Origin of the sequence: Eubacterium sp. AF22-8LB, from assembly GCF_003458715.1 — a bacterium.
Taxonomy (GTDB): Bacteria; Bacillota_I; Bacilli_A; order Erysipelotrichales; family Erysipelotrichaceae; genus Holdemanella.
On sequence record NZ_QRVI01000013.1, the window covers coordinates 1,042 to 58,712 of the forward strand.

A 57,671-nucleotide genomic window follows, 5' to 3' on the forward strand; every position below is an offset into this window, starting at 1 on the left:
AGCACATCTTTTATTACTCTTTTTTATTGTTCGTGGCTGTTCTATTTTAAGTCCTTCTAAAAGCCATCTGAACTGCTGATCTGTTATTTTCATTACTTCATCTTTATTTCTTGGCCATACGAATTTTCCATTTTCAAGACGCTTATACAAAAGCACGAATCCGTCGCCTTCCCAGTACAAGACTTTCATTTTTGTACTGCTCCTTCCGCAAAAGAGAAACAATGAGTTCGAAAATGGGTCCAGTTTGAAATTCTGTTGTACAATAGCTGCAAGTCCATCAATTGATTTTCTCATATCTGTATATCCACAGGCAATATAGATATGTTCTGCTTTAGAAATATCACCTAACATATTTATTCAACAGCTCCCGGATCATCCATTCAGGACAATTAGAATTGATCTCTATTTTTGTGTTTCCTTGACAAATCGTCATTACTGAAGAAGATATGCATACAGGAGTAGATTGAGGAGCCTGTATTTCTACAATATCATTTGATTCAGGAACCAGAGGCAGTACATTATTTCTTTTTTTGTATGGAATCTGTTCAATCGCCATCTTTCTTAGTTTTGCCAGGTAATAGTAATAACTTTTAATACTAACGTTATTCTGTTCACACCATACTTCATTTGATAAATCACTATTTATACATTCACGAATGATTGCCAGCCACTTTTCCGCCTTCAGTCTCTGCTTGGGCGTTAAATCCTCTAATTTCATCTAATCATCTCCAATCATTTTATAGAGTTTTTAGACTGTACTCTAAAAACTCTAATTTTCTATATAATTGTCGATTTTTTTGAAATGATTTTCAATCCATCATATTACTTGGCGCTTACGGTCTATAGGCGAATGCTCTTATAGCATCAGTCCCCTAAATTGACCCCTAGATATTTCTTGGAAACCCCTAGATTATTTGGTTACCCGCGATACTTTAATGATTAGTCTTTAGTGATTTCTTTGTAGCTAGCTAGACCATAAGCGCTATCAGCTTGCGTACCCGCATTGACAATAGCCTGTTCCATAGCTTTGACGGCCATGATTCCAACTAGATCTTGTTCTGCAGGAACTTTATTGGATGTCATCGCAAAAATAGTATCTCCATCACTTGAAGTGTGAACAGGGCGAATACATCTTGCATATCCATTATGTGCCATACTTGCGATTTTATTCATTTGGGCTTTATTTAAATCCGCATTTGTGATGATACAACCAATTGTTGTATTCATCCCACAAGAATTGATCATCTTTTCAGCAGCTTTTAAGATCTCATCTTCGCTAAACAATCTTGTGTTTGTATTTCGATCATAAATACCTGCGATTGGCTTGTCTGAATTTGGATAGAAAATATCACCACAAGCATTTACGGCTACAATGGCTCCTACTTTTAACGGACCTATTTGTAGAGCGGAGAATCCTAAACCTGCCTTCATCGCATATTGAGGACCAAAGAATTTACCAACACTTGCCCCTGTTCCTGCACCGACGTTTCCTTGTTTTGGATCATTTTTTTCCGCTTCAATACAAGCCTCATAACCCATTTGTTTATTTGGATATGCTTTAGAATTACCCACACCACAATCAAATAGACAAGCTTCACATACGATTGGAATATAGATGTTTTTCATGTCAAAACCAATTTCGTGCTCACTCAAATACTGCATAACACCACTACTTGATTCTAGACCAAAAGCACTACCACCAGATAAAGTGACCGCATGAATTTTTTGAACCATGTTTTTAGGATTTAATAAATCCGTTTCACGAGTGGCTGGACCACCACCACGAACGTCTACACCAGCTGTTGCACCTTCTTTACATAAGATAACGGTACAGCCAGTCGCATTTTCTGTATCTTGTGCACTACCAATTTGAAATTCTTCGATTTCATTGATTTGAATTGTCTTCATTTTTGATCTCCTTTAATTCATATAAATCATTTCTACGTACCTTCCAATAAGGCATTCTTTTCCTTACTTTATCAATGTCGTTTAAATCAATGTCTACAACTTTGCATGCTTCTTCTTCACCCAACTCCACTACAATATTGCCAAAACCATCCACAAGAATAGAATGTCCACCAGCTGTATAGTTTTTATATGTATACTTAGCAGGTGCTACTCCACATAAAAAAATTTCATTTTCTAAAGCACGTGTTTGCGTAAATAGCTTCCAATGCTTTTTTGTAGCCTGCTCATTAAATGCGGCTGGACAAAATAAAATTTGTGCTCCATTTTGAGCTAGAATTCTAGATACTTCTGGAAAGCGAATGTCGTAACATAATAAAATGCCACATTTCCCCCATGGCGTATCAAAACATTGTAGGTGATTTCCTGGTACAAACACTTCATTTTCACAATACTCTTGTTTGTTGTGAAATTCAAAAAGATGTGTTTTATCATACGAACAAACAATGTCGCCATTACTATTTAATATGTAACAACGATTGTATTTATTCGCACAAATGGAACCAGCTACAATCCATATTTTATTTGTCCGAGCCGTTTCTTTTAATGCTTCTAAACTTTCATCATGACGCAAATAAGCTGATTTAAGTGCATCATTATGATAGGGACAGTTCCACATTTCGCAAAGAACTAAAATATCACAGTCTGGAATATGTTTTAGTTTCGCTATATTTTGTTGATTGTCTATCGAAACAGACATCTGGTACATACAGATCTTCATATAGTTTATGATAGGCGAAAAGTGATTTCTTTTCAAGATAATCAAAGACTAACATGTGTTTATTTACTACCTATTTGAAATCGTTTACAATGATTTTAGGAGGTTTTTATCATGTATAAAATAATAGAAGTGAAACAAAGTGTATTCGAAGATAATAATAAAGATGCGAACAAATTAAGAGAAGAATGTAAAGACAAGGGTGTGTTCTTATTAAATGTCATGTCAAGTCCAGGCGCTGGAAAGACAACAACTCTATCTAGAACGTTAGAAAAATTAAAAGATACATTGCATATTGGCATAATGGAAGCGGATATTGATAGTGATGTAGATGCCAAAACCATCAGTGAATATGGTGTGCGTACCATTCAACTGCATACAGGTGGTATGTGTCATTTAGATGCGGATATGACTCGTCAAGGACTACATGAAATGGGTATGGAAGACTTAGATTTGGCTGTGCTTGAAAATGTAGGAAATTTAGTTTGTCCAGCTGAATTTGATACGGGATCCACAAAAAACGTGGCCATTTTAAGTGTTCCAGAAGGAGATGACAAACCTTTAAAATATCCATTGATGTTTCAAGTATGTGATGTGGTTCTCATCAACAAAATCGATGTATTACAATACTTTGATTTTGATGTAGATAAGTGTAAAAAGAATATTCTGTACCGAAACCCGAATGCGAAGATTTTTGAAATTTGTGCTAAAACGGGTGAGGGAATCAATGATTGGTGTAAATGGCTTGAAAATGAAGTAAAGGCCTGGAAGGAATAATATGGCATATCGAGATAATATTGATAAACTGGCAAGGCGTATTACGGATCGTATTCCGGCAAAAGTAAAAAAATTATCGGAATCAGATCCTGAATATGAGTGCTTAAATGAAATATTAAATGATGAACAATGCGATTTGTGTTTGTGCTTTGAAGTGCGTAAACCACTTTCGTTTGAAGAAGTAGTGAAAAGAAGTGGATGGCCAGCTGGTAGAGTGAATCGTGTATTGAATGAAGTATGTGAAATTGGAATGATTGAATACAACTGGGAAAATGAGGATCATCATAAACAGTTTGTGCTTCCTCAATTTGTTCCTGGTGCTGCTGAATTTATGGTTATGAATAAAGATCTTGTCGAAGAACATCCAATTGTTGCGGATTTCTTTGAAAAGATGACACGTTTACCGCTTGAAAAAGTAACGCCAATGGTTCCTCCTGGAGGAGCGGGTATTGGTATGCATGTTATTCCTGTTGAAAAGGCGATTCATGCAAATCAGCAAGCAGTGAGTGTAGAAAAAATATCACATTGGCTTAATAAATATGATAAGTATGCTCTTTCTCCATGTTCATGTAGAAGACAACAACGTGTAAGAGGCGAAGGAACAGGGGATGTAGAAGCCGATGTTTGTATTGCCGTTGGTGATATGGCTGACTATGTTGTGCAGACTAATAAGGGTGGACACTATTGTACATATGAAGAGGTTATTGAAACTTTAGAGCGTTGTGAAAGAAAAGGCTATGTACATCAAATTACCAATATCGATGGAGAAGATAAGATTTTTGCGATTTGTAACTGCGCACACGGTGTATGTAACGCATTAAGAACAAGTCAATTATTTAATACGCCAAATATGTCGGCAAGTGCCTATAGAGCACATGTGGATAGTGAAAAGTGTGTTGCGTGTGGAAAGTGTGTGGAAATATGTCCAGTAGGTGCGGCTAAGCTAGGACAAAAATTATGTACAAAGAATGGTCCTGTATCGTATCCTAAACAAGAACTTCCAGATGATGTAAAGTGGGGTCCAGAAAAGTGGAACTGGAATTTTAGAGATACAGCTAAAGTAAATTGTTACGAAAGTGGAACATCGCCATGTAAGAGTGCATGTCCAGCACATCTACCTGTACAAGGCTATATTAAAATGGCTAAAGAAGGTCGTTATATGGATGCATTAAAGTTGATTAAAGATTTTAATCCATTTCCAGCCGTTTGCGGTGCTATCTGTAATAGAAGATGTGAACAACAATGTACGCGTGGCTTGATTGATGAGCCTTTGGCTATTGATGAAATCAAGAAGTTCATTGCGGAACAAGAACTTCATGAAGATAAGCGCTATATTCCATTATGTGAGAATGTAGAAGGAAAATTTTTCACAAATAAGATGGCCATTATTGGTGCGGGTCCTGCAGGGATGAGTGCTGCTTATTATTTAAGGACGATGGGATATCCAGTGACAATTTTTGAAAAAGAAGAAAAACCAGGAGGTATGTTGGTATATGGAATTCCAGCTTTTCGTTTAGAAAAGTCTGTGATTGAAGCTGAAATTGAAGTCTTAAAAGCTATGGGCATTGAATTTAAGTGTGGCATAGAAGTAGGCAAAGACATTACTTTGGACGATTTAAGAAAAGAAGGCTATGAAGCATTCTATGTTGCGATTGGTGCTCAGGGATCAAGAAAACTAAATATTCCAGGTGAAGATAATGAGATGGTTATATCAGGAATTGATTTCTTGCGTAAGGTGAATAAAACAGAAGATCCAAATCTAATTTCAGGTGATGTCGTTGTCGTTGGTGGTGGAAATGTGGCGATAGATGTGGCTCGTGCAGCTTTAAGAAGTGGAGCTGAAAATGTACATTTATATTCCTTAGAACAAGAGGATGAAATGCCAGCAAGTCCTGAAGAAGTATCAGAAGCAAGAGAAGAGGGTATTCTTCTTCATTGTGGATGGGGCCCAAAAGAAATTTTAGAAGATTCGATTGTGTTCAAGCGATGCCTTAGTGTAAAAGACGAAACGGGAAGATTTAATCCTAGCTATAATGAAAATGATGTTGAGACCATTTCGTGTAGTCATGTATTCCTTTCTATTGGACAAAGTATTATTCCAATTGAAGGATTAGATATAGATACAAATCCAAATGGAACAATTAAAGCGGATGGAACAACACTACAAACATCAATTGAAGATGTGTTTGCGGGTGGTGATGTGTACACGGGTCCAAAATTCGCGATTGATGCGATCAGTCATGGTAAAGAGGCGGCAGAATCGATGCACCGATTTGTACATAAGGGGCATTCTTTAACTATTGGAAGAGACTTACATTTATTCAATGAGTTTGATAAGAATAACGCATTGATTGATATTGATTTTGATCATGCAAAACGCCAAATTCCGGGCATAAAAAAAGGCTTGGGTGAAAAATCGTTTAGAGATTTGCGTTCTACTTTTACAGAAGAACAAGTCAAGATTGAAGCCAATAGATGTCTTGGATGTGGAGCAAGTATTGTCGATACGAATAAATGTATTGGTTGCGGTTTGTGTACGACAAAATGTGAATTTGATGCAATTCACTTAACACGTGATATCAAAGATGGTGCAAAAATGGTTAAGGCGGAAGATAAGATGAAGGCTATCTTGCCGTATGCGGCTAAACGCCAAATCAAAATCATCCGTAATAAGAAAAAATAGTATGCATGAATTAGGAATTGTTGTACATATTTCAAAAACGCTTCAAGAACTGGCACAAGAAAACCATATTACAGATATTCGTAGAGTGACTTTGCAGATTGGAAAAGTAAGTGGAATTGTTCCTGAATATTTAGTGGATTGTTGGAAATACTATAAGAAGAAGGTGCCTTTGATTGAAAATTCCACGCTCGAATATGAATGGATTGATGCCATTACAATTTGTAACGAATGTGAAAAGACGTATGATACGATTCAATATGGAAGGGAATGTCCATATTGTAAAAGTGAAAGTACAGTCTTACTTCAAGGTAATGAGTGTTTAATCAAAGAGATTGAAGCCGAATAAGCGTCGAAAGGCGCTTTTTTAATTTTTATTAGAAAAAGTGTCTTTTTTTACGTAGAAGAGTATGTAGGAAATACCTGCTAGAATCGAGGCGCTTATGAGAAGCGCTAATTTATTAAACGACTTTGCCTTTAAATATGTTTTTGGAGAAGATTGTAAAGAGGCCAATGATGCTCTAAAATCATTGCTTACTGTATTTTTAGAAAGAAAGGTAAATCATGTGGTTGTAAAAAATTCGGAAATGGTAAAGGATTTCAGTAAAATGAAAAATCCAAGATTGGATCTGTTGGTTGAATTTGATGATTGTACAACAGTGGATTTAGAGATGCAGCTAAGACAAACCAAAGATAATCTTCCAATTCGTTTTAGTTATTATTTGGCTAGGCTTCATGGTTCGCAACAATTAGAAGGAAAATATTATGGAGAATTAAAGGAAACAATTGTCTTGGTGTTCTTCAATGTGAATTTGATTGATAATGATAGAATGTGTAATACATTTACATTAAGGAATGACGAAGGTTTATCTTTTGTAGAAGAAAGTCAGGATCGTATGAAGTTACGTACGATTGAAATGGCAAAGTTGGATGTAGAGAAATCGCTTGAAGAAATGAATGAACAGGAAAAGATGATTTATTATTTTTTGAATTGTCACAAAGGAGTGGATGATAGTAAAATTAAGATGATGATAGAAAGTGATGGGGTGATTCAAATGATAGAAAAACGTGTCGAAACCATATCAGATGATGGTTGGAAGAAAATAATAGAAGATTTTAGAAAACTGCATGAAAATGAGGAACGAATGGAACGACAACTTGAACTTGAAGAGGCTCAAAAAAAAGTGAAAGAAGCTCAAAAGCAAGCGGAAGAAGCTCAAAATCGAGTTAATGAGGTAAATCAGCAGGTCAAACGAATGATTCATAAAATGTATGCAGATGGATTTAGTCTTGAACAAATATCAAGCTATTGCTCAATTAGTGTGGATGAAATTCAGACATTGATAAAATCATAAATTTTCTGTTGCATTTAAAAAAATGTTTGTTTATAATAGAGCCATCCTTTGTAGAGGCAATGAAAAGAAGAAGTAGTCGTGGATGCTGCTGATAGTGAGTTCCTGATGGTGGAAATGGAACAGCAAGCACAGGGTGAACGTGTCTTAGAGCTAAGCTTTCGAAGATTGAGGAAGCTTCGGATACTCCCGTTATGAGTTAAGGGCTTGTACATTTGTGCAGGAAATAAGGTGGTACCGCGATTTTATAGTCGTCCTTGTATATTCAAGGACGGCTTTTTTTATTAGAAAGGGAATGGTTGATATGAAAAAAGGATTTAAATTAGTTTCAGCGTTTTTATTAAGTTTTATGATGTTGATGTCGAACATTATGCCTGCTTTTGCAGAAGAAACAGATAATTCTACAACAACAGATTTGTTAGACAAAATTCAAGAAAGAGGAGAATTAATTGTAGGAACATCTCCTGACTTTCCACCAAATGAATTTATTGACTCAACTAAAACAGGACAAGCACAATATGTGGGTTCTGATATTGAATTGGCAAAATATATTGCGAAAAAGATGGGTGTTAAGTTAACTATCAAAGCATCCAGTTTTGATACGGTTTTGGCAAATCTTCAAACTGAAGAAATTGATTTAGCTATTACGGGTTTAGCTTATACTCCAGCTCGTGCTCAACAGATGGAAATGTCAATTGGATACAATCTTAATGAAGATACGGGTGGACAGGCTGTTATTATCGCAAAGAAAGATGCAGATAAATATAAAAAATTAACGGATTTAACAGGTTTAAAAGTAGCCGCACAACAAGGTTCTATCCAGCAACAATATACAGAAGATCAGATTCCGGACGCAAAACTTCAATCTATTTCAACAATTGATGATGGTGTTGCCTTATTAAAAAATGGAACTGTACAAGCCGTTGCTTGTTCTGAAGGTACGGCTGATGAATATATCGAGAAAAACTCTGAATTAGCTAAGTTAGATGAATTATTCAATATTGACCAAGATTATGCAGGTAACCGTGTAGGTGCTCCTTTAGGCGAAAAAAGATTGATGAAAGAAGTCAATAAAATCTTAAAGGAAGTCAACAAAAAAGGATTATATGAAGAATGGTATAAAACAGCAAAGAAACAAAGTAGTGAACAATTTACTTTAACTGCAACCGATTTCTTTGGAACTTGTGTTCAAATCGTTCAATATTGCTGGCCACAATTATTAAAAGGCTTAGGAGTTACTTTAGGACTTGCGGCTATTACCGTTATCTTTGGTACAATTATTGGTGGATTATTTGCCCTAATTAAATTATCAAAGAATAAGATCGTACAAGCCATTGCCGGTGTATATGTAGAATTGATTCGTGGAACACCATTGTTACTACAATTATGGTTGTTTATTAACATCTTCTCATATTTGACAAATGGTAACATGCCAATGATTGTTAGTGTGATTATTGCCCTTGTTATTAACTCAAGTGCATATGTTGCTGAAATTATTCGTTCAGGTATTCAGTCAGTGGATAAAGGACAAAGAGAAGCAGCTAAATCACTTGGTATGTCGAACGTACATATGATGACAAAAATTATTATTCCTCAAGCTATCAAGAATATCTTGCCTGCCTTAGGTAATGAATTCGTTATGATGATCAAGGAAACATCTTTGGCAAGTACATTCTATATTGGAGAATTAATGACTGTTAACAGTGTTATTAAATCGGCTACATATAAATCAATTGAACCATTAGTAATTGTTGGTTTAATCTATTTTATTGTTACATATTCATTATCTAAATTAATTAAATATATGGAAGGGAAGTTGAGTGTCAGTGACTAAGGAACTAATTGTCGTAAAAGACTTACATAAAAATTTCGGAGATTTAAAAGTATTAAAAGGAATCGACCAAACAATTCATCAAGGAGAAGTTGTTAGTATTATTGGACCGAGTGGTTCGGGAAAATCAACTTTCTTACGTTGCCTAAATTTATTAGAAAAACCATCTAGTGGTCAAATTATTTTTGAAGGTGTAGATATTGCTGCTGAAAACGTAGATATTGATACACACCGTAAAAAAATTGGAATGATCTTCCAGCACTTTAATGTGTTTCCACACTTAACTGTTTTAGAAAATATTACAATTACACCAATTCTAGAACTTAAAACACCAAAGGCTCAAGCGGAAAAAGAAGCGATTGAATTGCTTAAAAAAGTTGGCTTGGAAGATAAAAAGGATGAATATCCAAGAAAGTTGTCTGGTGGACAAAAACAACGTTTAGCTATTGTTCGTGCCCTAGCTATGCATCCAGATGTAATTCTATGTGATGAACCAACAAGTGCATTGGATCCAGAAATGGTAAAAGGTGTTTTAGAAGTCATCAAAGAATTGGCAGATCAAGGAATGACAATCGTTATTGTAACTCACGAAATGGGATTTGCCCGCGAAACAAGTGATCGCGTATTATTTATGGATGAAGGTATTATTCAGGAACAAGGTACACCAGAAGATATTTTTGAACACCCACAAAATCCTAGAACTATCAAATTTTTATCGCAGGTATTATAAAGCTTGGGCATTTGCTCAAGCTTTTCTTATGGTATAATCAAATTAATTGGAGGATATTTATTATGAATTCAGAATGGTCATTAGACGTATTGTACAAGGGATTTGACGATCCTAAATTTAGTGAAGATTTAATTTCTTTTGAGAAAAAGGCAATGGAGTTGAGCGAGTTATCAAAAAAATTAAGTCATGAAAATGAAAGGGAAGATCTTCTTCAAATTGTTAAATTATTAGAAGAATTTGAACTCTTAGAAAAACATTTAAGTTGCTTTGGATTTTTAAGCCAATCCACAAATACTGCAGATGCCAAAGCAGCAGCTGCTATTGATAAGGTTGCGACAATCGCAAGTACTGCAAGTAAGGCGATGGCTATTTTCTCTCGTTATATTGCAGATATTCAAGATTTAAATGTTTATTTAGATTGTCCAGAACTTTGTGAATACAAATATTTTTTAAATGATATTCATGAAAGTGGAAAATACTTGTTAAGTGAGGATGTAGAAGAAGCACTTGCAAAAATGAATATTTCGGGTGGTTCTGCTTGGGAGAAGCAACAAAGCTTATTAACAAGCTCACTTGAAGTAGAATATGATGGTAAAAAATTACCTTTAGCTTCTGTTCGTAATCTAGCTTATGATGCGAATAAAGAAGTGCGTAAAGCTGCATATGAAGCTGAAGTCAAAAGTTATGCACCTATTGCGGATGCTGTAAGTTTTTCATTAAATAACATTAAGCTACAGGTTATTACTGAAGCGAATATGCGTGGATATGAAAGTCCTATGGATATGACACTACACCAGTCCCATGTATCTCAAAAGACATTGGATGCCTTGCTTAGTGCTATGCAGAAATACTTGCCTGTATTCCATAAGTATTTAAAAAGAAAAGCCGAAATGCTTGGATATGAAAATGGACTTCCTTGGTATGAATTATTTGCACCAATTGGAAAGTCAGCTACGACAAGTTTTACACCAGAAACCGCAAAAACATATCTTGTTGATCATTTTAGACCATTTTCCGATGACTTAGCCGACATGATGGAAGAAGCTTTTGATAAGAGTTGGATTGATTTTTATCCACATAAAGGAAAAGTTGGTGGAGCTTTCTGCTGCAACATGCCTTTTGCAAAACAGTCACGCGTATTGACAAACTTTGACGGAGGCTTAGGAGATGTGGTTACCTTGGCACATGAGCTAGGACACGCTTATCATGGATTAAATATTGAAAGCCATAAACCATTGAATTGGGAGTATTCAATGCCAGTTGCAGAAACAGCAAGTACATTCAATGAGAATATCATTATGAATGCGGTTATTGATGAGACGGAGGATAAAGAAGTTAAACTAGGTTTGATTGAAAATCAGCTTCAGGATCTATGCCAGATTATCTGTGATATTTATTCTCGTTACTTATTTGAAAAAGCTGTGTTTGACAGAAGAAGTGATGAATTTATGTTTGCAGATCAATTAAATGAAATTATGTTAGACGCTCAAAAACAAGCTTATGGCGATGGATTAGATCCAAATTGTTTACATCCATATATGTGGGTATGTAAGTCACATTACTATTCTTCTGATTTAAGTTACTATAACTGGCCATATGCCTTTGGTGGATTGTTCGCACGTGGCTTAGTGGTGAAATATCAAGAGATGGGTAAGGAAAAGTTTGTTCCAAAATATAAAGAAATGTTACATACGACAACTGTGGCATCTGTAGAGGATACCGCAAAAGTATTGGATATTGATTTAACAGATGAGGCTTTCTGGATTTCTGCATTAGAAACCGCAAAATCAAGAATTGATGAATTCATTGAATTGTCAAAAGAAGTAAAATAAGAATATTTAGACTTACGCTTGTAAGTCTAATTTTTTTTGAAAAATAGCATCAAATGATGATATACTATATTGCGTTCTGATTTTTTTCAAGGAGAGATTTAAATGAGTACAGAAATGTTGATGAAAAATAGAGAACGTTTTATTAAAAACGTAAACAGTAATGAGAATGGTGCAGCCGCCCTTTCACTAAGATTATTTTGTTACGCTAGATTTATGGCAGTAAAAAATCCATATGCTGAAACGCATGACTGGGTTTATGAAAATGAATTAACGAATATGCAGGCTAACCAATATGTATTCCGTTTATTAGATGATAGTACAGAAAGACCTTCTATGGATTTGTTGATTCGTAAATTAAAGAGTGTTCGTTTGGTTCGTGATTCAGAAATGAATGGAAGAAAGATTTATGTCATTAAATTCACCGATGTAGAAATGGAAGAATTGATGAATAAAAGTATTATTGATAAGCCAAACGCAAAGATTTTACAGGTTAAAAAACCATCTGTAAAAAAAGAAGCAGTTGTGAATTCATCTTGGAAAGAAACTTTTCTACAAAACACCAAAGGTGAAAATATGCAGATGCTTCGTTTTTGGTTCTTTATGCAGTATTATGCAGAAAAAAACGGAAAAAAATATATTGCTAGAACACAAGCTTTAAGCGAATCAGCCATTGAATATGTGTATAAGGGAATTCCAAAAAAAATGGAAGTTTTATTGGAGCTATATGCACAAATGAAAAAGGTAAAACTAATTAAAGAAGATGTAGTTAAAAATGAAATTGTTGTGCGACCTGCAAAAATTGAAGGATTTGAAATTAAAGATTACATTAAAGATAGACCAGTAGATTTGACGAGTTTTAATTATACAAATGTCTAAAAAAGTGACGAGAAAATTAATTCTCGTCACTTTTATATATGTTGTAATTGTTTTTTCCACTACGCTTAATTTGGTATAATGCATGATCAGCATGGCGGTAAAGCTCCATAAAGGTTGTGCCTTGACTTGGCGCATAGGCCATTCCTACACTAATGGATAGTACAAAATCTTGAAGCTCGGGTATTTTAAGTTCATTGACCTTCTTTAACAAAGCTTGAATTCTAGATTCGGCAATATTTTCATCTTCAATCAGGATAATGAATTCATCTCCACCAATTCTTCCTACAATATCGGTTTGTCTGAAATGATTTTTAAAGAGTGTACCTAATTCAGTTAACACTTTATCGCCAACCGCATGTCCAAAATTATCATTAACTGATTTAAATGCGTCTACATCAAGAATTAAGAAGCAACAAGGCTCTTGAGTTTTTAATTTTTGATCAATTAAAACCTGTGTTGTCTCCTTGTTGTAGACAGAAGTCAATGGATCGACTTGGGAAAGATGAATTAAATATTTGTTTTCTTTAGAATTCGAAAGAGCCAAATATATAATTAGACTTAAGAAAATAAATCCTAAAAAGAATGCCAATAATGTTTCATAATGTGTAATAAAAGTATAAGATTCTTGCGCTGCATGAACAGGGACGACATAACCAACCATCCAGTCATTGATTTTTAATGGCGAATAGGCTAAATACAATGATTCATTATTTTTGGTTGTAATCAATATTAAATTTGATTTTTGGTCCTTAAAATCTCGTTTAACTTTCTTTTGTTTACAAACATCAAATAAATTATTTAATACTTTTATGTTGTGCTTCTTTGTATACTCCTTATCTCTTGTGATTAGATTGCCATCTTGATTGACAATAAAACTTTTACCTTGTCCATCAAATAAATCATCAAACAACATATTTCCTAGTTTTGTTACATTATAAGAACCACCTACAGCACCAATGACTTGATTGTTTCTATAGATAGGTACGCATAAGATAACACGAGTCTGTTGGTCTACGCTACTTTCTAAAGGATCTGAAAGAGATTGTTTTCCTTCCATCACTTCTTTAAAATAGCGGCGATGTGCCACATTTTTTACGACTTCATTATCATATAATACATCCCCATTTGTATTGATAATGGCCGTTCGATCCAAATCCATATTATTCATTAAGGATTTTATTAAATGTAAATTGTCTTTTGAAAATAAATCATCAGATTTTGTTAGATTTTCTGCAAGTGCATTTAAGTAAGAATAATTGAGCTCTAGAATTTTATTTAAATGCTCACTTTGCCTTGCGACATTTGTGATCAATGTTTCCTTAGAGTTCTTTTCAACGGCAATAGAAACACCATTAAAAAAGATCACAATTCCCATAATTAAAGTCAGAATAAAAATGGTGATAGCAACAATATAGTTTTTAATGAATTTTTTTCCTTGAAAATAGTTATCTTTCATATGGGACTCCTTTTCATAATTATATCAAGAAATGAAGGGATTGAATATAAAATTAATTCAAGCTAACTATTATTTGTGAAATCAATCACATTTTAGTGTATTATATAGAAGATGAAGAAAATTGCTCCCAACATTAAGAGAACTCTACGTGAAAGGTGCTTATAAGAAATTTGTAAGTAAATCGATAGCTATGCTCTTTTTGTATGGAGTGTAGCTTTTTTCTTTTAGAAGGAGATGAATATGGAAACACGTGTTGCCGTAATGGGGATTATTGTTGAAAATAAGGATGCAGTAAATTTATTGAATGAAATTCTTCATGAATATAGTGAATTTATAATTGGAAGAATGGGAATTCCTTATAAACAGAAACATATTAGTGTTATTTCAATAGCGTTAGATGCTCCACAAAATACGATTGCCGCTTTAGCAGGAAAACTAGGGAATATCAAGGGAATTAGTGTTAAAACTGCCTATTCGAATGTGATTAGCCATGATTGAGGCATATCGATTAGTGGATAAGCTTGAAAGGGAACATAGTTTAAGTTTATCAGAATATAAATTGTTGATTGAATCTGAAAATGAAGCTTTACGCACATATGTTTCAAATAAAGCTAAAACCGTGGCTACATCCATATATGCAAATTTTATTTATGTTCGTGGACTGATCGAAGTAGGAAACTATTGTCGAAATGATTGTTTATATTGTGGGATTCGAAAATCCAATACAAACTGCGATCGATATATATTAGATGAAGAAGATATCTTGAATTGTTGTAAAGAAGGATATGATTTAGGTTTTCGAACATTTGTTCTGCAAGGAGGAGAGGGCATCTATAAAAAAGATTTTGTCACATCCATTGTACAAAAGATACATGTCTTATATCCAGATTGTGCTATTACACTATCTTTAGGAGAAGAAGATAAGGAAACATATAAAGAATGGTTTGATGCAGGTGCAAATCGTTATTTATTACGTCATGAAACAGCAAGTAAAGGACATTATGAAAAGCTTCATCCTGAAAATATGTCTTTTGAGCATCGCATGCAGTGCTTGAGAGATTTAAAGAATATTGGCTATCAAGTTGGATGTGGCTTTATGGTAGGCTCTCCCTATCAAACAAGTGAAACACTTGCGATGGATTTGAAGTTTATTGAAACTTTTAAGCCCGATATGTGCGGAATTGGTCCTTTTATTTCCCAAAAGGATACGCCATTTAGAGATATGAAAAGTGGAACCTTGAATCAAACCTTATTTTTGTTGTCATTGATTCGGTTGATTCAACCAAATATTTTACTTCCAGCTACAACGGCGTTAGGAACAATTGATTCAAAAGGAAGAGAAAAAGGAATTCTTGCAGGAGCCAATGTTGTAATGCCTAACTTATCGCCTGTAAGCGTGAGAAAAAAATATGCGTTATATGACAACAAGATATGTACAGGTGAAGAAAGTGCAGAATGCAAGAATTGTTTATCAAATCGTATGCGTTCGATAGGTTATGAAATTGTAACTGATCGTGGAGATATAAAAAAATAGAAAGAGGAGACAAAATGAGTATTTACAATCCAAAATCATTAAAAGCAGAAGAATTTATTAATCATGAGGAGATTCTTGCCACAATTGAATATGCAGAAAAAAATAAACACAATGTGGAGTTGATTGATGCCATTTTAAATAAGGCGCGTCCACAAAAAACAGAGCATGGTGTTCATTGTGAAGGCTTATCACATCGTGAAGCAAGTGTATTATTAGCTTGTGATATTCCTGAAAAGGTAGAAGAAATGTATAAGCTTGCCAATGAAATTAAACAGGCATTCTATGGAAATCGTATTGTGATGTTTGCACCGCTTTACTTATCAGATTATTGTGTGAATGGATGTGTATATTGTCCATATCACTTAAAAAATAAACATATTAAGCGTATTAAATTAACACAAGATCAGATTCGTGATGAGGTAATCGCATTACAGGATATGGGACACAAACGTTTGGCGATTGAAGCAGGTGAAGACCCTGTTCATAATCCAATTGAATATATTTTGGAATCTATCAAAACAATCTATTCTATTCAGCATAAAAATGGAGCGATTCGTCGTGTAAATGTAAATATTGCGGCTACAACAGTTGAAAACTATCGTAAGCTAAAAGAAGCGGGTATTGGAACTTATATTTTATTCCAGGAAACATATAATAAGAAAAGTTATTTGGAATTACATCCAACAGGACCGAAACACGATTATGATTATCATACAGAAGCTATGGATAGAGCCATGGAAGGTGGAATTGACGATGTTGGTTTAGGGGTGTTGTTCGGTCTTGAAGGCTATCAATACGAATTTGCAGGCTTAATGATGCATGCTGAACACTTAGAAGCTGTTCATGGTGTGGGACCACATACAATTAGTGTACCACGTGTAAAGCGTGCTGATGATATTGATCCAGATGCTTTTGACAACAGCTTAGATGATGAAATTTTTGAAAAGATTGCGGCATGTATTCGTATTGCCGTTCCATATACAGGAATGATTATTTCAACTCGTGAATCTCAAGAAGTGCGTGAAAAAATGCTTCATTTAGGTGTTTCTCAAATTAGTGGAGCAAGCCGTACTTCAGTAGGTGGATATACAGAAGAAGAACGTCCTCATGATTCAGAACAATTCGATGTATCGGATCAAAGAACATTAGATGAAGTAGTGAACTGGTTGATGCAGTTAGGCTACATTCCTTCATTCTGTACAGCATGTTATAGAGAGGGAAGAACAGGTGATCGCTTCATGTCTTTATGTAAGACAGGACAAATTCAAAACTGTTGCCATCCAAACGCATTAATGACATTGTGTGAATATTTAGTAGACTACGCAAGCGAGGATACAAAGAAGATTGGCTTTGAGTTGATTGAAAAGGAATTGGATAAGATTCCGAATGCGAAGGCTCAACAAATTGCGAAAGATAATGTTGCTGCCATTAAATCTAGTAATCGTAGAGATTTTAGGTTCTAATTATGTCTGATTTAAATAGCACAGTAAGTGCAAATCGAACACATATTGGTTTTTTTGGCTTAAGAAATGCTGGAAAATCAAGTGTAGTAAACGCCATTACAAATCAGGATATGTCGTTGGTTTCGGATATAAAAGGAACTACGACAGATCCTGTAAAAAAATCAATGGAGATTTTACCCATTGGACCAGTTGTGATTGTGGATACACCAGGTATGGATGATGAAGGAACATTGGGTGAATTAAGAATCAAAAGAACATTAGAAGTTTTAAAGACAATCGATATGGCGGTATTGGTTGTGGATGCTTCAATAGGTCTACAAAAAGTAGATCAAGATTTGATCTTGATGTTTAAAGAAAACAAGCTTCCATATTTTATTGTTTACAATAAGTCGGATTTGATTAAAGAAAAGAAAGAATTATCTGTAAATGAAATTTATGTGAGTGCATTAAAAAAAGAAAATATCAAAGAATTAAAAGAATTGTTGGCAAGTGTTGCAAAGAAGCAGGAAGAAAAAACTATTATTGGAGATTTAATTGAACCTAATGATGTAGTGGTTCTAGTTATTCCTGTCGATCAATCGGCTCCAAAGGGAAGATTGATTTTGCCGCAGCAATTGGTTTTAAGAGATGTTTTAGATCATCATGCGATTGGTGTAACTTGTCAGGTAGAAGAATTGGATGAAACTTTAAAAAAAGTAAATCCTAAATTGGTGATTACGGATTCACAAGCTTTTAATAAAGTAAGTAAAATTGTAGATAAATCTATTCATTTAACTTCTTTCTCGATTCTTATGGCACGCTTAAAAGGCAGTTTATCTACAGTGCTTGAAGGAGCCAATCAATTGGATCATTTGCAAGATGGAGATTGTATATTGATTAGTGAAGGATGCACACACCATAGACAATGTGGCGATATTGGTACGGATAAACTTCCAAAATGGATTTTAGATTATACAAAAAAGAAGCTTTCTTTTGAGTTTACTTCTGGTCATGGATTTAAAGAGGATTTATCAAAGTATAGTGTTGTGATTCATTGTGGAGCTTGTATGTTGAATGAAAAAGAAGTGCAGTCTAGAGTTAAGGAATGCAAGAAACAACATGTTCCATTCACAAATTATGGAATTGCGATTGCGAAAATGAACGGCATATTAGATCGTTCTGTCGAGGTGTTTTAATATGAAAAAAGTGTATATTTCAGCCGATATTGAAGGTATTTGGGGAAATAGTAATCCGGCATATACGGCCAAAAATGGATATTTGTATCCTGAGTATTGTACAAACATGATGAATGAGGTCAATCTAGTGATTGATTTATTGTTTCAAAATGGAGTTGAAGAAGTTCTAGTAAATGATGGACATGGAAATATGGATAATATTCTTCCTTCTAAATTGGATCCAAGAGCTGCATTTGTATCAGGAAATGGAGCGTATAAGGAATTTGGAATGATGGAAGGTATCGATGATTCCTTTGATGGTGCCCTATTTATTGGATATCATTCTCGCTGTAATTCACCAGGCGTGATGGCCCATACGATTTGGGGTACGATGGTAAGAAAAATTGTCGTTGATGGAAAAGAGCTTGGAGAAAGTGGTGTCAATAAGTTATTGGCAAATGAATATGGTGTTCCTGTTATCTTAGCTAGTGGTGATAGTGAGTATGGAAAACAAGTACAGGAAGAACTTGGATGTGTATTTGTGGAAACAAAGAAAACATTAAATAATCAGGTAGCCTTATGTTGTAGCCTGAATGAGTTGAAAAATAGATATTCAACAAGCATTAAAGAAGCATTAAAAGTTGATGAAAAGCCAACTTTATCTTCATTCCATACTATGGATATCACTTTCCATCATAGTCGTAATGCAGATTTTGTGGCTCGTATGGACAATGTAGAAAAAATTGATGATTGTACAGTTCGTATTGAAAAAGAGAGTTACAAAGATTTATATGCATTAATGCGTTTTGTGATTAAAGTATGTAATGCGTATGCATAAGCAAAAGAAACCATTCTAGTGTTGGCGTCTAGAATGGCTTCTTTTTTTCGCATTAGGAAGAGAAGAGGGAGGGATCATCTTAAATTCGATGGACATTGAGTCTAAGAGGTTTTTAGGACAACCTAAAAACTTTGTCTCAATCTTCAATGCATTATTATTTGATGGATAACATGTGTTAAGACCAGAATATCTTAAGGATGAAAACAGTGAACTTGTTATGAATGTTTCTAGTAAGCATGTACCTATGCATACAAGATTTCCAACGATTTTAACAGTCATTCTATATGTGGGTGAATCCAAGTGGAATGTTGCTAAAAGGTTGATTGAACTAGAAATCATTCATCCTGGCTTGAAGATATGTTCAATGAGTTTAAACTGAATATGATTGAGCTAAACACAAATTGAAACTAAAATACAGGTGAAAAGGCAACACAGGACTTTTTTGATCTATTGCATATGATCTATAAAAACAGATTTCTAGATCGAGAGTTTAATCGTGATTCATTGTATTTTGCGTATGTAGTGACTAAGAACAAAGAGTTATTGAATATCTACTAGAAAAGTGTGTAGAGCATTAGATGAAATGTTTGAAGAATCAACAAAGGCATTGCATTAAATCAATTTGAAGTATATCAAATCATGTTAGACAAAGGTTTCAGTGTTAAATCTATCGCATCGATCTTTTCAGTGAGTGAAGAATCAATTGAAAAGTTATTGATGAAAATTTAGATGTTGTAGTATAATCTCTTTGGGAATGAAGTTCTCCCTTAGTTATAAACTAAAACCGCTTTTATAAGCTGATGACTTCTGTGTTTTTTTAACGCGGAAACCATCAGCTTTTCTGCGTTTTGAAAGGAGAGTTATATGCTGATTAGTTTATCTTATATTTTTCTTTTAGGAATGTTTTTGTCCTGGCTATGCAAGAAAGTAGGATTACCTGGATTATTAGGGATGATATTTACGGGTATTCTTTTAGGGCCTTATTGTCTTGGTTTGATTGATTCTTCATTATTGAATATATCTAGTGAATTAAGAAAAATTGCGTTGATTATTATATTGATGCGAGCCGGATTGAATTTGGATTTAAGTGATTTAAAAAAGTAGGAAGACCAGCCATATTGATGTGCTTTGTGCCTGCATGTTTTGAGATAGTTGGAATGATTTTGTTGGCTCCAAAACTTTTAGGAATATCTGTATTAGATGCGGCTATTATGGGAAGTGTTGTTGCAGCGGTTAGTCCTGCCGTCATTGTACCTAAAATGTTACAGTTAATGGAGAAAGGGTATGGTACAAAGGAAAGTATTCCACAATTGATTCTTGCCGGAGCTAGTGTAGATGATGTTTTTGTGATTGTGATGTTTACGGCATTTCTAGGCTTAGCACAAGGAGAAAGTGTTAATGTATTTAGCTTTGTGAGTATTCCAATTTCAATTATTCTTGGTATATTATGTGGAGCATTAATGGGGAAAAGTTTAGCCCTTTTCTTTAAGCATAACCATATGCGTGATACAGTGAAAATTCTTATATTGTTAAGTATCGCATTTATTTTAGTGACTCTAGAAGATGTATTACCAATTCCATTTTCTGGATTAATCGCAATTATGTTTATGGGAATTTTTCTACAAAGAAATCATTCAATCGTATCCAAACGATTATCTGTAAAATTCAATAAGCTTTGGGTGGGAGCAGAAGTTTTATTGTTTGTACTGGTTGGAGCTTGTGTCAATATCTCATATGCATTAAAAGCTGGTATAATGGCTATTTTACTAATATTTGGCGTGCTTTTATTTAGAATGGCCGGTGTCTTTATTTGTCTATTAAAAACAACATTAAATAAAACAGAAAGATTATTTTGTATGGTTGCTTATTGTCCAAAGGCAACTGTACAAGCTGCGATTGGTTCTGTTCCCTTAGCTGCAGGACTTGGATGTGGACAAATTGTATTGACGGTTGCCGTATTGTCTATATTGATTACAGCTCCATTAGGGGCATTTCTAATTGAACATACATATAGAAAGTTATTAAAAAAAGAACAAAGATGAGAATTAATCTTTGTTCTTTTCATATATAACTTTTAATCCTTTGAAGATTAAGTTTGGATCATACACATCAATTGATTTTGTGTAGCTACAAACGATTCTTCCTAAGCCACCTGTCGCAATAACCTTCAAATCTTTTCCAACTTCTTTTTTAAATTGTGCAATTGTATATTCAACTCCACCTAAGAATTGATAGAATACACCAGCCTGCATTTCAGTTTGTGTATTTCTAGCTAAAATTGTTTTAGGTCGTTTGATTTCAATTTCAGGTAATTGAGCAGTTTGTCCCCATAAAGCATTTGCACCTGTCTCAATACCTACACCAATTGCACCAGCTTTAAAGCAGCCATTTTCATCCACATAATCATATGTTGTGGCTGTTCCAAAATCGGCAACAAGAATAGGTCCTCCATGTTCACTAAATGCACCTGCACAATCGGCTATACGGTCAGCACCTACGTTTCTAGGGTTTTCTAATTGTACACTGATTCCACTTTTGATTCCAGGTCCAACAATTAATGGCTCAATGCCTACGAATTTTTTGATTCCATTTGTGAAAGAATGCATGACCTTAGGCACAACACTTGAAACAATAACGGCGTCAATTTGTTTTTCATGAACATTTGAGCGATCCAAGAAGTTTTTCAACATGAACCCATATTCATCACTTGTTCTTCTTACTTTTGTCGTTAATCGATATGTGCCAATCAACTCATCTTTATCAAAAATGCCAATTGTAATATTTGTATTTCCAATATCTACTGTTACAAGCATATTATTTCTCCATCTCAATTTCTTTCATTGTTTCTAGAATTTTATATCCTAATTCTTCTTTTGAACATTTAGGTAAATGCTGCGAATCATTCTTTCTTAATAGTGTAACTACATTTGTATCTGTTTGAAAACCAGCTCCACTTGTGAATAGGTTGTTCGCAATCAACATATCACAGTTTTTAGCTTCTAGTTTCTTTCTAGCGTTTTCCTCTAGATTTTGTGTTTCCATCGCAAAACCACAAATGACTTGGTTTGGCTTTTTATGTTGGCCAATATAAGCTAGAATATCCGGGTTTTTCACAAAGTGGAATGTAACCTCTTCGTCGGATTTCTTGATTTTTTGATCTGCGACAATTTCAGGGCGATAGTCAGCAACGGCAGCGGCCATAATGATATAGTCTTGTTCATCTAATCTAGATGTGATTGCATCAAACATGTCTTGTGCACTTGTTACGTGTACCATATTTACATCTGTAAGATCTTCTAAAGCTGTAGGCCCAGCTACTAGTGTAACATGAGCACCTAATGCCTTAGCAGCTTTGGCAATCGCATAGCCTTGTTTACCACTCGAATGATTACTTAAAAAACGAACAGGGTCTAGTGCTTCTTGTGTTGGGCCTGCTGAAACTAAAATGTTCTTTCCTTTTAGGGTTTGTTCCATTTCAAATTCTTTATCAATGGCAGTCACAATATCTTGCACATCCGCAAGTTTACCTTTTCCTGTATCATTACAAGCTAAATGACCAACAACGGGTTCAACAAATTTATAGCCTAATTCTTTCGCAAGCTGAATATTTTTTTGTGTAACCTCATTTTCGTACATATGTACATTCATGGCTGGACAAATCAATTTTTTTGTATGACAAGCTAAAAAAGTTGTAGATACTATATCATCGGCAATTCCGTGTACAACTTTAGCAATGATGTTTGCGGTAGCCGGAACGAGTACCATGATATCAGCCCATTTAGCTAATGTAATATGGGCAATAGGATCTTCATTTGTTTCATCAAATAAAGAAACTTCACATTTATGTTTACTTAAAGATTCAAAGTTAATAGGTTTGACAAATTCCTGAGCATGCTTTGTCATGACCACTTTGATTTCATAATCCTTTTTTGATAATTTGCTGACTAAATCACAAGCCTTATAGGCTGCAATTCCGCCAGATACCCCTATAACAACATGTTTTTTTTCCATGATTGATTCTCCTTTGTGAATAAAATCACGTATTGATTTTTTCACTAAAATATTATCCCATATGACAACCTTGTTTTCAAGCAACAATAAAATATTAAATAAGGATATTTTAACTTCTAAAATCCAAATTTTAAAAAAGTATTTATTTTTTGTTGCATATGTTAAAATAAACGCATGAAAATAATAGTTGCGTGTGATTCTTTTAAGGGATGTATGTCTTCAAAAGAAGTAGAAAAATGTATAAGAAGAGGAATTTTAAAAGCCAACCCAAATCATGAAGTTTTCACTTTTCCAATGGCGGATGGAGGAGAGGGAACCGCTATGGTATTCTGTGATATTATTCAAGGTAAAACAATTGACGTATTAACGGTGGATGCCTATGGTAAAAAACTCTTTACTCAATATTGTATTTCACAGGATTCAAATTTAGCTATTATGGATGTGGCAAGCTGCATCGGCTTAAACATGACACCGAAAGAAAAGAGAAACCCTATGATTGCTTCGAGTCGAGGTGTTGGTATCATGATGAAGGATGCGATCAGTAGAGGATGTAAAAAGCTTATTATAGGTTTAGGTGGAAGTGCAACTAACGATGGCGGTATGGGTATTCTAAGTGAATTTGGAGTACGGTTTTATAATTCAAAAAGAGAGCTATTGGTACCAAGTGTATATGCGTTAGCGCAGATTGCTTTTATTGATAAGCGTTATGCTAGGCTTCCTAAGGATATTGAAATTATTTGTGCTTGTGATGTGAAAAATCACTTGTTAGGTAAGAATGGAGCTACCTATGTTTTTGGCAAACAAAAGGGTATTTATTTAAATCAAATGGCTGAAGTGGAAAAAGGAATGGCACATTATTGTATGAAGCTTCAACAAACTTTTCATGTGGATGTAAATGAATATGAAGGCTCAGGAGCAGCAGGCGGTATTGGTTCTGTTTTACTTGGGGTTATGAAGGCTAAAAGATTTTCTGGCATCGACTTAGTAGTAGAGTATTCAGGTCTAAAAGAACATCTTCAAGATGCAGATTTAGTGATAACTGGAGAAGGACAAACGGACGCACAAACATTGTATGGTAAGTTGCCTTTTGGTATTGCTCATCTTGCTCGCTCCTTTAATGTCCCTTGTGTATGCTTAAGTGGTGCCTTAGGTATAGGCTATGAAGCCATGTATAATGAAGGAATGATTGGCATTTTTTCAAGTGCTGATCGCGCTATGACTTTTCAAATGGCTTTACAAACAGGAAATGAGAAATTAGAGGCCTTGGCATTTAGTCTAACAAAATTTATGGATGGTATTAGAAAGTAGGTTTTTATGAAAAGGATATTTACAATTCTATGTACTTTAGTACTTTGTATAGGACTTGTTGGATGTAGTTCTAAAACACCTTTTGAAATGAAGGAGATTACGGCTACACAGCTTCAAAAGAAATTGGATAAAAAGGAATCTTTTGTAGTGATTGTTGAACGTGACAATTGTCCTTATTGTGAGGCTATACAAAAATATATAAAAAAAACAAAGGATGAACATCCAAATTTAGTATTGTATAAGATCGATACGACGGAATATGGTTTTACTAAAATGGATGATGGTTCGAATCAACTTCAAAGTTCAACAAAGGATGGAAAGATCCTATTAGATATGGCCCCTTACTTTTTATATACACCAACCATGTATGTGATTCAAAAGGGTGAAGCGAAGCATGTTGCTTCGGGCTATAGTGAAACTGATCACACAGTAAGTTTGTGGGATGTAGATTCAGTAATTGATTTTGAAAATGCAGATACACAAGATTTCTGGGAGTTTTTAGAGACATATGAATAAGAAGAATATAACAATCATCGCGACAGGAGGAACAATTGCTGGTCGTGGTAGTTTAGGAAAAAGTGCAAATTATCAGGCAGGAACATTTGATGTGGAAGAAATTGTGCAAAGTATTCCGCAGATTCGAGATTTGGCAAATTTGAATACAATCCAATTGTATAATGTGGATTCCAATGATATGGGTCTAGATAAGTGGGTTCAATTAAGAAAAATCTGTCATGAGCTTGAACAAGATCGTTATGTCGATGGCATTGTGATTACGCATGGAACGGATACATTGGAAGAAACAGCCTTCTTTTTAAACTTAACTTTGGCATGTCATAAGCCAGTTGTTTTGACAGGTTCAATGAGACCGGCTACCGCAACTAGTGCAGATGGACCTATGAATTTATACCAGGCTGTAGCACTTGCATGTCATATGGAAGCTTGGCAAGCAGGCGTATTAGCTGTTTTTTCGGATACGATTTATTCGGGAAGAGATTTACAGAAAACAAATAGCTATAAGACGGATGCATTTAAAATGGGCGAATTTGGCTCGTTAGGATATATGCGTGATGATCAAGTATATCTATTAAATGCGCCTTTTAAAAAGCATACTTTTCAAACTTTATTTTCTAAAATGGAATTTGAGACTTTGCCAAAGGTAGAAATATTTTATGTTCATACAGATTCGGATCCAGAATTATTAGAATATATGTTGAATAAATATGATGGTATTGTTTTAGCAGGCACAGGATCAGGTAATTATCCAACGCAAATCAAAGACGTTTTAGAAGCTTATACAGGAGAATGTACGCTTGTACGTGCTAGTCGTGTATTAGAGGGAGCTGTTTTTGATTCGGATGTTTTTGATTCGAAAAGAATTACTATTCCGGCCTACAAATTTTCAGCACAAAAGGCAAGAATCTTGTTGATGTTGGGATTGAATTGTACTAAAAATCATGAAACAATCAAATCTTTCTTCCAAGAATATTGAAAATTGTTGAGTTGTATTGAAAATTATTTTCTAAATGCTATAATAATAAGACAATTACAGAATAGGAGGTTATTATGCAGCAATTAGAAAATAACGCATACTTTTGGCAAAAGCTTGATACTTTGTTGTTATCTAGCAGTTGTACGATTGACCGACCAAAAGGAAGTGCTCACTATAAGTTTACAAACTTGATTTATCCTGTTGATTATGGTTTTCTTTCCGATACATTTGGATCTGATCAAAAACCAATTGATGTTTTCAAAGGTTCTATCGCAACAAATAATGTAGATGCGATCGCAATTACGGCGGATATTCTGAAAAAGGATTGTATTGTTAAATTACTTGTGGGATGTACAGAAGAAGAAACAATGCGCATTTTAGAATTCTTAGATCAAACAGAATTCCAAAAAGCAATTTTAGTGCGTAGAGGAAATGATACGCCAGCATGGTCAAATAACGATTAGACTTAATGACTGATTTTAAGGGTTAATCATTTGTTTATTATGACAATTCATAATATGTAACAGGTCGTATGGTTAATATTAGGCTCAATCTAAGGGAGGTTGAGTCTTTTATAATGTGTTAAAAAGTATTGATTGAAAGCTACAAGTTTTAGAATATGTCTTTTTCTTATGCGTTTTAATGGTAAAACAAAGAAAGTTGATTTAGAATAAAGACAGATAGGAGGTCTTTATTATGGAATTAAAAGGATCTAAAACAGAAAAGAATTTAATGGCTGCTTTTGCAGGAGAATCGCAAGCATGTGTTAAGTATCAATATTATGCTTCACAGGCAAAGAAAGATGGATATGTAAAGATTCAAAATATTTTTACAGAAACATCAAATAATGAAAAAGAACATGCAAAATTATGGTTCAAGGCTTTGCATGGAGGTAAGGTTCCAACAACTACAGAAAACTTAAAGGATGCTGCAGCTGGTGAAAACTATGAATGGACAGACATGTATGCAACAATGGCTAAAGAAGCTCGTGAAGAAGGATTTGATGATATTGCTGCCTTGTTTGAAGGTGTCGGTGCAATCGAAAAACATCACGAAGCTCGTTATAAAGCAATGTTGAAAGATGTAGAAGATGATGCAATGTTTAAAAAGGCGTCTTCAACTGTATGGATTTGTTTAAATTGTGGACACATTCATTATGGTGAAACTGCTCCAAAAGTATGCCCAGTATGTAATCACCCACAGGCATATTTCCAAGAATTAAAAGATCATTACGAATAATAATATCTCAGACAGCTTAGGCTGTCTTTTCTTATCCTAGAAAATTGTGTTAAAATAGTTACATGGAAATAATAGAGGCAATTGAAAAGTTAAAAGATAATCGTGCGCTTATTTGTTTAGAAAATCGAGCACTGATTAAAATGGAAAATGAAAAGATATATATTTGGCATCATCAATGGCATTCGAAGCTTTCAAGTAATGATTTCATATCTTTATTTCAAAAGAATTCATTTGAAGTATACGAAAATGATCATGGCATTGATATAGAAAAAGATGAAGAGTATTATGCATGGCGCAATCGCTATCTTTAGAAAGGATATATTTTATGATAGGAATAGTTTATAGTTCAAAAACAGGAAATACACAGTCTTTGGCAAATAGCTTGAATTTTATGGAATCAAAGTATTGTGTATCTGTTGAAGATGCAAAGAATTTAGAACCTGTTGATTTATTATGTATTGGATTTTGGTGTGATAAGGGAGATTGTGATGATCAAATGAAACAATATCTTTCTATACTACGTAATCAAAATGTTTTCTTATTTGGAACGGCTGGCTTTGGTAAATCTAAAGAATATTTTGAGATGATTTTAAAAAATGTTCAAAATCATTTAGATGCATCCAACTGCGTTAAAGGAACATGGATGTGCCAAGGTAAGATGCCTTTGGCAATTCGCGCAAAGTTTGAATCGAATCCTGAAATGTTGAAGAATTTTGATGAGGCTTTAAAACATCCAAATGATAAAGATGTGGATAGTTTAATGAAATCTGTAAATGAAGCGTTGTGAGAGCATATCACTACGCTTTTCTTGTTGCTAGGAGTATGATGTAGCCAGAAAGAAGGAATGTGTTATGTTGAGTAAGAAAGTAACGGACTTGTTGAATAATCAAGTTAATAAAGAATTATATTCTGCTTATTTGTATTTGGATTTTGAAAATTATTATCATGATAAAAGTTTAGAGGGTTTCGCAAATTGGTATCATGTACAAGTACAAGAAGAGATTGCACATGCTCAATTGATGATGCAATATCTTCAAGACAATGATTATAGTGTTGTTTTGGAAGCTATTAATAAGCCAAATATTCCTTTAAATGAACTAAGTGATCCGTTAAAGGCAGGCTTAAAACATGAACAATACGTAACTGAATTGATTCATACTTGTTACGCAGCAGCTTATGAAGAAAAAGATTTTAGAACTATGCAGTTCTTGGATTGGTTTGTCAAAGAACAAGGAGAAGAAGAAAAGAATGCTTCGGATTTAATTTCTCGATTTGAATTGTTTGGACATGATGCCAAGGGGTTGTATGATTTAGATACAGAGTACAAAACTCGTACTTATATTGCACCAAGCATTTTACAGACAAAAAACTAAGGCGATGATTTTTGATTCATCGCTTTTTTCGTGCTTATTTCATTGTGATATATAACTTATATAATATTGACTTTACAACTGTCTTGTCATATGTAAAGTCTAGGTGTATAATTCAAATCGGTAAAATTTTTAAGGGAGGAAAATTCCATGTCTTTAAAGGAAGATGTATTGAAATTAAAAAAGGAAAAAAATGCGATTATCTTAGCGCATTATTATGTAGATGGAGCAGTACAAGATGTAGCTGATTTTGTCGGAGACTCTTATGCCTTGGCAAAAAAAGCTAAGAATACAGATGCAGATATTATTGTGTTTGCGGGTGTTAAATTTATGGGCGAAAGTGCAAAAATGTTAAATCCAGAAAAGAAAGTTTTGATGCCGGATTTAAATGCCGATTGTCCAATGGCACATATGGCAAGTAAAGCAGTTATCAAGAAGATGAAAGAGGAACACGAAGATTTAGCAGTTGTTTGTTATATTAACTCAACTGCCGAATTAAAAACAATGGCCGATGTTTGTGTTACTAGTTCAAATGCAGTACGTATTGTACGTGAACTTCCAAATAAGAATATTTTCTTTATTCCAGATGGAAACTTAGGTGCATATGTAAAAAAACAAGTACCTGAAAAGAATATTATCTTAAATGATGGATATTGTATTACGCATAAGCGTGTAACATTAAAGGATGTTGAAAAAGCACGTGCTGAACATCCAAATGTTCCAATTATCGTACATCCTGAATGTGTGAATGAAGTAGTTGAAGCTACAGATTTTGCAGGAAGTACTTCAGAATTGATTCAATACACAGTGGATAATCCAAGTAAAGAATTTGTGATTGGTACAGAATTAGGTGTTCTTCATGAAATGCAGTTAAAATCACCAGATAAAACTTTCTATCCATTAACAGATAAATTAATTTGTATGAATATGAAAAAGGTGTCTTTAGAAAAGGTTTATGATTGTTTGTTGAATGAAACAAATAAAGTGTTTGTAGATGAAGAAGTGAAGGCTATGGCCGAAAAATCATTAGATAGAATGTTGGAGTTGGCAAAATAATATGGAAAAGTTAGAGGCAGATATAGTTATTGTTGGAACTGGTGCAAGTGGATTGTTTGCAGCTTTACATGTTCCAAGTGATAAAAAGGTCATTATGTTGACAAAATCAGATGCAGAGAATAGTGATTCTTTTTTAGCACAAGGTGGTATTTGTGTATTACGAGATAAAAATGATTTTGATTCATTTATGGAAGATACAATGAAGGCAGGGCATTACGAAAATCGTAAAGAATCTGTTGAAATCATGATCAATTCAAGTCGTGACATCATCAATGAGTTGATTGGATATGGTGTAGATTTTGCTACAAAAGATGGTAAATTAGATTACACGCGTGAAGGCGCACACTCTAAGCCACGTATTTTATTCCATGAAGATATTACAGGAAAAGAGATTACTTCAAATTTATTAGAGGAAGTTCGCAAGTTGGAAAATGTAACAATTATGGAATATGTAACGATGACAGATATTATTGAAGAGAATAATACTTGCTATGGTGTCTTGGCAAAAGATGCGAATAATAATGAAATGTGCATTGCAGCAGGCTATACAATTTTTGCGTGCGGAGGAATCGGAGGATTATATAATCATTCGACAAACTACCCGCATTTAACAGGTGATGCGATTGCGATAGCCATTCAGCATGGAATTCAGCTTGAAAATGTAGACTATGTACAGATTCATCCAACGACTTTATATACAAAGAAAAAAGGAAGAGCATTCCTTATTAGTGAATCGGTTCGTGGTGAAGGGGCAAAGCTTTATGGAAAAGATGGAAAGCGATTTGCGAACGAAGTGTTGCCACGTGATATCATGACACAAAAGATTCAAGAACAAATGAAGAAGGATAATATGCCTTATGTTTGGATGGATATGACAGTTTTAGGTGAAGAAGTGATCAAGAGCCATTTCCCTCACATTTATGAAAAGTGTTTAGAAGAAGGATATGATTGCACAAAAGAATGGATTCCAGTCACACCAGCTCAGCATTATTTTATGGGTGGAATTCATGTAGATAAAGATTCTCGTACTTCTATGTCACATTTATATGCGGTAGGAGAAACAAGCTGTAATGGAGTTCATGGAAGAAACCGTTTGGCTAGTAATTCCTTATTGGAATCTTTAGTTTGGGGAAAAAGAGCTGTTGTTGATTTATTGAAAAAGGAACCGGCTTATACAAATGATTTTGAGCATTTGGCAAAAGTGACGAAGTCACATCAGTTATCAAATCAAGAAAAGATGTATCATGATTTGGTACTAGAAGAAATAGAAAGAGAGAGACAAGCTCGTGGATAAGAATACAATGCGTTTAAATGTAGATCATTTATTGATCCAAGCTTTGCAGGAAGATATTACTAGTGAAGATGTTTCAACAAATGCAGTTATGCCTTCCTATCAATATGGGCAGGTACAATTGATCTGTAAAGAAGATGGAATCATTGCGGGTCTAGAGGTATTTGAAAGAGTCTTTTATTTGTTAGATGAAAAAATGGAAGTAAAATTCTATGTAAAAGATGGAGATGCTGTTAAGAATGGACAACTGTTAGCAGAAGTGTTTGGTGATATTCGTGTTCTTTTATCGGGTGAAAGAACAGCATTAAACTATCTTCAAAGAATGAGTGGGATTGCCACATATACAAATCGTGTCGCATCTTATTTGAAGGGATCAAAGACAAAATTATTGGATACAAGAAAAACAACACCAAATATGCGTGTGTTTGAAAAATATGCAGTGCGTGTTGGTGGTGGAAACAATCACCGATACAACTTATCGGATGGGGTTATGTTTAAGGATAATCACATTGCGGCTGCAGGTTCCATCACAAATGCGGTAAAAATGGCAAAGGACTATGCTTCTTTTGTTCGTAAAATTGAAGTGGAAGTCGAAACTTTAGAACAAGTTAAGGAAGCTGTAGATGCAGGTGCTGATATTATTATGCTAGATAATATGAACGTTGAGGACATGAAAAAAGCGATTGAAATCATTGATGGAAGAGCCGAAACTGAATGTTCTGGAAATGTCACAAAGGAAAATATTGAAAAATTAACAGCTCTTGGTGTTGATTATATTTCGAGCGGAGCTTTAACACATTCTGCGCCTATTTTAGATTTGTCTTTAAAAAATTTGCAGGTGAAATAAATGGAAAAGGAAGCTAGACTTCAAGCCATTTATGACACTATCTCTAAGAGTGAAGGCCCAGTTTCAGGAACTGCGCTTTCAAAAAAGTTTAATGTCTCAAGACAAGTCATTGTGCAAGATATAGCCTTGTTGAAGGCAAGAAATGTGCGTATTTATGCGACACACAAAGGATATGTATGTTCACCAGAAAGAGTTCGAAGAGTATTTTCATGTTATCATTTGAATGATCGTATGGAAGAAGAAATGAATGCGATCGTAGATTGTGGTGGCTGTATTGAAGATGTATTTGTCAAACATAATGTGTATGGCAAGTTAGAGGCAAAGATGAATATCAGTTCTAGAAAACAAGTTAAAGAATTCATTGATTCTATTTCACAGAACCAGGCTAAGCCTTTAACAGATCTAACAAGTGGATATCATTGTCATACGGTAAGTGCACAATCAAAAGAAGATTTAGATTCTATTGAGGAATCATTAAGAAAACTTCATATTTTACAAGAGGCCTAACGGCCTCTTTTGTGTTAGAATAGATTTAAGAAAGTAGTGATTTTTATGGAACAACCACCAAAATTTATACCTGATAAAGAGATGGGCAAAATAGGGGGATCCTTATGGCTATATATTGTTATGCAGCTAACTCTATCCTTTATGTTGAGCTTTATTGCGATGCCAATATTCATGTCTGCTATGTATTTTGATTACTCCATTATAACTGCATTTGTTACAATGCTTGTTTCATTTGTTACAGGAATCATTATGATTTATTTTTTGAGCAATACTTTTAAAAGGAATATAAAGGACTTAAAGTTTTCGTTTAAGCCTAAAGAAACAATTGACACCATCGCCATGATGTATTTTTTAAATTGTGCGATTGGCATTCTTGGTGCTTTATTATCAAAATTTGGATTTCCAGATACAAGTCCCGATTTTTCGTTAAATGGAGGCTTTCTTTATAATCTGTTTACTTTTATTAACGTAGTTCTGTTGGCTCCTATATTTGAAGAGTTGATTTTTAGAGGTATGATTTTGCAAGTATTATCCAAATACAATAGGATATTCGCAATTCTTGTTACTTCTTTATTATTTGGCTTGTTACATTTGAATATGACGCAGGCTGTACCGGCATTTTTTATGAGTCTTGTGCTTTGTTATATGTGCTTAAAAACAGACAGTATATTGGTCACAATATTGGCACATGCGGGAAATAATTTTTTAGCTTTAATGTCTGTTTATTCAGATACCATGGTTTTGATTCCAATCGTGATTATGGTTTTAGCTATTTATGGTCTTGCTACAATAATCCTAAAATCAAAGGAAGTTGATGTATTTGTAAAAGAAGAAAAGACAGGTATAAATTGGTATGTAAAATTCTTTAAAAAGATTCCGAACGCTTTATATCTAGGCTTTACAACAATTTGGATCTTGGGATCACTTATTATCAATATGTTTTAAAAAAAAGGTATTTCCAAAAATGAGGAAATGCCTTTTCTGTTACTGATTTTCTTGTTCCTTTTTTAGTTCATCAAACTTTTGTTTCATTGTAGGATTATTCCGTGTTAAACGCTTGATGGTTAAATCTTCCGCTTTATTGTTAGCTAACTGTAATTGTCTTTCACTTGATAGTAAAGCTTCTTTTGTCTTTTGAAGATGTGAAATTGTTTTATCAATTTCTCCAATAGCGTCGTTGAATCTTCTAGAAGCTAATTCATAATTTCTTGAGAACTTTTGTTTAAAATCATTCATATTTTCTTCAAAATGTGTAATATCAATATTTTGATTGCGCACTAACTGCAATTCATTCTTGTATTGTAAAGAATTCAATGCAGCATTTCTTAAAATGGTGATCATTGGAATAAAGAATTGAGGACGAATCACATACATCTTTGGATAACGATGCGACTTATCAACAATCCCTGTATTATATAATTCATTCTCTGGTTCTAGCATTGATACAAGCACGGCATATTCACAATTCTTTTCGTTACGGTCTTTATCTAATTCCTTTAAGAAATCTTCATTTTTATGTTTCGTTGCTGTTTTATCATTTTCGTTTTTCATTTCAAACATGATGGAAATGATTTCAATTCCATTCTCATCTAATTCACGATAAATATAATCGCCCTTTGATCCAGTACGCGCATCATTATCTTTTTCAAAGTATGCATTTTGAAAGCCTGTTGCACGAAGTTTATTGAATTCAATTTCACAATGTTGTTCTAAAGATTCACCAATCATCTTGGTAGATTGTTTCAACTTAAAATCTTTATAGTAGGCAATCTGTTCATCTTTGGTTTGTAGTAATGTATCATATTTTTCCTGCAGGCTTTTTTCTTGAAGCTGGTATTTCATTTTATCCTGCTCAATTTGATTCTGTAGGTCTTGCTTAATACTCTTTACATTCAATTCGTTTTCAACCTTTGCCTTATCCATATCTTGTTTTAAAGACTGGATTTCAAGGTTCTTTTCATTTAGTTTTGATTGGTATGTATTTTCTAGATTTGCCTTTAATACTTTTTCGTTGTTTGAAATGTTGTTCTTTAAGGCTAGAATTTCATTGTCCTTTGCCTGCAGCTGCAATTTGTATTCTTGTTCAGTCTTAGATTCGTTGATTTTATTTTGTGAAAGGATTTGATCAAGCTTGGCATTTAATTTAGAAATCTCTAAATCTTTTTGGTTTAACTGTTCCTGGAATTCCTTTTGCGTTTCCGACTTTGTGAGCTGCGTACTTGCCTCTAGCTTTTCTTTTAATGAAATGACCTCTTGTTCTTTATCACTTTGTTTCTGATTGAAATCCGATTGCAGCTGTTTGATTTCAAGTTCTTTTTTGTTTAATTGCTCTTGATAAGCTTTTTCAGTTTCACTCTTGATAATTTGTTCAGTTGACTTTAATTGTTCTTTTAAAGAAATGATTTCTTGTTCTTTATCATTTTGTTTTTTACTAAAGTTCGATTGAAGTTCTTTGATCTCTAAGATTTTTTGATTTAATTTAGATTCAAATTCTTTTTCAAGTTTAGATTGAATGATTTGGTTCGAGTTTTTTTGTCTTTCATTTAATTCTTTTTCAAATTCTTCATTACGAACTTGTTGTAAGATTTCATGATATTGACTTTCATCCACTTGGAATACAGTTCCACAATTAGGACATTTTATTTGACTCATAAGGTACCTCCATTTTATAAGATTATAATCATTAAACTGACAATATTGATGTCTAAAACTATATTAATTATAATATTTAAAAAAAATCAAAAAAAGACTTGCATAATATAAAATCACATGGTATATTAAATGGGCATTCAGCAAATGGGCCTGTAGCTCAGGTGGTTAGAGCGCACCCCTGATAAGGGTGAGGTCGTTGGTTCAAGTCCATTCAGGCCCACCATTTGCTGAAGATATGGGGTGTTAGCTCAGCTGGGAGAGCACCTGCCTTGCACGCAGGGGGTCATCGGTTCGATCCCGATACGCTCCACCAATTTAAAAAGTAAGTCATCTTCGGATGACTTTTTTTCTATATAAAGAGGACAATTATGTATATACAATATTATGATTCACCATTAGGTAAAATCTTATTGGCTGCCGATGAAATCGGATTGATTGGCGTTTGGTTTGAAAATCAAAAATATTATGCGAATGGCTTAAAAGAACCAATAGAAAAAGAAACAGCTGTATTAAAAGAAACAAAAGAATGGTTGAATCTATATTTTAGTGGTAAAGAACCAAAGGTTTTACCTAAGATGCATTTGATTGGAACTGAATTTCAAAAGAAAGTATGGAAACTACTTCTTAAAATACCCTATGGTAAAACTATGACATATAAAGACATCGCAAGAATGATTTCACCAAATATGTCAGCACAAGCAGTGGGAAGTGCTGTAGGACATAATAAAATCTCGATTTTGATTCCTTGTCATAGAGTAATTGGATCCAATAATAGTTTAACTGGATATGCAGATGGAATCGAAAGAAAAGAAAATTTATTGAAATTAGAAAAAAAGATTGAGAATTAGTTTTGTTTTATATATGAAAATATATACATGTGTTGTGGTATGATAAATACTACTTGTGTAGTATCTTTCCTGTTGAATCAAAAAATGAACCCCTAGAGATTGCAGTCCCTAGGGGTTCTTACTTATCTTTCAATGCCAAAAACATTATAACAGAAAATTTAAGTCAATATAGTAAAAGGTTAATTTTTGTTGTAATTTGATAGGCATTATTTTACTATGTATGAACATATAGATTTGGTGAAAATATGGAGTTTGAAAATGGGAAAGAATGAATTAGAAATTTATTTTTATTTAAAAGATCATACAGATTTAAATCATCCTATAAAAGTGGGTGATTTAAAAAAGAAGTTAGGGGATAGTTCAGATCGTCATACTTTTAAAAAGAAACTTCATAGTGTCATTCTGTTGTGCGGTAAAGATAAAATAAGCTACACAGGAGAATTAGATGGACGTTTAGGTAAGATTTGGTATAACCAGCCACTAAATGTGGAACGAATGAATAGATTATTACAAGCAATCGATTGTTCACCCTTATATGAGAATTCAGAAGAAAAAGAAAAAATAAAAGAAGTTTTAAAATGTCATTTGCAATCAGAAAAATACAAAGAACAAAAGTTAGATTCCGATGTTCAAATAGTTAACACTATAGAACGTAGAAGAGGTTATTATTTACAATATCACCATAACGAATGGGACCTTGTCCATAGTATACAAGAAGCTATAGATGATGAATATGCTATTAAATGTGATTTGATGCACAGAACGTCAGACGGAAAATATACTACGTATAGAAAGAATACTGTAATTAGCCCATATCGTTTGATTATGTATGATAATCACTATTATATGATTGGATTATGGGATCGTAATACGGGAGAAAATGAAAAAAATACGATTCGTGTATTTGATTTAAGAAAAATATCTTGTTTGTCCTTAGCGACTACAAAATCAGGAACGGCGCGTTATAGAAGAAGTAAAAAGTGTTCGATTATTATGGAAAAAGAATTATCTCAAATGAAAGATGAAACATTATTTAGAAATCAGATTTGTTTTGATAATTTAGATAAGATGGAAAAACTATGTAAAGTGCCAGAGTTTCGCTTTAAAGCAAAAAATATGGATGATGCAATCTATGATACGTTTGGAACGAAATGCTGTAAATATGAAGATGAGATATATACCGTGAAATGTTCAGAACAATTTTTTATAAAATGGGTAATGGGATATGTAGATTCTGTTGAATTATTGGATGAAGATGAAATAAGTCATTATGTAAAAGAAACCATACAAAGAAGATTAAAAGAGGCTATAAAAAAATGGAGTGATTAGAACTCCATTTTTTTATGCCTAATGTTAAATGGTAAAAAAATTAACCTAAAACAATAATTTGTTAGTTATTTTGAAGCAAATTTTTTTGCTCAGGAGGTTAATTTTTTATGGCACAAATTCAATTATTTGATTCCAAAATTCAAAAATTAGTTACGATCGATTCTACCGCGTATATAAAAGCGCGTGATGAGTATTGTAAAAGAAAGAATATTAACAAGTCAGGTTTCGCATCTGACTTTTCTTTTACTTTCAACTATAAAAATATACAAGATCGTAAACTTCAAAATTTAGCTACATATTGCACAGATCATTATTATCCTGGAGAATTACCAAAAAAACCTGAATCTATTTTAAAACCAATGCGACAACTTGGAAAAATGCTTAAAAATGATGAATATGCATTTTTAATTCCTGTAAATAATACAATTGAATCTAAAATAGAATTGCTAGAAACATTGATTGGTGATTTACTACAAGAAGATTTGGATGAAAATCAAATTAAAAGATTGAAGGTATCAATTAACTCTTTAAAGTAGTAAAAAATAACGCCATTCATAAGACTTTTGAATCCTTATAATAAGCATTGTTAGAAAGTTAATGGTGTTTATGGTTAGAAAGCTTTATGATCAAGATAGAAAAACTATTTTAGTCATCAATTGCAATCAATATTTAAAAGATCGAGATGAGTATATAGAAAAAAATAAAATTACGCATAATGGATTTCAAATGCGAGTAAGAGATAAATTAGGATTGAATTCAAGTTCTATTCGAAGAATTCAGGATATAGGTACATATTGTAAAACGGGTACATATCCAGGAAAGGAACCAAAAAAAGATGCAACGCTTATTGAAATCATGAAATGTTTAGGTTTTTTTTTAAAGGATGATGAATATGCATATTTAGACGAATATTCAAAGAAAATTGAAAACATGACTATAGATCAAAAATTAAATTTAATTGAGCAACTTATAGAAGAAATAATGCTTTTAGAAAATCGTGAAATCTATATAAAAAAGATTCAGTCAAAATTAAAATGGTAAAATTTTTTGCCATTTTTTTGATATATATTCTTTTACAATGAATGTATCAAGAAAGTAGGAATATTATGGTAAAAAAATTATTAAAAGGTATTTTGATTACGGGTGTAATGGTTATGGGAATTAGTGGATGTTCTTCAAATGTACAAGATGATAGTAAACAAAAAATTGTATCCATACAAAAAATGGATAAATCTTTTAAAAGTGAAAAAAGAGAAGAGAAGCTTGATACGTTAAAGAAAGTTTTGAAATCGCAATCTAAATATTTAAAAGAAGAGAATCAAGATAACAATGTTTTGGACCAGTATAAAAAAACAGTGACAAAAATGAGAAAGTATTTTATTTCAGATTATGAAAAAAATATAAAAGAAAATACATTGGAAAATGTAGAATCTATTCAGGATAAGCAACAAATTAATGAGAAAAAGGATAATTTAAATGCCTTAAAAACACTGGTGAGTGAGGAATATAAATTTACGTTAGATTCAAAAAAGCAATATGATTCTTATATGAAATCTATTACAGAAATAGCGACTCAATATGATGATAGAATTGCAGCTCTAGAAAAAGAGGAAGAAATGCAAAAGCAAGCTGAAATTGAGAAACAAAAAGAAGCACAAAGGACATATTCTAATGAATTTTTTACAATTACTGTACCTGAAGAATGGGGTTCTAATTGGTCAATACAAGAAGATACATCTCGTACAAATGTAATTGATGGGATTACAAGAGTGCGTGTTTTCATGTGTTCACATCATCCGTCTGATGGTTCAGAAGGTGGCGGAGCTGACATCTACGTTATAAATATGTCTGATTATGGAATTGATGAAGCTCACAGTAGTTCTTCTTTTTATCGCAGTTTAATTCCAGTAGCTGAAGATGAGCAAAAGTATTTATATTCACCTGATGGAGAAACATCTCAGGGTTGGGTTGTTTTTGTTCAAAATGTTGCTGCATCCTTTATTGATGATGGAGCACGACATACAGTTCCACTCGCAACAATCACATTGAACTAGAGAGAGGTTTATATGGTAAAGATAAAAGAAAAATTGAATAATTCAATTTGCTTTGTTAAAGAAAATCCCATAGAAGGTCTTGCTAAATATCTTCCTATATTTACTTGCGTATTAAGCATATTATTAACACTTATTAGTTTATTTATGTTTACAACAAGTGGTGGATTTTCTCATCAGTCTATTCAATTCAATCAAAATTTTAGCCATGAAGGTGCTAATCTACCTGCTACAAAATTTGTGACAACTTTGGTAGATTTATTGTATTTAGCAAATATTATTGTTATATTGACACATTACTATCAAACACAGACTAAGAGTAAACGAATAGTTGTGGTTGGATTATTTGTGGTTGGAGTGATCGCAAAAATTTTATTCTATTTATGTTTATTTGAAGGAAAACCAAACTATGTAGTTTGGGCTGTCTTGGCCATCTTATTCTTTATAGGAATATTTACCTATGAAACTAATGAAATGACAAAACACATGATGATTTCTTATATTGTCGTGAAGATTGTCTTGCCTGTTATTCTTTTTGTAGTTGAAAACATTGGAGCAGTTGTAGGAAATATTTTGTATGTTGCAATTTTTGGAGTCGTTTTATGGATTCTGATACATATATTCCTTGGTGCTGATTTTAGCTCATCCAATAGTACACCGTCTTCGACGACGTTAGATAAGGTACATGTAAGTAATGAATCAAATAAAGAACAGAAAAAAGACGATAAAAATGAAGTTAGAATAATTGAAATAGATCCAACATTAAAAGTTATTATTGTAAAAAATTTCCTTGGATTTTACTTTGTTCGAACTAAAAACTTCATGGGAATTCAAAGAGAATTGTGTCCTTTAAAAGATATGGAACAGGGAAAAGTGAAGTTAATTTGGCAAGATACAAAAAAAGAGATTCCATTATCGAGAATCCCTTATGAAGAAAATGCAAAGTAGTTTATTTAAATGACGATAGACGTTCCTTTGTTTTATTATCAATGTAATTTAGAATTTCTTTATTAACAATATCAAGAAGCTTTTGCTCCTGAATTTTACGAAATGTGATTTGTGAAAAATACGAAAATGTGTTTTCTCCAAGAAACGTTAATAATTCAACAAAGGCTTCTTTTTCAGAATTACTTTTTGGGATAGGATGGTTCCAATAATTATTGATTTTTTCATGACAATTTAAAAAATTTTCAAATTCATTAGGATGAATGGAATTTTGAATTAATGAACAAATATCATCTTGATTGGAATATTTGAAATTATTTTGTAGGTAATTTATAAATCCTTCTGCATCAAATTGAGTTTGTACCGAACAAGTATAGGCAATGTAGTAGTTTTCCATTCTCTTTAATATTTTTTGAGATAAATAGTTTTCAATACCCGTTTCTACAATGCGCAATAAATGAATGTTGTTGATACGATTTGTAATATCCTGAAAGGACTCATTTTCAAACATAGTATTGATAAATGAGGCTTGTTCTGGATGATAGTGTAACGATTGTACACTGGTATAATTCAAGTTTGTATATTGATGTGCAGTTTCAACATCCATGTTGGCATTTTTAGAAATTCCAAGTAAATAATTTACATCACACTCTAATAATTCAGCCAATAAAATGAGTTCATATCCTTTAGGAATTGTATTTCCACGAATATAGGATCGAATAGTAGCTCTATTTATATACTTCTCTTCGTTTATATTATACTCCATATATTTTTCGGATAGTTTAGCTGCTAATTCTTCTTGTGTAAATTCCTTTTTTTTCATTTGTCCTTGTAATCGATTTCCAAATTCATTCAAAAAGCTATAATATTCTTTCATATCTATCTCCTTAATATTTTTAAAAATGATATATAATGATTGTTTTATATAACATAAATCTAATCTATAATTTGGATACAGTCAAGGAGGAAAATAAAATGCTTTCAAAACAACAAATCCAATATTATGAAAAGCAATACCTTACGTGTTTTTCAGATAGAGAAAAGGCAACCATCATTTTTAATGATCCACAAGCCAGTCTGGATGACATTCTATTGGAATTAATTAAAATAGAATGTCTAACGTCAGATTCGAATTTAAAAAAAGAAATTGAAGAAAGAATAGCATATGAAATATTTAAATATCAAGATTTCGTTAGTAATAATCAACAAAACTATTTGTATTGCCTTATGGATGAAGACGAATTCATTTATGGAGTGTATGAAAGTTTTTATTTAGCATATGATAATCTTAAACAAAAAGTACATGAAGATTTAAATGATGATTTTTTTCTAAAAAGTGGGTATAAATCTGAATATCAAATTCAAAAATATAAACTAACGAAAACAAGGCAAAATTCAACCTTTGAATGTTTAAAAGAAATAAAGAAATCAGAAACTCAATTTCAATCAGCATTCATAGGTAATATCCAATATAAGGAAAATTTAAATATTCAATCTGTTTTTTATAATAATGCAGAACCAGGATATTTAGATAATTCGAATCGGTTTGAAAATCAGTTTATAGGAATCTATATCCCTTTTCAAAAAGGAGATATTGTTAAATGTTTAACGAATCAACTAAAAGAAGAAGTATATTATGTAGTTGAGAAAGGTGCAAAAGAATTTAAAGATGTTCATTCAATGTTGAAAGGCAGCGAGGATTACAGTGATTGTGCTTTATGTGTCTATGAATTATCAGAAAATGGTTCTTGGAATCATCATCATTTGAATCCTTTGTATTTAAAAAAAATATGTATTCAAGATCAAACTCTTTCAAGTGTGTACCAAGTAATGAGTGATTATTGTAAAGGAGATAAAACAGAAGATGATGTTTTAAAAGCAACGATTGATTATGAAAAGCATAAGATTGAACAAAAAATAATCAATCAAAAATATTTTATTTTTTAATATCAGTAAAATTTTTTTCTAAGAATCAACATTGGAATTCGTTATACTAGCTTTACTTAAACAGGAGGACATAATATATGAGTAATTTCACTTGGAGTATGTTTGATGTGTTTCATGAAAAAGTAAATGTAAAAGAATCATTGTGGGAAAAACATGAGCCTGTACTCTTTTGTAACTTCAAACCAGAGGGCTTGCGACTCAATACAGTTGTACAGGTAAATGAAAAAATTCAAGTTTTTGATGTTTCAAATAATCCGGATTCCTGCTTATACCGATTGCATTATTATCAAGAATTTCCAGCAAATGAACAAGTTCTAGATCGTTTGATTCAAAAATTAGAAAAGAAAAATACTATACGGTTGAAAGGAAATGACAAATTTGAAACACGCATTTATGAACCATTGAAGCCAAATGAACGATTTAAAGCGCACCAAGTCATTTATACAGATATGGATTATTATGTAAGTCAAAAAGGACAACAAATCTTCGATGCGAAAGTACTGGATTGGATTCATACAATACTTCCAGAAAGTCCGACAAAAAAGGATTTACTCTATATTCATGCAACGACGGGTAAAAATATTGGGCTTTATGTAAAGGATGTTGATGCAGATGATATATTGCTTTGTATATATGGTAGTGCCATTATGCGCAATGGTAAATGTATTCATGGAAATGGTTTGTTTAAGGAGAATTCAAATTTATTAAATAATTATGAGGAAATGTTTGATTATGTTGTTTATAAAAAATTTGATGAAAACAGAAGTACAAATATTTCTGATTTAATTGAAAATGAGGAGAAAGAACAATGAAACTAACAAAAAAATTATTTGAAGATGTAGTGGCGTATATTTTTGCAGAACCTGGAGCAATGGGAGCAGCAGGAAGTATAGAATGTTTAAAAAGTAATGGTGAAAGTTTTATCTACTTTTATATAGATGAAGAAACCAATTGGCAGAAAACAAAAGAATGTTTTGATGGAATCAATGGTTGTAAGTTTAATGGGCCTCATCCTAAAACGTTCTATAAAGAGAGTCTTCTATCTCTAGGTGGAAATGATGAGATTGTGACAAAAATCAAACCTGGATGGAAAGAGATTGCGTTTGATGCAGGAAATCATTTTGTTTGTAAAAAAGAATATTCACGAGGATTTATAGAATTTTTTAGTGGTATGAAGCCATATGAAATTATTGTAGATGGTATGAATAAGATAAAAAAAGAACACTTCTATGAAAAGCTAGATGATATAGCCAATGCCTTTTACAGACAAGAAGAGGCAGACCAAGAACTTACCTTAAAATTAGAAGAATTAAATAAAAATCCAGAGTATGTAAAAAGAATCAAAGAGTGTACGCGAGAACAAGGTGTTGATGCCATGCTATTAGTATTAAAAGAGTTTGGTGTAGAAATTACATTTATGGAATTAAAACAATATGGATTCCGTAAAGCAGGTCTCATGTGAGCCAATACATCAGAGGTCATAGGAAAAGTCAAAAATATAAATATATGTTGATAAATGAAATAAGGAGCAAATAGATGGCTTGTTATGCGATAAGTGATATTCATGGAAGATATGATTTGTTAAAAGATGCTGTGGACACATTTATAGATTTAAGCAAAGATCAATTGATTTTAGTAGGAGATTATATTGACGGAGATGAACATGCTGATTCTTATAAAACATTAAAATACATTTATTCACTAAATCAAAAATACAATGTGATTGTATTAAAGGGAAATCATGAAGAATGGTTATTAAATTGGTTGTTTGATTATACTTCCTTAAATGTGAAGTGTTATCCAGATATTTATACGATTCAAGATTTTTTGGGGGAAGAGCAATTCAGTCGGATTTTTGCACGGGCAAATAAGATGGAAGATAGTTTAACGGATATGTTATATCTATTATGTAAAGAGGCTATTTTAGAAAAAGATATAGAACTTTTATATTGGTTAAAAGAATTACCTATGTATTATGAAACAGAACATGAAATTTTTGTTCATGCAGGAATTGATGGTAAGTATTGGAAAGAAACCAATGATATCAATGATTATTTAATGGCACGCCCAAATTTTTTTGATTTTAAAAAAGTTATTATTTCAGGGCACACACCAACATTTCAAATTGTTCATAATTCACATTTTCATGGCATTTATAAAGAAAAAAATCATATATTTATTGATCCTTGTGTAAAAAAATATAAACATTTAAATGTCTTAAAAATAGAAAATCAAAATTATTATGAAGTAAGAAAAGGAAAGGTAAGGGTATTAAAATGATACCATTTAAAATAATTCGTAAATTCATTAGTCGAATCGATCCTATTGCAATACATCCAGAAAAAGAAAAGGTTAATATTTATAGATTTAGAATGGAGATACCAGATACATGGGATGAATATTATGTTTCTAGTGTACATGTTCGAGAAGATAATAAATATAGATGGGAAGGGCGTGCACTTAATTATTTGGAGATTTATTTGAAGAAAGAAAATGATATTCAAACTTCTTTACCATTCACAGTCAAAGATTTAAAACCTTATATTTCTACAATCGATCGTATAAGTGTGTGTGATTCTCAAACTTTATGCTATGAAAATTATGGTTCTATAGAATATGTTGGAGAAGAATATGGCAATATGTATGTTTATGGATTTGGGCCTCGCTTAATTGATTGGTGGGATAAAAAACACAATTGTTTAGAAATTATTTCTATGCTTGAAATTATGGTTTCCAAAGAACCTAGAGAGGATATGAAAGTTGAATAGAGTATTTATAACTGGTGACATACATGGGCTTATAGATATTCATAAATTGCCCATGTATTTTGGACATAAAAAGAATTTGAATAAACAAGATTATTTGATTATTTGTGGGGATGCAGGAATTGTTTGGGATTGTCAAAATCAAGATGCACAAGTTCAAAGCATTCTACAAGATTTGCCTGTAACAACATTATTTGTAGATGGAAATCACGAAAATTTTGCAGCCCTTAATGAGTATACTGTTGAAAAATGGCATGGGGGAAAAGTTCATTTTATTTGCGATGATATCATTCACTTAATGCGAGGACAAGTATATACCATAGGAACTCAGACATTTTTTACCTTTGGAGGTGCACATTCAGTTGACTGGTATCAAAGAACTGAAGGAATATCTTGGTGGAAAGAAGAAATTCCTAACCATCTAGAAATGCAAGAGGGACAAGATAATTTAATGAAAATGAATCATAAAGTGGATTATATTATTACTCATACAGCTCCTTATGAAGTATTGGCTGAAATGGGAATGGATATTAGCGATGAAGAGGAAGTGTTTTCTCTTTATCTAGATCATATTCGCAAGATAGTTGACTTTAAAGATTGGTATTTTGGCCATTTACATTTTGATGAAGAATTAAACAACTTTCATTGTATCTTTGAAAATGTTGTTGAATTAAAGGAAATTTAGATTATGACAGTGTATGTAATGGGTGATATGCATGGTGATTTTGATCCGATTTTTACAGTACTTTCGTATATGGATTTTAAAAAGGAGGATATTCTCTGTTTACTAGGTGATAGTGGATTCAATTATGATGTAAAGCTAAGTGAAAAGGGATATATAGATACTAGAAAGAGTCTTCATATAAAACACAGTTTGAATGATGGCTTATATCGGTGTTTAGGTTTTTTACCTACATTACTCATTGTTCATGGAAATCATGAAGCAAGAGCTAGCACGGTTGCAGAGTATGAAAAGAAAATATGGAATGAAGGTATTGTCTATGTTCAGATGGAATATTCTAATCTGTTGTTTGCTAAAGATGGGGAAATATACACCATAGATGATCATACATTTTTAGTTTGTGGAGGGGCTTATTCGGTCGATAAAGAACAACGAATTCGTTGGTTTCGTGATGAACAACCTGATTCGCAAATACAACAACAAGTACTAAAACATATCCATACTCATGTGGATTTTGTTTTCACACATACGGTACCTTTTAAATATATTCCTACAGAAAGATTGTTGAGTGAATTTGAACAAAAGAATGTTGACCAATCAACAGAAGTATTTTTAGATAAAGTAGAATCGAATCTAGATTATACACATTGGTATGCAGGACATTTCCATTGTGATAAAAAAGTTAATGATAAATTTGACATTCTATATCATTCGATTGAAAGAGTAGGTGATTAAAATGCGTTCACGATTACAGAATAGAGAATATGCAAAAGAAAATTTAGAATATGTCAATACATATTATTCGGATGAAGTTTTACATTCAAGAAAAATGACAAGAGTATATGATTCACATGCAGAATTCAATAATGTGAAATTAAATCCAAAGCTTAGTATACGATTGGTTGCCAAAGATACAGTTTCTGCTTTATTTGAAGATATAACAGAACAAGATGGACTTGTAGGGATTTTAAATTTTGCTAGTTATAAAAATCCTGGTGGAGGATATTTAAATGGTAGTTATGCACAAGAAGAAGCTTTATGTCATGTAAGTACACTTTATAGTGTCTTATGTACGCAAACTCGATTTTATAGTGTGAATCAGCACCACTTAAATTGTTCTTTGTATACGAATCGAGCTTTGTATAGTCCAGATATTGTCTTTTTTTCAGAAGATTATGACAAATATGCAGATGTCATTACGTGTGCAGCACCAAATCGGAAAGCAGCATTAAAAAAAGGCGTAAGCGAAGAAAAAAATGAGACGGCTTTAAAATCTAGAATAGAATTTATTTATAATATTGCCAATGAAAACCAAATCGATACTTTGATTTTGGGTGCCTATGGATGTGGAGTGTTTGGACAAAATCCTAAAAAGGTAGCGGATTTGTTTTTAGAATATGCAAAAGGCAAAAGATGCCATTGAATATTGCTTGAAATTATCCGATGCGGAATTAGAAAAAGTAACAATTGTTAAGCATGAGGCGAAGGATTTATTTCATATTGATGAAGAGGATATAGTTGCACGTGCAGATTTTAATGAGAAAAAAGAATTGTGTATTTATAGTAAAAAGTATGACAAGGATTGGCAAATAGTAGATGATTGGAAACGTTTTGAACAACATTATGTTTACATTCCCACTGAATTTCAACGTGGAGCTATTTTAAGAAATGTAAGAATAAATGAATATGCGGTTTTGGAAGAAGATAATGAGCAAATATGTGCATTTATAGAGCGTGCAAAGACAAAAGGGTGGGATCTTCATTTTAATGAGGTAATGCCAAAAGGGTACGTGTTGCGTGATGGGATTTGGTATTTATCTTTTATAAATGTAACAGAACAAGAAGTTGCCATCTTGCCAAAAGAGAATAGTTCTAAATCATATGCTTTAAAAGCAATGAGTGATTATGTATGGTATACAAGAAAGGTAAAAGAAGGAAAATTGACTTCTTACCCAGATCAAACAGTTGTAAAGGCAACTAAAGAGTATGCATATTCTCTTACAAAACAAACGGATAAGATTATAAGGGCAAAAACAATAGAGGATTTGATTGTGGATACAATATGAAGACTTTGTGGTTGACTTATTAAAAGGAAGTAATTTTAATAAGAATAATGTAGTAAATTCTCTATCAAAAAAGGAAGAACAAAATGAAAGAGTTCGGTATTATAAACCAATAGTATTGTTTGGTGGAAATGCATATAAAATTATTGAACTCACTAAAAATATTCCATATAAAGATGCCGTTTATAATCTGATGGAGTATTTTAAAATTGATGAAGATTTGGCTGAAAGAATCTTGGAGTTGACTGTAAAAGATTTAAGATGCTTAAATAAGGCTAAAGAGATGTTATGAGCAGGAGGTGTATATTCATGATTTATGTAATGAGTGATTTACATGGTTGTTTTGAAGAATACAAAAGGATGTTAGAAAAGATTGATTTTAAAGAATCGGATACACTTTATATTCTGGGCGATATTGTTGATCGTGGAAGTCAATCTATACAAATTCTTCAGGATATGATGGTAAGAAGCAATGTATTTCCCATTCTAGGAAATCATGAATATATGTTAAATGAATGTCTTGATTTTATGTTAAGCGAGATTAATGAAGAAAATATTTCTACAATTAATGATTCTAATATTATTCAAAAGTTAACTTCTTGGATTACAGAAAATGGAGGCGCCCCTACTTTTGAACAATTAAATCATTTGTCAAAAGAGGAGTTACTAGACTTACAAGATTATTTAATGGAGTTTGAGATATATAAAAGTCTAGAAGTAAATCAGAAACGCTTCGTTTTAGTGCATGCAAATATGAAACCTGAATATCTAAACGATATAGAAAAATATTTGATGAATATGTTATTTGAAAAAACAGATTATACCAACAATGCATTTAAAGATGTTTATTTAATAACAGGACATGTTCCAACTTCAGATGGAAAAATTCTAAAGAAAAATCATCATATTTGTATAGATGGTGGTTGTGTATTTGGCCAAAATCTTACATGTTTATGCTTAGATACAATGGAGGAGTTTTATGTCAAGAAGCTATAAGAAAACACCGGTGCTTAAAGATAGTAATACTTCAAAAAAAACAAGTAAAAGAATGGCAAATAAGATTGTAAGAAAAACAGATTTTGATGTATTAACAAGTAAGTCTAAACGGTTTAGAAAAGTTTTTGATACTTGGAATATTTATGATTATCGTATATATGACGTTGAAAAACGATGGACGAGGAAATAGAAATGATTTATTTTACGAGTAATATGCATTTAGGACATGAAGCCGTGATTCATATGTGCAATCGTCCTTTTAAAAATGTGGAAGAAATGAATCGAGCTTTGATTCGAAATATCAATAGCATGGTACATAAAAACGATACTGTGTATTTGTTAGGTGATGCTACACATCGTATTTCATTGGATGAAGCGAATGATTTGATTTCAAAACTGAATGGACATAAAATCCGGATTCGTGGCAATCATGATAAGAAATATGATAAAAGCTTATTTGAAGGCATCTATGATTTTTTGGCACTAAAAGGATATTGTTCAACAAGCATTTTTTTGATGCATTATGCAATGCCTGAATGGCCGAAATCAAGATATGGATCTATTCATCTACATGGACATCAGCATAATTGCTTTGAATATAACATGCAAATGAAAGAGCAGGAAATCAAAAGTATGATGTAGGAGTAGATGGTAACGCGTATTTTCCTGTGAATTTAAATCAAATATTAGAATTTATGGAAGTTGAAAAATGAATAATATCGCATATGAAGAAATATTAAAAGACTTAACGCCTTTTCAACAAGCTACAATTCTTTATAATGATGAACACATCAGTGAAGAAGATAAAATATGTATGCTTCATCAATTACAAAGAAAGGCAGATGAATCGTTAAAGAAACAAATTGAAGAACGTTTAAAGTTTATGCTTTTAAAACTAGAGAATTTTGAAAATAGTAAAGATGGCTTTGTTTTTGTAGTAAATGATAATCGGCATGAAATTCTTTCAATGTTTTTAAAATATACGGATGCGAATAATTTTGTTGATCAATACCGCTATGAAAGAGGGAAAATTTTGAGTATAGCAAAATATTGCATGAAAGATACATATTCGTATGTATTGGTCACCATCTATAACTACTGAACAAGAAGTGAAAGGAAATTGTGTTGTTGGTAAAGAAATTTTTGATCATGGAATAATGAATGATTGTTTTCGGGAAGGGGATTATTTCCAAAATAAAACAAGGTTTGAATATGGCTTTTTCCATATACCAAATCGATTTAATAGAGGCGACATTGTTCGATATACGTATGATGAAAATTATTATATGGTTTTGATGTCTTAAGAAGAATATCAAAATTTGTTTGGATATGAAATTCAAGCAAGTTATCTCAGAACTTGTTATTTGGATATAGATGGATTATGGAGAATCAAATACTTAAATCCTTTGTTTTTAAAATCTCAAAACTTTAAGAATATGGGGAAATCAGAGATGTATAAGGAATCCTATCGACTATTACGTGATTATTTGATCAGCGATGCATCTTGGCAACGTGAGGATACTATGAATGTATTGGAAAGTTCTAGAATGTATATGATGGAGAACGAAAAGTATTTGAAACAAAATCTTGAAAGGATTAAAAATAATAAATTAAAGGTTTTAAATGCTCACAGCATTGAAGATTTATTTAGATTGGATGAAAACTATGAAATGGAATGAATTGATTAAACTATTAAAGACGGCAAATAGTGCAGAAGAAATAGATGAATATAGAAATGAAATTGTTGAATTGATTCCTACACTCAAAATTATGGTTGATTTTGATCAGAAGAATCATGCGCATCAGTATGATTTATGGATGCATTCTTTACATGTTGTCGCAAATCTTCCTAGAAATTTAGGGGATGATATGCTTTATCTGGCTGCTTTATTTCATGATATTGGAAAACCGGATTGCCAATGTAAACCAACAAAACCAAATGATACAAGTATGCATTATTACGGACATCCTAAAAGAAGTATGGAAATCGTGAGAGATATTATCATTCCTAAATTAAGTTGTATAAATGCAACGGATGCAAAACGATTACTTTACTATGTCGAATATCATGATGATCGTGTAAGTAGAAAATTAAAGCATATCAATCGGCATATGAAACTGGCTTCATTTGAAGAATTTCAAAATTTGATGCTTTTACAAGTGGCAGATGCCAAAGCTCATATTCTACTACCGATTATTCAAGAAAGAATAGATATTTGTAGTGACTTGGCAGGGACAAAAGGTTCGGAGTTATATCAGATATATGTAAGGCAGAATAAAATGGAGAAAAAAAGTGAATAAAGTGATTCATTTAATGGAATATAAGAATTTACCTTCTGATTTTTGAAATCAAGTAATTTACTATGAATATTTTGTTTTTTTCTGTTTTTGTATATGCAGAACCATGCATCACTTTTTGAACTTTGGAAGGAAATTATATAAGCGTCGGTGAATTAAGAGATGGATGATTTGAAAGAGCCATACCTTTTTTCAAATCTATGGTAAATCAAGAAAAGATAGATCAGGGGATTTCTTTTATTTCAATTGGCATTTAATCCCCAAGGGATAGAAATGCTACAATGAGCCAGGTCTTCATTGTTTCATCCCAAAGGTAGTCTACAATGATTTTCGTTCTAGATATGAAAGAATAGAAAAATCAATGCATGAGAAAGAGTATATGGAAAAAGAAGTTCAGGACATATTGGATGAATATTTTGTAATGTCAGATGATGAAAAATTGTATTATGCAGAAAAACAGTAATTTGAAGAGAAAACTAACTCAATAATGAATCGATATATTGCCAAAAGCAATGATAAAATTCACCCGAATTGGAGAAAGAAAAAAGAATTTTAAGATTGAATATGTAAAATTGGCTCCTTGTTTGGGGCTTTTTTTCTTCCAATTACAGTATTTTCTGAAAATAAATGTAAGAAAATGCTTGCAAGAATGAAAATGTGGTGTTATTATAAACGCACAAAACACAGAGAAATGGAGTAGTAAAAGGAAAGTCTTTGTTAGAGAGTTGTCGGTTGGTGCAAGACTTGAAAGATCAAACTTTGAACTTACCATGGAGTGGTCAGGTTGATAAGACTTGAACGTAGGCTTAACGTTAATGAAGCAGGATGTATTAGCATCTGAAATGAGTGCATTCTTAAATGAATGAAGAAGAGTGGTACCGCGGAAGTATTGTAATTCTAACCTTTCGTCTCTTCTGTCTAAACAGGCAGCAAGAAACGATTGGTTTTTTTGTTAGCTTGTTGTGCACACTATAGGAGGAAAAGTATGAAAGCACAAAAAGTTGGAAAAATGGCGATATTTTCAGTAGGAGCCGTATTATTTTCAGCACATGCTGGAGGAGGATTTGCCACAGGAAATCAGGCAAATACATATTATGTAGGTTTAGGATGGACTGGTATTGTGAGTGCCATAATAGCTATGTTGCTATTGATATTGACAATGCGAGAAGCCATGGTGATGTATAACCAGAGAAATTTAACAAGCGCAAAGGAATTGTTTGAAAACTTATATCATCCATTTGATAAGTTAGAAATCTTATTTGAGATTTTCTTTAATATCATGGTATTGATGGCTGTTGCAGCTGCTATTAGCGGTGCTGCAAGTGCTTTACAACAATATTTTGGATTTAATTATTATGCTTGTGTCGTTGCGGTTGGAATTGTTGTACTATGCTTAACAATTTTTGGAGCAAATGTTGTTCGTATGGCTAGTACATATATGGGGATGGCAATTTTAGTAACAGCAATTGTCATTTATGGTATGGGCATCATGAAAGGTCAAAATATTGGAGCAATTTTAACAGCTGATTTTACGACAAATGGTTTTATGAATATGCCAAAAGCTATCTTAAATGCATTTACTTATGCTGGTTTTCAATGTGTAACATTACCAACGATTGTAGCTTGTGGAGCTATTTTACCTGATCGTAAATCTTGTTCAACAGCAATGTGGATTTCATTTGTGATGAATGCAATCGCATTAGTATTAAGTGTATTGATGTTAATTTCTTGGAAGGGTGTTTATGGAGAAACAACTTTACCTACATTGACAAGTTTAAATGCGATGAATGCGAACTGGATGGTTGTTGTGTATGGAATTTGTTTATTACTTTGCTTAATTTCTACAGCCGTAACGACAACATTTGGTTTTGTAGCTCGCTTTGAAAATGTTCGTGTTTTAAAAAATGTTGAAAATCCAGTTAGGAAAAGAATTATTGTATCTGCATTTATTATTGTGGTATCAATGACGATTTCAATGGCCGGATTAACAAATATTATTAAATATGGATATGGTTATTGTGGATATTTAGCTATCGCAATTATTATCATTCCATTCTTAACAGTCGGTGTATACAAGAATTATCATACAGAAAGTGTTGAAGTAAAAGAAGGAGTCGAAGTTTATGAAAACAATTGAAATGTCTAATTATTCAGTCGGAGAAAGTTGTTACAACGAAATCCCTAGTGTATGCGAAAAATACAATGTTAAAAAGGTTGTATTGATTGGTGGTAAAAGAGCCTTGGCAGCTGCTGAGCCAAGAATTCGTGAAGCAATTCAAGGGACTGATATTATTATTACAGATTCAATTGTGTATGGTATTGAATGTACAATGACAAATGTACATAAATTGACTTCAAATCCAAACGTACAGGAAGCCGATGTTATCTTTGCGATTGGTGGAGGTAAAGCAATCGATACTTGTAAAACCGCATCAATTGAAATGGATGACAAGATGGTCTTCTCATTCCCAACAATTTGTTCAAATTGTTCAGCTGCAACAGCTATTGCCGTAGTATACGATGATAATGGAGCATTGGATCACTATTCATATCCTCATTGTCCTGCACACATCTTTATTAATCCAGATGTTATCGCAAAAGCACCAAGCGAATATTTCTGGGCAGGAATTGGAGATGCGTTGTCTAAACAATGTGAAGTTGAATTTGCGACGCAAGGAAAGACTTTAGATCATACAGCTACAATGGGCTTGGCATTAGCTAAAACTTGTACAGAACCATTGTTGAAATATGGTAAACAAGGTATGGAAGATTGTAAAAATGATACAAATTCAGCTGCAATCGAAGCCATTGCCTTAGATATTGTTGTATCGACTGGATATGTTTCAAACTTAACAAATCAACCAGAATATTATTATAATTCAAGCATTGCACATGCTTTCTATAATGGAAGCTGTTCAATTGCTCGTGATGGACACCATTTACATGGTGAAGTTGTATCCTTTGGTGTATTAGTATTGTATGCATATGCCAAAGATGAAGAAAATTTAATGAAAATGGCAAAATTCAATAAATCAATTGGCTTACCAGTGACTTTAGCTGATGTGGACTTGGATGAAAGCCATTTAGAAGCTTTGACTGAAGCAGCTACAAAAACAAATGAGTGGAAAAATGCACCTTTCCCATTTACAAAAGAAGAGTTTATTGCTGCTATCAAAAAAGCTGATGCAGTAGGTCAAAGCTTATAAGAGATCGAGAAATCGGTCTTTTTTTCTGTTTTAATGTTGTTTTCACATAGAAGGATTAGAATTAAGGTGTGTGTGAAATTTTGTGATTTAAAAGCCGATTTGATAGGTATGTTATAATTAGTGATGTAGGTGATAAAAATGTTACTGTTTTTTAAGAGTTTACCAAGACTTATTCGCAGCGCTAATAAAGATATGCATCGTCATTTCTCAATGACATTTTCTTCCATTGTATCCATTGGAATCGCATTGTTGATGGCTCTGTTTATATTTGTTATATATATGAATGTGGGTGGATTTACAGATCAGATTGAAAGTGAATTTATGATTCAAGTCTCTTTAAATCCAACGCTAGAAGATGAAGAAATGAGTGAATTATCAGATTCCATTTCATCTCTTGCTTCAGTAAAAAAAGTAACGTATTCAAGTAAAGAAGAAGAGCTAGATGCGTTGATTAAAGAAAATGGGGCTATGTTTAAACAATATAAAGGTGAAGACAAAAATCCTTTATATAATGTTCTAAATGTAGAACTAAAGAATAATTCAAAAATTTCGAGTGTAACCAAGAAAATTTCAAAAATGGATGGAGTAGTAGAAGCAACCTATGGTGGAAGTGCGATTAGTACGATGATTCGCTTGTTTAAAAATATTCGTATATGGGGAAGTGTATTTGTCGGATTGATGGTGTTCATCGCAATATTCTTGATTCGAAATACGATCAAAATGACAATTTTAGTTCGAAAGGACGAAATTGCGATTATGCGAACGGTAGGTGCTTATAACTGGTATATTTCTTTTCCATTTGTGCTAGAAGGAATTTTTATCGGCTTCTGGGGAGCGCTTGGACCGGTTTTGATTTGTGTATTTGGATATACAGGCTTATATCATATGATGAACGGTATGTTTTTCAGCGATATGATGAGCATGCTTAATCCATATCCGTTTATTTTATATACTGCGTTAGGTATTTTGCTGATGGGAATGATTGTAGGAATGCTTGGAAGTTATTTAGCTGTTAGAAAGTATTTGAGGTGGACACGATGAGAAAATATAAATTGGGTGCAGGGTTATTAAGTTTTGCACTTGCTAGCTCTTTGATTATGCCTGTTTCCGCTGAAGATTATTCAGATACAGAAGCCTGGTATGCTAAGTGTAGCCAGCCTCAAACTTCACAATCTGGTGTCAAGGCATGTCAGGGATTTCAAGAATATCAAAAAAATCGAAAGCAGAATCTTCAAAAAAATATTGAATCATATAATGCGAATATAGCTTCTTTACAGGATGATACTTCTAAAATGGAGAAGTTGGCTAAAGAACAAAAAGAATTGGTGTCTTCTTTACAAGCACAAATTAGTGAAAAAGAGGAATCGATTAAAATGATTGAAGCCAATATTAAGGAGCTTGAAGAAAAGATTCAGGCAAAACAAGCTGAAATTGATGCTTGGAACGAACAAATCGAAACTCGTATGAAGAACGAACAAACATCGATTGGAACCAACATGGTCATTGATTTGATTATGGGATCCGATAGCTTAAGCGATATGCTGCGTCGTATTTCAGGGGTAGAAAGAATTACTGAAGATGATCAGTCGCAAATTAAAAAGTTAAATGAGTTAAAACAACAGCTTGTTTTACAACAGAATGAACAAAAGCGTTTGGACGAAGCGGCTAAAACGCAAAAGGCAGAGTTAGAAACGCAGAAAAAGCAGGCAAGTGAATTAGAGGAATCCTATAATAAATTGGTAGAGGAATACCAAAAGCAGATTACTCAGCTTGAAGCACAGAAAAGATCGGCTCAAGTAGATATGGATAGTATTAAAGATTTTGTGATTTCGACAGACTATTCAGGAACGATTGAATCCGTTTCTGGATTTGTGTTCCCTGTACAAGGCGGACGTAAAAGTGCAGGTACATGGGCTTATCCAGGCGGAGGAATGCACTTAGGACTAGACTGGGCAGCTCCAATTGGAACAACTGTTGTTGCTCCAGCTAGCGGTGTGATTTTATATGCAGCTGCACCTGCTGGAAGTAATTCTGGATATTTAGGAAACTGGGTAGGACATCCACTTGGTGGAGGAAATACAATTGAAATGTTATGCAATGTCAATGGAACATTATATGCTGTTAGCTTTGCTCATTTATCGCAAACAATTTATGTGAGTGCTGGACAGAGTGTTTCACAAGGACAAACAATCGCATTGTCTGGTAATTCGGGGAATTCAAGTGGACCTCATACACATGTAGAAGTTTATAATCTAGGCTCAATGTCGGTCAATGATGCGATTGCACGTTTTCGTTCAGGCGCTGATTTTGCCTGGGGAACTGGGTGGTATGGAACAAGTACTTCTTGTGAAGCGGGTAAGGCAGCACCTTGCAGGGAAAGACCCGAAAAGTTCTTTGGTTAGGAGGACGTTATGATTGATTTAAAAGATGTTTCAAAAGCATATCCCAATGGAGTTCATGCTTTAAATCACGTCAATTTACATATTGATAAAGGTGAATTTGTCTATGTAATTGGAGCAACAGGTTCTGGTAAATCTACATTGATTAAAGTTTTGAATGGCGAAGAAGTTCCTGATGAAGGAACCGTTATTGTAGGTGGTGTCAATGTAGGTGGGTTAAAACATAGAAAGGTTCCCTACTATAGACGAAATATTGGCTGTGTTTTCCAAGATTATCGTTTATTACCTAAGCTTACTGTTTATGAAAATATTGCTTTTGCCTTAGAAGTTGTAGGAACGCCTCGTAAACAAATTCGTAAACGAGTTTTAGAAGTGTTAGATTTGGTAGACTTAAAAGAAAAGGCAAGAAGCTATCCAGATGAATTATCGGGTGGTCAGCAGCAGCGTGTTACGATTGGTCGTGCGATTGCCAATAAGCCAATGGTATTGATTGCGGATGAACCAACGGGAAATTTAGATCCTGAAAAGAGTTTGGAAATCATTTCTTTACTTGAGAAAATCAATAAGAAACTGGATACTACAATTATGATGGTTACACATGATAAGGTGTTAGTGGATCGATTTAAGAAACGTACAATTATGCTAGATAAAGGTTATGTGATTCATGATTCAAATAAAGGTGGGTACAAGAGTCTATGATAAAAGGGTTACGAACTTTTTTATATGAATTGAAGTATGCCTTTGTCGGCATGAAGCGCCATATCATGTTGTGCTTCTCAGCTATTAGTGCTATTGGAATAACTTTATTGTTGATTGGTTCTGTATTGATTATTGGCCTTCATGTGAATTACTTTTCAAATGATGTTCAAAAAGATTTAAGTATCCACGTTGTTCTAAATGAAGATATAGTTGATGAAGCTTCTATTGAAAAAGTAAAAGCCGATATATCCAAAATAAAGAATGTTTCCAAAGTGGAAGTGTCTGACAAAGATAATGAATTGGAATTGATGATCAAAGAAAAGGGTGAGGCCTTTAAAGCTTACAGAGGCGATGCGAATCCTTTATCGAATGCGTTCTTTGTCTATGTAAAGAATGCTTCTTCTATACGTAAAACAAGTGCCCAAATTAGAAAAATAGAAGGGGTATCTAGTACGGCATTTGGC

Annotated in this window: 64 protein-coding genes, 2 tRNA genes, 1 pseudogene, 1 riboswitch and 2 other annotated features (1 of these 70 running past the window's edge); of the genes and pseudogenes, 58 read left to right on the plus strand and 9 right to left on the minus strand. The window is 33.0% G+C overall.

The genetic code is table 11. The features are described from left to right. The 4 genes from tnpB to DWY01_RS06295 form a co-directional block, all read right to left on the minus strand. Positions 1-351, minus strand: a 351-nt coding sequence (tnpB, locus tag DWY01_RS06280) for an IS66 family insertion sequence element accessory protein TnpB (protein WP_147332165.1), incomplete at its 3' end; no start/stop codon positions are given. After that, positions 341-718, minus strand: coding sequence for a hypothetical protein (locus DWY01_RS06285; RefSeq protein WP_117995071.1), 378 nt, complete (start codon positions 716-718; stop codon positions 341-343). The genes tnpB and DWY01_RS06285, both read right to left, overlap by 11 nt. 221 nt (positions 719-939) lie before the next feature. Continuing rightward, positions 940-1,908, minus strand: a complete 969-nt coding sequence (locus DWY01_RS06290) for a P1 family peptidase (protein WP_117995074.1) — start codon at positions 1,906-1,908, stop codon at positions 940-942. Continuing rightward, entirely contained in the window at positions 1,886-2,665 is a 780-nt protein-coding gene (locus DWY01_RS06295; RefSeq protein WP_199519902.1) for a nitrilase-related carbon-nitrogen hydrolase, read from the minus strand. The genes DWY01_RS06290 and DWY01_RS06295 overlap by 23 nt, the downstream gene beginning before the upstream one ends. Before the next feature lie 132 nt (positions 2,666-2,797). Between DWY01_RS06295 and hypB the strand changes: the two genes are divergently transcribed. The 8 genes from hypB (at position 2,798) to DWY01_RS06335 (ending at position 12,761) form a co-directional block, all read left to right on the plus strand. Continuing rightward, a complete protein-coding gene (gene hypB / locus DWY01_RS06300; protein WP_117995082.1) occupies positions 2,798-3,460 on the plus strand; it encodes a hydrogenase nickel incorporation protein HypB in 663 nt (220 codons plus the stop codon). 1 nt (position 3,461) lies between these two features. Continuing rightward, complete coding sequence (locus DWY01_RS06305; protein ID WP_117995087.1) at positions 3,462-6,143, plus strand: FAD-dependent oxidoreductase; 2,682 nt, start codon at positions 3,462-3,464, stop codon at positions 6,141-6,143. 1 nt (position 6,144) lies between these two features. Continuing rightward, positions 6,145-6,489, plus strand: coding sequence for a hydrogenase maturation nickel metallochaperone HypA (locus tag DWY01_RS06310; protein ID WP_117995090.1), 345 nt, complete (start codon positions 6,145-6,147; stop codon positions 6,487-6,489). A 94-nt stretch (positions 6,490-6,583) separates the two neighbouring features. Then, positions 6,584-7,495 carry an Rpn family recombination-promoting nuclease/putative transposase gene (locus tag DWY01_RS06315; RefSeq protein ID WP_117995095.1) on the plus strand — a complete coding sequence of 304 codons (912 nt, stop codon included), beginning with the start codon at positions 6,584-6,586 and terminating at the stop codon, positions 7,493-7,495. Between the two features lie 50 nt (positions 7,496-7,545). Next, positions 7,546-7,754: a binding site (T-box leader), on the plus strand. 42 nt (positions 7,755-7,796) lie between these two features. Further along, on the plus strand, positions 7,797-9,326 hold the full coding sequence (locus DWY01_RS11985) for an ABC transporter substrate-binding protein/permease (RefSeq protein WP_117995350.1): 1,530 nt from the start codon (positions 7,797-7,799) through the stop codon (positions 9,324-9,326). Next, positions 9,319-10,053, plus strand: coding sequence for an amino acid ABC transporter ATP-binding protein (locus DWY01_RS06325; protein WP_117995100.1), 735 nt, complete (start codon positions 9,319-9,321; stop codon positions 10,051-10,053). Before DWY01_RS11985 ends, DWY01_RS06325 begins: the two co-directional genes overlap by 8 nt. A 62-nt stretch (positions 10,054-10,115) precedes the next feature. Further along, the gene (locus DWY01_RS06330; protein ID WP_117995105.1) at positions 10,116-11,885 is read left to right on the plus strand and encodes a M3 family oligoendopeptidase; all 1,770 of its coding nucleotides are present in this window, start codon (positions 10,116-10,118) and stop codon (positions 11,883-11,885) included. 102 nt (positions 11,886-11,987) lie between these two features. Continuing rightward, the gene (locus tag DWY01_RS06335; RefSeq protein WP_117995110.1) at positions 11,988-12,761 is read left to right on the plus strand and encodes a hypothetical protein; all 774 of its coding nucleotides are present in this window, start codon (positions 11,988-11,990) and stop codon (positions 12,759-12,761) included. A gap of 16 nt (positions 12,762-12,777) precedes the next feature. Here the strand turns inward: DWY01_RS06335 and DWY01_RS06340 are convergent, their stop codons facing one another. Next, positions 12,778-14,217 carry a diguanylate cyclase gene (locus DWY01_RS06340; RefSeq protein WP_117995115.1) on the minus strand — a complete coding sequence of 480 codons (1,440 nt, stop codon included), beginning with the start codon at positions 14,215-14,217 and terminating at the stop codon, positions 12,778-12,780. Between the two features lie 240 nt (positions 14,218-14,457). On the opposite strand from DWY01_RS06340, the gene DWY01_RS06345 reads away from it, so the two are divergent. The 7 genes and pseudogenes from DWY01_RS06345 to DWY01_RS06375 all read left to right on the plus strand — a co-directional run bounded on the left by DWY01_RS06345 (position 14,458) and on the right by DWY01_RS06375 (position 21,248). Next, positions 14,458-14,715, plus strand: a complete 258-nt coding sequence (locus tag DWY01_RS06345; RefSeq protein ID WP_117995119.1) for a TM1266 family iron-only hydrogenase system putative regulator — start codon at positions 14,458-14,460, stop codon at positions 14,713-14,715. Further along, positions 14,708-15,751 (plus strand): [FeFe] hydrogenase H-cluster radical SAM maturase HydE, encoded by a 1,044-nt coding sequence (gene hydE, locus DWY01_RS06350; protein ID WP_117995123.1) that lies wholly within the window; start codon positions 14,708-14,710, stop codon positions 15,749-15,751. The genes DWY01_RS06345 and hydE overlap by 8 nt, the downstream gene beginning before the upstream one ends. Positions 15,752-15,771: 20 nt before the next feature. Next, the gene (gene hydG, locus DWY01_RS06355; RefSeq protein WP_371412820.1) at positions 15,772-17,214 is read left to right on the plus strand and encodes a [FeFe] hydrogenase H-cluster radical SAM maturase HydG; all 1,443 of its coding nucleotides are present in this window, start codon (positions 15,772-15,774) and stop codon (positions 17,212-17,214) included. Between the two features lie 2 nt (positions 17,215-17,216). Next, positions 17,217-18,389: a [FeFe] hydrogenase H-cluster maturation GTPase HydF gene (hydF, locus tag DWY01_RS06360; RefSeq protein WP_117995130.1), complete on the plus strand. Its 1,173-nt coding sequence runs from the start codon at positions 17,217-17,219 to the stop codon at positions 18,387-18,389. Between the two features lies 1 nt (position 18,390). Continuing rightward, positions 18,391-19,206 (plus strand): M55 family metallopeptidase, encoded by an 816-nt coding sequence (locus DWY01_RS06365; RefSeq protein ID WP_117995133.1) that lies wholly within the window; start codon positions 18,391-18,393, stop codon positions 19,204-19,206. A gap of 172 nt (positions 19,207-19,378) precedes the next feature. Then, complete coding sequence (locus tag DWY01_RS06370) at positions 19,379-19,585, plus strand: hypothetical protein (protein ID WP_117995136.1); 207 nt, start codon at positions 19,379-19,381, stop codon at positions 19,583-19,585. A 362-nt stretch (positions 19,586-19,947) separates the two neighbouring features. Continuing rightward, positions 19,948-20,023: riboswitch (Fluoride riboswitch) on the plus strand. Between the two features lie 134 nt (positions 20,024-20,157). Then, positions 20,158-21,248 (plus strand): annotated as a pseudogene (locus tag DWY01_RS06375) (cation:proton antiporter). A 3-nt stretch (positions 21,249-21,251) separates the two neighbouring features. Here the strand turns inward: DWY01_RS06375 and DWY01_RS06380 are convergent. Beyond that, positions 21,252-22,019 carry a type III pantothenate kinase gene (locus tag DWY01_RS06380; RefSeq protein WP_117995140.1) on the minus strand — a complete coding sequence of 256 codons (768 nt, stop codon included), beginning with the start codon at positions 22,017-22,019 and terminating at the stop codon, positions 21,252-21,254. 1 nt (position 22,020) lies between these two features. After that, on the minus strand, positions 22,021-23,217 hold the full coding sequence (gene coaBC / locus DWY01_RS06385; RefSeq protein ID WP_117995144.1) for a bifunctional phosphopantothenoylcysteine decarboxylase/phosphopantothenate--cysteine ligase CoaBC: 1,197 nt from the start codon (positions 23,215-23,217) through the stop codon (positions 22,021-22,023). Positions 23,218-23,391: 174 nt separating this feature from the next. Between coaBC and DWY01_RS06390 the strand changes: the two genes are divergently transcribed. From DWY01_RS06390 to DWY01_RS06450, 13 genes are all read left to right on the plus strand, one after another. Further along, positions 23,392-24,525: a glycerate kinase gene (locus DWY01_RS06390; RefSeq protein ID WP_117995149.1), complete on the plus strand. Its 1,134-nt coding sequence runs from the start codon at positions 23,392-23,394 to the stop codon at positions 24,523-24,525. A 6-nt stretch (positions 24,526-24,531) separates the two neighbouring features. Continuing rightward, a complete protein-coding gene (locus DWY01_RS06395) occupies positions 24,532-25,041 on the plus strand; it encodes a thioredoxin family protein (RefSeq protein WP_117995153.1) in 510 nt (169 codons plus the stop codon). Further along, a complete protein-coding gene (locus DWY01_RS06400) occupies positions 25,034-26,017 on the plus strand; it encodes an asparaginase (RefSeq protein ID WP_117995156.1) in 984 nt (327 codons plus the stop codon). Before DWY01_RS06395 ends, DWY01_RS06400 begins: the two co-directional genes overlap by 8 nt. Positions 26,018-26,091: 74 nt before the next feature. Further along, on the plus strand, positions 26,092-26,481 hold the full coding sequence (locus tag DWY01_RS06405; protein WP_117995160.1) for an Inorganic pyrophosphatase: 390 nt from the start codon (positions 26,092-26,094) through the stop codon (positions 26,479-26,481). A 232-nt stretch (positions 26,482-26,713) separates the two neighbouring features. Beyond that, positions 26,714-27,256, plus strand: a complete 543-nt coding sequence (gene rbr, locus DWY01_RS06410) for a rubrerythrin (RefSeq protein ID WP_117995164.1) — start codon at positions 26,714-26,716, stop codon at positions 27,254-27,256. 62 nt (positions 27,257-27,318) lie between these two features. Next, on the plus strand, positions 27,319-27,567 hold the full coding sequence (locus DWY01_RS06415) for a hypothetical protein (protein ID WP_117995168.1): 249 nt from the start codon (positions 27,319-27,321) through the stop codon (positions 27,565-27,567). A gap of 14 nt (positions 27,568-27,581) precedes the next feature. Continuing rightward, positions 27,582-28,043 carry a flavodoxin family protein BilS gene (gene bilS / locus DWY01_RS06420; protein WP_117995172.1) on the plus strand — a complete coding sequence of 154 codons (462 nt, stop codon included), beginning with the start codon at positions 27,582-27,584 and terminating at the stop codon, positions 28,041-28,043. Between the two features lie 64 nt (positions 28,044-28,107). Beyond that, positions 28,108-28,629, plus strand: a complete 522-nt coding sequence (locus DWY01_RS06425; RefSeq protein WP_117995177.1) for a ferritin — start codon at positions 28,108-28,110, stop codon at positions 28,627-28,629. A gap of 147 nt (positions 28,630-28,776) precedes the next feature. Further along, positions 28,777-29,682 (plus strand): quinolinate synthase NadA, encoded by a 906-nt coding sequence (nadA, locus tag DWY01_RS06430; protein ID WP_117995181.1) that lies wholly within the window; start codon positions 28,777-28,779, stop codon positions 29,680-29,682. A 1-nt stretch (position 29,683) separates the two neighbouring features. Beyond that, positions 29,684-30,976 (plus strand): L-aspartate oxidase, encoded by a 1,293-nt coding sequence (locus tag DWY01_RS06435; RefSeq protein ID WP_117995186.1) that lies wholly within the window; start codon positions 29,684-29,686, stop codon positions 30,974-30,976. A 7-nt stretch (positions 30,977-30,983) separates the two neighbouring features. Beyond that, entirely contained in the window at positions 30,984-31,820 is an 837-nt protein-coding gene (nadC, locus tag DWY01_RS06440; RefSeq protein ID WP_371412821.1) for a carboxylating nicotinate-nucleotide diphosphorylase, read from the plus strand. Then, positions 31,821-32,327 carry a transcription repressor NadR gene (locus DWY01_RS06445; protein WP_117995194.1) on the plus strand — a complete coding sequence of 169 codons (507 nt, stop codon included), beginning with the start codon at positions 31,821-31,823 and terminating at the stop codon, positions 32,325-32,327. 45 nt (positions 32,328-32,372) lie between these two features. Continuing rightward, on the plus strand, positions 32,373-33,272 hold the full coding sequence (locus DWY01_RS06450) for a CPBP family intramembrane glutamic endopeptidase (RefSeq protein WP_117995199.1): 900 nt from the start codon (positions 32,373-32,375) through the stop codon (positions 33,270-33,272). A gap of 39 nt (positions 33,273-33,311) precedes the next feature. Here DWY01_RS06450 and DWY01_RS06455 read toward each other — a convergent pair whose 3' ends face one another. Then, positions 33,312-34,979 (minus strand): DUF2130 domain-containing protein, encoded by a 1,668-nt coding sequence (locus tag DWY01_RS06455; protein WP_117995204.1) that lies wholly within the window; start codon positions 34,977-34,979, stop codon positions 33,312-33,314. Positions 34,980-35,125: 146 nt separating this feature from the next. On the opposite strand from DWY01_RS06455, the gene DWY01_RS06460 reads away from it, so the two are divergent. The 8 genes from DWY01_RS06460 (at position 35,126) to DWY01_RS06495 (ending at position 40,155) form a co-directional block, all read left to right on the plus strand. Beyond that, positions 35,126-35,202, plus strand: a tRNA-Ile gene (locus DWY01_RS06460). 14 nt (positions 35,203-35,216) lie between these two features. Continuing rightward, positions 35,217-35,292: transfer RNA gene (locus DWY01_RS06465), tRNA-Ala, on the plus strand. A gap of 52 nt (positions 35,293-35,344) precedes the next feature. Continuing rightward, the gene (locus tag DWY01_RS06470) at positions 35,345-35,827 is read left to right on the plus strand and encodes a methylated-DNA--[protein]-cysteine S-methyltransferase (protein WP_199519907.1); all 483 of its coding nucleotides are present in this window, start codon (positions 35,345-35,347) and stop codon (positions 35,825-35,827) included. A gap of 258 nt (positions 35,828-36,085) precedes the next feature. Further along, on the plus strand, positions 36,086-37,156 hold the full coding sequence (locus tag DWY01_RS06475; RefSeq protein WP_158553663.1) for a WYL domain-containing protein: 1,071 nt from the start codon (positions 36,086-36,088) through the stop codon (positions 37,154-37,156). A gap of 107 nt (positions 37,157-37,263) precedes the next feature. Beyond that, positions 37,264-37,692 (plus strand): hypothetical protein, encoded by a 429-nt coding sequence (locus DWY01_RS06480; protein ID WP_117995216.1) that lies wholly within the window; start codon positions 37,264-37,266, stop codon positions 37,690-37,692. Positions 37,693-37,762: 70 nt separating this feature from the next. Further along, positions 37,763-38,197, plus strand: coding sequence for a hypothetical protein (locus DWY01_RS06485; protein ID WP_117995221.1), 435 nt, complete (start codon positions 37,763-37,765; stop codon positions 38,195-38,197). Between the two features lie 65 nt (positions 38,198-38,262). Beyond that, positions 38,263-39,210 carry a hypothetical protein gene (locus DWY01_RS06490; RefSeq protein ID WP_117995225.1) on the plus strand — a complete coding sequence of 316 codons (948 nt, stop codon included), beginning with the start codon at positions 38,263-38,265 and terminating at the stop codon, positions 39,208-39,210. A gap of 12 nt (positions 39,211-39,222) precedes the next feature. Continuing rightward, positions 39,223-40,155, plus strand: coding sequence for a hypothetical protein (locus DWY01_RS06495; RefSeq protein ID WP_117995229.1), 933 nt, complete (start codon positions 39,223-39,225; stop codon positions 40,153-40,155). Between the two features lies 1 nt (position 40,156). Here DWY01_RS06495 and DWY01_RS06500 read toward each other — a convergent pair whose 3' ends face one another. After that, positions 40,157-41,029 carry a hypothetical protein gene (locus DWY01_RS06500; RefSeq protein WP_117995234.1) on the minus strand — a complete coding sequence of 291 codons (873 nt, stop codon included), beginning with the start codon at positions 41,027-41,029 and terminating at the stop codon, positions 40,157-40,159. Between the two features lie 98 nt (positions 41,030-41,127). Between DWY01_RS06500 and DWY01_RS06505 the strand changes: the two genes are divergently transcribed. From DWY01_RS06505 to ftsX (DWY01_RS06615), 22 genes are all read left to right on the plus strand, one after another. Further along, positions 41,128-42,099, plus strand: coding sequence for a hypothetical protein (locus tag DWY01_RS06505; RefSeq protein ID WP_117995238.1), 972 nt, complete (start codon positions 41,128-41,130; stop codon positions 42,097-42,099). Between the two features lie 77 nt (positions 42,100-42,176). After that, the gene (locus DWY01_RS06510; RefSeq protein WP_117995242.1) at positions 42,177-42,911 is read left to right on the plus strand and encodes a hypothetical protein; all 735 of its coding nucleotides are present in this window, start codon (positions 42,177-42,179) and stop codon (positions 42,909-42,911) included. Further along, positions 42,908-43,561, plus strand: a complete 654-nt coding sequence (locus DWY01_RS06515) for a hypothetical protein (RefSeq protein ID WP_117995247.1) — start codon at positions 42,908-42,910, stop codon at positions 43,559-43,561. The genes DWY01_RS06510 and DWY01_RS06515 overlap by 4 nt, the downstream gene beginning before the upstream one ends. A 74-nt stretch (positions 43,562-43,635) precedes the next feature. Beyond that, on the plus strand, positions 43,636-44,379 hold the full coding sequence (locus DWY01_RS06520; protein ID WP_117995251.1) for a metallophosphoesterase: 744 nt from the start codon (positions 43,636-43,638) through the stop codon (positions 44,377-44,379). Beyond that, entirely contained in the window at positions 44,376-44,867 is a 492-nt protein-coding gene (locus DWY01_RS06525) for a hypothetical protein (RefSeq protein WP_117995254.1), read from the plus strand. The genes DWY01_RS06520 and DWY01_RS06525 overlap by 4 nt, the downstream gene beginning before the upstream one ends. Then, positions 44,860-45,549: a metallophosphoesterase gene (locus DWY01_RS06530; protein WP_117995258.1), complete on the plus strand. Its 690-nt coding sequence runs from the start codon at positions 44,860-44,862 to the stop codon at positions 45,547-45,549. The genes DWY01_RS06525 and DWY01_RS06530 overlap by 8 nt, the downstream gene beginning before the upstream one ends. 3 nt (positions 45,550-45,552) lie before the next feature. Further along, entirely contained in the window at positions 45,553-46,281 is a 729-nt protein-coding gene (locus DWY01_RS06535) for a metallophosphoesterase (RefSeq protein WP_117995261.1), read from the plus strand. A 1-nt stretch (position 46,282) separates the two neighbouring features. Continuing rightward, positions 46,283-46,969, plus strand: a complete 687-nt coding sequence (locus tag DWY01_RS06540) for a TIGR02452 family protein (protein ID WP_117995266.1) — start codon at positions 46,283-46,285, stop codon at positions 46,967-46,969. Further along, on the plus strand, positions 46,944-47,612 hold the full coding sequence (locus DWY01_RS06545) for a hypothetical protein (protein ID WP_117995271.1): 669 nt from the start codon (positions 46,944-46,946) through the stop codon (positions 47,610-47,612). The genes DWY01_RS06540 and DWY01_RS06545 overlap by 26 nt, the downstream gene beginning before the upstream one ends. Then, a complete protein-coding gene (locus DWY01_RS06550) occupies positions 47,596-47,901 on the plus strand; it encodes a hypothetical protein (protein WP_117995275.1) in 306 nt (101 codons plus the stop codon). The genes DWY01_RS06545 and DWY01_RS06550 overlap by 17 nt, the downstream gene beginning before the upstream one ends. A gap of 17 nt (positions 47,902-47,918) precedes the next feature. Then, positions 47,919-48,605, plus strand: a complete 687-nt coding sequence (locus tag DWY01_RS06555) for a metallophosphoesterase (protein ID WP_158553664.1) — start codon at positions 47,919-47,921, stop codon at positions 48,603-48,605. Continuing rightward, positions 48,589-48,795, plus strand: coding sequence for a hypothetical protein (locus tag DWY01_RS06560; protein ID WP_117995283.1), 207 nt, complete (start codon positions 48,589-48,591; stop codon positions 48,793-48,795). Before DWY01_RS06555 ends, DWY01_RS06560 begins: the two co-directional genes overlap by 17 nt. Before the next feature lie 2 nt (positions 48,796-48,797). Next, positions 48,798-49,247: a metallophosphoesterase gene (locus tag DWY01_RS06565; RefSeq protein ID WP_243001979.1), complete on the plus strand. Its 450-nt coding sequence runs from the start codon at positions 48,798-48,800 to the stop codon at positions 49,245-49,247. A 67-nt stretch (positions 49,248-49,314) separates the two neighbouring features. Further along, on the plus strand, positions 49,315-49,707 hold the full coding sequence (locus tag DWY01_RS06570) for a hypothetical protein (RefSeq protein WP_117995288.1): 393 nt from the start codon (positions 49,315-49,317) through the stop codon (positions 49,705-49,707). Positions 49,708-50,056: 349 nt separating this feature from the next. Next, a complete protein-coding gene (locus DWY01_RS06580) occupies positions 50,057-50,284 on the plus strand; it encodes a hypothetical protein (protein WP_199519904.1) in 228 nt (75 codons plus the stop codon). Next, a complete protein-coding gene (locus tag DWY01_RS06585; RefSeq protein WP_158553665.1) occupies positions 50,271-50,906 on the plus strand; it encodes an HD domain-containing protein in 636 nt (211 codons plus the stop codon). Before DWY01_RS06580 ends, DWY01_RS06585 begins: the two co-directional genes overlap by 14 nt. A gap of 674 nt (positions 50,907-51,580) precedes the next feature. Next, positions 51,581-51,819 (plus strand) — a binding site (T-box leader). A gap of 69 nt (positions 51,820-51,888) precedes the next feature. After that, positions 51,889-53,040 (plus strand): hypothetical protein, encoded by a 1,152-nt coding sequence (locus tag DWY01_RS06590; RefSeq protein ID WP_117995302.1) that lies wholly within the window; start codon positions 51,889-51,891, stop codon positions 53,038-53,040. Beyond that, a complete protein-coding gene (locus DWY01_RS06595; RefSeq protein ID WP_117995305.1) occupies positions 53,027-54,109 on the plus strand; it encodes an iron-containing alcohol dehydrogenase family protein in 1,083 nt (360 codons plus the stop codon). The genes DWY01_RS06590 and DWY01_RS06595 overlap by 14 nt, the downstream gene beginning before the upstream one ends. Positions 54,110-54,247: 138 nt before the next feature. Beyond that, positions 54,248-55,150: a permease-like cell division protein FtsX gene (gene ftsX / locus DWY01_RS06600; RefSeq protein WP_117995310.1), complete on the plus strand. Its 903-nt coding sequence runs from the start codon at positions 54,248-54,250 to the stop codon at positions 55,148-55,150. Beyond that, positions 55,147-56,511 carry a murein hydrolase activator EnvC gene (locus tag DWY01_RS06605; RefSeq protein ID WP_117995314.1) on the plus strand — a complete coding sequence of 455 codons (1,365 nt, stop codon included), beginning with the start codon at positions 55,147-55,149 and terminating at the stop codon, positions 56,509-56,511. Before ftsX (DWY01_RS06600) ends, DWY01_RS06605 begins: the two co-directional genes overlap by 4 nt. Positions 56,512-56,520: 9 nt before the next feature. Then, on the plus strand, positions 56,521-57,207 hold the full coding sequence (gene ftsE, locus DWY01_RS06610; RefSeq protein ID WP_117995318.1) for a cell division ATP-binding protein FtsE: 687 nt from the start codon (positions 56,521-56,523) through the stop codon (positions 57,205-57,207). Continuing rightward, positions 57,204-57,671 carry the 5' portion of a permease-like cell division protein FtsX gene (ftsX, locus tag DWY01_RS06615; protein WP_199519905.1) on the plus strand. It continues 435 nt past the right edge of the window, so 468 of the gene's 903 nt are visible here — the first part of the coding sequence; the start codon lies at positions 57,204-57,206; its stop codon lies beyond the right edge, outside the window. The genes ftsE and ftsX (DWY01_RS06615) overlap by 4 nt, the downstream gene beginning before the upstream one ends.

Excerpts from the sequence above, each read along its gene's own strand:
- DWY01_RS06330 (WP_117995105.1), top strand. The coding sequence starts at position 10,116 with ATGAATTCAGAATGGTCATTAGACGTATTGTACAAGGGATTTGACGAT.
- DWY01_RS06480 (WP_117995216.1), top strand. The coding sequence starts at position 37,264 with ATGGCACAAATTCAATTATTTGATTCCAAAATTCAAAAATTAGTTACG.
- DWY01_RS06435 (WP_117995186.1), top strand. The coding sequence starts at position 29,684 with ATGGAAAAGTTAGAGGCAGATATAGTTATTGTTGGAACTGGTGCAAGT.
- DWY01_RS06545 (WP_117995271.1), top strand. The coding sequence starts at position 46,944 with ATGCAAAAGGCAAAAGATGCCATTGAATATTGCTTGAAATTATCCGAT.
- ftsE (WP_117995318.1), top strand. The coding sequence starts at position 56,521 with ATGATTGATTTAAAAGATGTTTCAAAAGCATATCCCAATGGAGTTCAT.
- DWY01_RS06450 (WP_117995199.1), top strand. The coding sequence starts at position 32,373 with ATGGAACAACCACCAAAATTTATACCTGATAAAGAGATGGGCAAAATA.
- DWY01_RS06495 (WP_117995229.1), top strand. The coding sequence starts at position 39,223 with ATGGTAAAGATAAAAGAAAAATTGAATAATTCAATTTGCTTTGTTAAA.
- bilS (WP_117995172.1), top strand. The coding sequence starts at position 27,582 with ATGATAGGAATAGTTTATAGTTCAAAAACAGGAAATACACAGTCTTTG.
- DWY01_RS06475 (WP_158553663.1), top strand. The coding sequence starts at position 36,086 with ATGGGAAAGAATGAATTAGAAATTTATTTTTATTTAAAAGATCATACA.
- DWY01_RS06580 (WP_199519904.1), top strand. The coding sequence starts at position 50,057 with ATGTATAAGGAATCCTATCGACTATTACGTGATTATTTGATCAGCGAT.
- DWY01_RS06560 (WP_117995283.1), top strand. The coding sequence starts at position 48,589 with ATGTCAAGAAGCTATAAGAAAACACCGGTGCTTAAAGATAGTAATACT.
- DWY01_RS06510 (WP_117995242.1), top strand. The coding sequence starts at position 42,177 with ATGAGTAATTTCACTTGGAGTATGTTTGATGTGTTTCATGAAAAAGTA.
- DWY01_RS06605 (WP_117995314.1), top strand. The coding sequence starts at position 55,147 with ATGAGAAAATATAAATTGGGTGCAGGGTTATTAAGTTTTGCACTTGCT.
- DWY01_RS06515 (WP_117995247.1), top strand. The coding sequence starts at position 42,908 with ATGAAACTAACAAAAAAATTATTTGAAGATGTAGTGGCGTATATTTTT.
- hydE (WP_117995123.1), top strand. The coding sequence starts at position 14,708 with ATGATTGAGGCATATCGATTAGTGGATAAGCTTGAAAGGGAACATAGT.
- DWY01_RS06585 (WP_158553665.1), top strand. The coding sequence starts at position 50,271 with ATGAAATGGAATGAATTGATTAAACTATTAAAGACGGCAAATAGTGCA.
- ftsX (WP_117995310.1), top strand. The coding sequence starts at position 54,248 with ATGTTACTGTTTTTTAAGAGTTTACCAAGACTTATTCGCAGCGCTAAT.
- DWY01_RS06555 (WP_158553664.1), top strand. The coding sequence starts at position 47,919 with ATGATTTATGTAATGAGTGATTTACATGGTTGTTTTGAAGAATACAAA.
- DWY01_RS06390 (WP_117995149.1), top strand. The coding sequence starts at position 23,392 with ATGAAAATAATAGTTGCGTGTGATTCTTTTAAGGGATGTATGTCTTCA.
- DWY01_RS06425 (WP_117995177.1), top strand. The coding sequence starts at position 28,108 with ATGTTGAGTAAGAAAGTAACGGACTTGTTGAATAATCAAGTTAATAAA.
- DWY01_RS06485 (WP_117995221.1), top strand. The coding sequence starts at position 37,763 with ATGGTTAGAAAGCTTTATGATCAAGATAGAAAAACTATTTTAGTCATC.
- DWY01_RS06540 (WP_117995266.1), top strand. The coding sequence starts at position 46,283 with ATGCGTTCACGATTACAGAATAGAGAATATGCAAAAGAAAATTTAGAA.
- DWY01_RS06405 (WP_117995160.1), top strand. The coding sequence starts at position 26,092 with ATGCAGCAATTAGAAAATAACGCATACTTTTGGCAAAAGCTTGATACT.
- DWY01_RS06595 (WP_117995305.1), top strand. The coding sequence starts at position 53,027 with ATGAAAACAATTGAAATGTCTAATTATTCAGTCGGAGAAAGTTGTTAC.
- DWY01_RS06395 (WP_117995153.1), top strand. The coding sequence starts at position 24,532 with ATGAAAAGGATATTTACAATTCTATGTACTTTAGTACTTTGTATAGGA.
- DWY01_RS06415 (WP_117995168.1), top strand. The coding sequence starts at position 27,319 with ATGGAAATAATAGAGGCAATTGAAAAGTTAAAAGATAATCGTGCGCTT.
- DWY01_RS06505 (WP_117995238.1), top strand. The coding sequence starts at position 41,128 with ATGCTTTCAAAACAACAAATCCAATATTATGAAAAGCAATACCTTACG.
- DWY01_RS06290 (WP_117995074.1), bottom strand. The coding sequence starts at position 1,908 with ATGAAGACAATTCAAATCAATGAAATCGAAGAATTTCAAATTGGTAGT.
- nadC (WP_371412821.1), top strand. The coding sequence starts at position 30,984 with ATGCGTTTAAATGTAGATCATTTATTGATCCAAGCTTTGCAGGAAGAT.
- hypB (WP_117995082.1), top strand. The coding sequence starts at position 2,798 with ATGTATAAAATAATAGAAGTGAAACAAAGTGTATTCGAAGATAATAAT.
- rbr (WP_117995164.1), top strand. The coding sequence starts at position 26,714 with ATGGAATTAAAAGGATCTAAAACAGAAAAGAATTTAATGGCTGCTTTT.
- DWY01_RS06305 (WP_117995087.1), top strand. The coding sequence starts at position 3,462 with ATGGCATATCGAGATAATATTGATAAACTGGCAAGGCGTATTACGGAT.
- DWY01_RS11985 (WP_117995350.1), top strand. The coding sequence starts at position 7,797 with ATGAAAAAAGGATTTAAATTAGTTTCAGCGTTTTTATTAAGTTTTATG.
- DWY01_RS06445 (WP_117995194.1), top strand. The coding sequence starts at position 31,821 with ATGGAAAAGGAAGCTAGACTTCAAGCCATTTATGACACTATCTCTAAG.
- DWY01_RS06295 (WP_199519902.1), bottom strand. The coding sequence starts at position 2,665 with ATGTCTGTTTCGATAGACAATCAACAAAATATAGCGAAACTAAAACAT.
- DWY01_RS06345 (WP_117995119.1), top strand. The coding sequence starts at position 14,458 with ATGGAAACACGTGTTGCCGTAATGGGGATTATTGTTGAAAATAAGGAT.
- DWY01_RS06525 (WP_117995254.1), top strand. The coding sequence starts at position 44,376 with ATGATACCATTTAAAATAATTCGTAAATTCATTAGTCGAATCGATCCT.
- DWY01_RS06285 (WP_117995071.1), bottom strand. The coding sequence starts at position 718 with ATGAAATTAGAGGATTTAACGCCCAAGCAGAGACTGAAGGCGGAAAAG.
- DWY01_RS06490 (WP_117995225.1), top strand. The coding sequence starts at position 38,263 with ATGGTAAAAAAATTATTAAAAGGTATTTTGATTACGGGTGTAATGGTT.
- DWY01_RS06455 (WP_117995204.1), bottom strand. The coding sequence starts at position 34,979 with ATGAGTCAAATAAAATGTCCTAATTGTGGAACTGTATTCCAAGTGGAT.
- DWY01_RS06500 (WP_117995234.1), bottom strand. The coding sequence starts at position 41,029 with ATGAAAGAATATTATAGCTTTTTGAATGAATTTGGAAATCGATTACAA.
- DWY01_RS06310 (WP_117995090.1), top strand. The coding sequence starts at position 6,145 with ATGCATGAATTAGGAATTGTTGTACATATTTCAAAAACGCTTCAAGAA.
- DWY01_RS06315 (WP_117995095.1), top strand. The coding sequence starts at position 6,584 with ATGAGAAGCGCTAATTTATTAAACGACTTTGCCTTTAAATATGTTTTT.
- DWY01_RS06565 (WP_243001979.1), top strand. The coding sequence starts at position 48,798 with ATGATTTATTTTACGAGTAATATGCATTTAGGACATGAAGCCGTGATT.
- DWY01_RS06535 (WP_117995261.1), top strand. The coding sequence starts at position 45,553 with ATGACAGTGTATGTAATGGGTGATATGCATGGTGATTTTGATCCGATT.
- coaBC (WP_117995144.1), bottom strand. The coding sequence starts at position 23,217 with ATGGAAAAAAAACATGTTGTTATAGGGGTATCTGGCGGAATTGCAGCC.
- DWY01_RS06340 (WP_117995115.1), bottom strand. The coding sequence starts at position 14,217 with ATGAAAGATAACTATTTTCAAGGAAAAAAATTCATTAAAAACTATATT.
- DWY01_RS06590 (WP_117995302.1), top strand. The coding sequence starts at position 51,889 with ATGAAAGCACAAAAAGTTGGAAAAATGGCGATATTTTCAGTAGGAGCC.
- DWY01_RS06570 (WP_117995288.1), top strand. The coding sequence starts at position 49,315 with ATGAATAATATCGCATATGAAGAAATATTAAAAGACTTAACGCCTTTT.
- DWY01_RS06365 (WP_117995133.1), top strand. The coding sequence starts at position 18,391 with ATGAAAAAAGTGTATATTTCAGCCGATATTGAAGGTATTTGGGGAAAT.
- nadA (WP_117995181.1), top strand. The coding sequence starts at position 28,777 with ATGTCTTTAAAGGAAGATGTATTGAAATTAAAAAAGGAAAAAAATGCG.
- DWY01_RS06380 (WP_117995140.1), bottom strand. The coding sequence starts at position 22,019 with ATGCTTGTAACAGTAGATATTGGAAATACAAATATTACAATTGGCATT.
- hydF (WP_117995130.1), top strand. The coding sequence starts at position 17,217 with ATGTCTGATTTAAATAGCACAGTAAGTGCAAATCGAACACATATTGGT.
- DWY01_RS06400 (WP_117995156.1), top strand. The coding sequence starts at position 25,034 with ATGAATAAGAAGAATATAACAATCATCGCGACAGGAGGAACAATTGCT.
- DWY01_RS06520 (WP_117995251.1), top strand. The coding sequence starts at position 43,636 with ATGGCTTGTTATGCGATAAGTGATATTCATGGAAGATATGATTTGTTA.
- DWY01_RS06335 (WP_117995110.1), top strand. The coding sequence starts at position 11,988 with ATGAGTACAGAAATGTTGATGAAAAATAGAGAACGTTTTATTAAAAAC.